General features: G+C 44.9%; 57 protein-coding genes (1 of these 57 running past the window's edge). 21 read left to right on the plus strand and 36 right to left on the minus strand.

Annotated elements, in window-relative coordinates:
- Nucleotides 1-87: 87 nt before the first annotated feature.
- The 5 genes from dctP to N5P32_RS01830 all read right to left on the minus strand — a co-directional run bounded on the left by dctP (nucleotide 88) and on the right by N5P32_RS01830 (nucleotide 3,812).
- A complete protein-coding gene (gene dctP / locus N5P32_RS01810) occupies nucleotides 88-1,089 on the minus strand; it encodes a TRAP transporter substrate-binding protein DctP (RefSeq protein ID WP_265727493.1) in 1,002 nt (333 codons plus the stop codon).
- Nucleotides 1,090-1,235: 146 nt separating this feature from the next.
- Nucleotides 1,236-2,147, minus strand: a complete 912-nt coding sequence (locus N5P32_RS01815; protein WP_265727494.1) for a LysR family transcriptional regulator — start codon at nucleotides 2,145-2,147, stop codon at nucleotides 1,236-1,238.
- A 46-nt stretch (nucleotides 2,148-2,193) separates the two neighbouring features.
- Nucleotides 2,194-2,391 (minus strand): SRPBCC family protein, encoded by a 198-nt coding sequence (locus tag N5P32_RS01820; protein ID WP_265727495.1) that lies wholly within the window; start codon nucleotides 2,389-2,391, stop codon nucleotides 2,194-2,196.
- Nucleotides 2,367-2,714, minus strand: a complete 348-nt coding sequence (locus tag N5P32_RS01825) for an SRPBCC family protein (RefSeq protein ID WP_265727496.1) — start codon at nucleotides 2,712-2,714, stop codon at nucleotides 2,367-2,369. Before N5P32_RS01825 ends, N5P32_RS01820 begins: the two co-directional genes overlap by 25 nt.
- A gap of 159 nt (nucleotides 2,715-2,873) precedes the next feature.
- Complete coding sequence (locus N5P32_RS01830; protein WP_265727497.1) at nucleotides 2,874-3,812, minus strand: LysR family transcriptional regulator; 939 nt, start codon at nucleotides 3,810-3,812, stop codon at nucleotides 2,874-2,876.
- A gap of 92 nt (nucleotides 3,813-3,904) precedes the next feature.
- On the opposite strand from N5P32_RS01830, the gene N5P32_RS01835 reads away from it, so the two are divergent.
- The 7 genes from N5P32_RS01835 (at nucleotide 3,905) to map (ending at nucleotide 9,053) form a co-directional block, all read left to right on the plus strand.
- Nucleotides 3,905-4,597 (plus strand): type 1 glutamine amidotransferase domain-containing protein, encoded by a 693-nt coding sequence (locus N5P32_RS01835; RefSeq protein ID WP_265727498.1) that lies wholly within the window; start codon nucleotides 3,905-3,907, stop codon nucleotides 4,595-4,597.
- A 28-nt stretch (nucleotides 4,598-4,625) separates the two neighbouring features.
- Nucleotides 4,626-5,309: an oxidoreductase gene (locus N5P32_RS17890; protein WP_322783805.1), complete on the plus strand. Its 684-nt coding sequence runs from the start codon at nucleotides 4,626-4,628 to the stop codon at nucleotides 5,307-5,309.
- Nucleotides 5,310-5,323: 14 nt separating this feature from the next.
- Entirely contained in the window at nucleotides 5,324-5,731 is a 408-nt protein-coding gene (locus N5P32_RS17895; RefSeq protein WP_322783806.1) for a beta/alpha barrel domain-containing protein, read from the plus strand.
- 213 nt (nucleotides 5,732-5,944) lie between these two features.
- Nucleotides 5,945-7,207, plus strand: a complete 1,263-nt coding sequence (gene trpB / locus N5P32_RS01845) for a tryptophan synthase subunit beta (protein ID WP_265727499.1) — start codon at nucleotides 5,945-5,947, stop codon at nucleotides 7,205-7,207.
- Nucleotides 7,204-7,989, plus strand: coding sequence for a tryptophan synthase subunit alpha (gene trpA, locus N5P32_RS01850; RefSeq protein ID WP_265727500.1), 786 nt, complete (start codon nucleotides 7,204-7,206; stop codon nucleotides 7,987-7,989). The genes trpB and trpA overlap by 4 nt, the downstream gene beginning before the upstream one ends.
- Nucleotides 7,990-8,071: 82 nt before the next feature.
- Nucleotides 8,072-8,278 carry a ParD-like family protein gene (locus N5P32_RS01855; protein WP_265727501.1) on the plus strand — a complete coding sequence of 69 codons (207 nt, stop codon included), beginning with the start codon at nucleotides 8,072-8,074 and terminating at the stop codon, nucleotides 8,276-8,278.
- Nucleotide 8,279: 1 nt separating this feature from the next.
- On the plus strand, nucleotides 8,280-9,053 hold the full coding sequence (gene map, locus N5P32_RS01860; RefSeq protein WP_265727502.1) for a type I methionyl aminopeptidase: 774 nt from the start codon (nucleotides 8,280-8,282) through the stop codon (nucleotides 9,051-9,053).
- Nucleotides 9,054-9,143: 90 nt separating this feature from the next.
- On the opposite strand, the gene N5P32_RS01865 is transcribed toward map, so the two are convergent.
- The 7 genes from N5P32_RS01865 to nagB all read right to left on the minus strand — a co-directional run bounded on the left by N5P32_RS01865 (nucleotide 9,144) and on the right by nagB (nucleotide 13,736).
- Complete coding sequence (locus tag N5P32_RS01865) at nucleotides 9,144-9,716, minus strand: fasciclin domain-containing protein (RefSeq protein WP_265727503.1); 573 nt, start codon at nucleotides 9,714-9,716, stop codon at nucleotides 9,144-9,146.
- Between the two features lie 107 nt (nucleotides 9,717-9,823).
- Nucleotides 9,824-10,312 (minus strand): peptide-methionine (R)-S-oxide reductase MsrB, encoded by a 489-nt coding sequence (msrB, locus tag N5P32_RS01870; protein ID WP_265727504.1) that lies wholly within the window; start codon nucleotides 10,310-10,312, stop codon nucleotides 9,824-9,826.
- Nucleotides 10,313-10,484: 172 nt separating this feature from the next.
- On the minus strand, nucleotides 10,485-10,694 hold the full coding sequence (locus N5P32_RS01875; RefSeq protein ID WP_265727505.1) for a cold-shock protein: 210 nt from the start codon (nucleotides 10,692-10,694) through the stop codon (nucleotides 10,485-10,487).
- Between the two features lie 202 nt (nucleotides 10,695-10,896).
- Nucleotides 10,897-12,060 carry an N-acetylglucosamine-6-phosphate deacetylase gene (nagA, locus tag N5P32_RS01880; RefSeq protein WP_265727506.1) on the minus strand — a complete coding sequence of 388 codons (1,164 nt, stop codon included), beginning with the start codon at nucleotides 12,058-12,060 and terminating at the stop codon, nucleotides 10,897-10,899.
- The gene (locus N5P32_RS01885; protein ID WP_265727507.1) at nucleotides 12,057-12,677 is read right to left on the minus strand and encodes a glucosamine kinase nucleotide-binding domain-containing protein; all 621 of its coding nucleotides are present in this window, start codon (nucleotides 12,675-12,677) and stop codon (nucleotides 12,057-12,059) included. The genes nagA and N5P32_RS01885 overlap by 4 nt, the downstream gene beginning before the upstream one ends.
- Nucleotides 12,604-12,939 carry a BadF/BadG/BcrA/BcrD ATPase family protein gene (locus N5P32_RS01890; RefSeq protein WP_265727508.1) on the minus strand — a complete coding sequence of 112 codons (336 nt, stop codon included), beginning with the start codon at nucleotides 12,937-12,939 and terminating at the stop codon, nucleotides 12,604-12,606. Before N5P32_RS01890 ends, N5P32_RS01885 begins: the two co-directional genes overlap by 74 nt.
- The gene (nagB, locus tag N5P32_RS01895; protein ID WP_265727509.1) at nucleotides 12,936-13,736 is read right to left on the minus strand and encodes a glucosamine-6-phosphate deaminase; all 801 of its coding nucleotides are present in this window, start codon (nucleotides 13,734-13,736) and stop codon (nucleotides 12,936-12,938) included. The genes N5P32_RS01890 and nagB overlap by 4 nt, the downstream gene beginning before the upstream one ends.
- A 222-nt stretch (nucleotides 13,737-13,958) precedes the next feature.
- Between nagB and N5P32_RS01900 the strand changes: the two genes are divergently transcribed.
- From N5P32_RS01900 to N5P32_RS01920, 5 genes are all read left to right on the plus strand, one after another.
- Nucleotides 13,959-15,254 carry an ABC transporter substrate-binding protein gene (locus N5P32_RS01900; RefSeq protein WP_265727510.1) on the plus strand — a complete coding sequence of 432 codons (1,296 nt, stop codon included), beginning with the start codon at nucleotides 13,959-13,961 and terminating at the stop codon, nucleotides 15,252-15,254.
- Nucleotides 15,255-15,386: 132 nt separating this feature from the next.
- Nucleotides 15,387-16,274 (plus strand): carbohydrate ABC transporter permease, encoded by an 888-nt coding sequence (locus N5P32_RS01905; RefSeq protein WP_409371069.1) that lies wholly within the window; start codon nucleotides 15,387-15,389, stop codon nucleotides 16,272-16,274.
- A gap of 10 nt (nucleotides 16,275-16,284) precedes the next feature.
- Nucleotides 16,285-17,148 carry a carbohydrate ABC transporter permease gene (locus N5P32_RS01910; protein ID WP_265727551.1) on the plus strand — a complete coding sequence of 288 codons (864 nt, stop codon included), beginning with the start codon at nucleotides 16,285-16,287 and terminating at the stop codon, nucleotides 17,146-17,148.
- Between the two features lie 34 nt (nucleotides 17,149-17,182).
- A complete protein-coding gene (locus N5P32_RS01915) occupies nucleotides 17,183-18,298 on the plus strand; it encodes an ABC transporter ATP-binding protein (RefSeq protein ID WP_265727512.1) in 1,116 nt (371 codons plus the stop codon).
- A gap of 65 nt (nucleotides 18,299-18,363) precedes the next feature.
- Nucleotides 18,364-19,119 (plus strand): GntR family transcriptional regulator, encoded by a 756-nt coding sequence (locus tag N5P32_RS01920; RefSeq protein WP_265727513.1) that lies wholly within the window; start codon nucleotides 18,364-18,366, stop codon nucleotides 19,117-19,119.
- 86 nt (nucleotides 19,120-19,205) lie between these two features.
- On the opposite strand, the gene N5P32_RS01925 is transcribed toward N5P32_RS01920, so the two are convergent.
- The gene (locus N5P32_RS01925; protein ID WP_265727514.1) at nucleotides 19,206-20,501 is read right to left on the minus strand and encodes a DUF3422 family protein; all 1,296 of its coding nucleotides are present in this window, start codon (nucleotides 20,499-20,501) and stop codon (nucleotides 19,206-19,208) included.
- Nucleotides 20,502-20,751: 250 nt separating this feature from the next.
- Between N5P32_RS01925 and N5P32_RS01930 the strand changes: the two genes are divergently transcribed.
- Nucleotides 20,752-21,297 (plus strand): hypothetical protein, encoded by a 546-nt coding sequence (locus N5P32_RS01930; RefSeq protein WP_265727515.1) that lies wholly within the window; start codon nucleotides 20,752-20,754, stop codon nucleotides 21,295-21,297.
- Here the strand turns inward: N5P32_RS01930 and N5P32_RS01935 are convergent.
- Nucleotides 21,294-21,815: a lipocalin family protein gene (locus tag N5P32_RS01935; protein ID WP_265727516.1), complete on the minus strand. Its 522-nt coding sequence runs from the start codon at nucleotides 21,813-21,815 to the stop codon at nucleotides 21,294-21,296. The two genes, N5P32_RS01930 and N5P32_RS01935, sit on opposite strands and share 4 nt — an antisense overlap.
- 195 nt (nucleotides 21,816-22,010) lie before the next feature.
- On the opposite strand from N5P32_RS01935, the gene N5P32_RS01940 reads away from it, so the two are divergent.
- The 4 genes from N5P32_RS01940 to N5P32_RS01955 all read left to right on the plus strand — a co-directional run bounded on the left by N5P32_RS01940 (nucleotide 22,011) and on the right by N5P32_RS01955 (nucleotide 26,941).
- Nucleotides 22,011-23,417: a glycosyl hydrolase family 79 N-terminal domain-containing protein gene (locus N5P32_RS01940; protein ID WP_265727517.1), complete on the plus strand. Its 1,407-nt coding sequence runs from the start codon at nucleotides 22,011-22,013 to the stop codon at nucleotides 23,415-23,417.
- Between the two features lie 375 nt (nucleotides 23,418-23,792).
- Nucleotides 23,793-24,845 carry a FecCD family ABC transporter permease gene (locus N5P32_RS01945; protein WP_265727518.1) on the plus strand — a complete coding sequence of 351 codons (1,053 nt, stop codon included), beginning with the start codon at nucleotides 23,793-23,795 and terminating at the stop codon, nucleotides 24,843-24,845.
- Nucleotides 24,846-24,847: 2 nt separating this feature from the next.
- Nucleotides 24,848-25,684 (plus strand): ABC transporter ATP-binding protein, encoded by an 837-nt coding sequence (locus N5P32_RS01950; RefSeq protein WP_265727519.1) that lies wholly within the window; start codon nucleotides 24,848-24,850, stop codon nucleotides 25,682-25,684.
- Nucleotides 25,685-25,702: 18 nt separating this feature from the next.
- Entirely contained in the window at nucleotides 25,703-26,941 is a 1,239-nt protein-coding gene (locus N5P32_RS01955) for an MFS transporter (RefSeq protein ID WP_265727520.1), read from the plus strand.
- A gap of 60 nt (nucleotides 26,942-27,001) precedes the next feature.
- Here N5P32_RS01955 and fucP read toward each other — a convergent pair whose 3' ends face one another.
- The 5 genes from fucP to N5P32_RS01980 form a co-directional block, all read right to left on the minus strand.
- A complete protein-coding gene (fucP, locus tag N5P32_RS01960; protein WP_265727521.1) occupies nucleotides 27,002-28,306 on the minus strand; it encodes an L-fucose:H+ symporter permease in 1,305 nt (434 codons plus the stop codon).
- 347 nt (nucleotides 28,307-28,653) lie between these two features.
- Nucleotides 28,654-31,071: a zinc/cadmium/mercury/lead-transporting ATPase gene (locus tag N5P32_RS01965; RefSeq protein WP_265727522.1), complete on the minus strand. Its 2,418-nt coding sequence runs from the start codon at nucleotides 31,069-31,071 to the stop codon at nucleotides 28,654-28,656.
- A 96-nt stretch (nucleotides 31,072-31,167) separates the two neighbouring features.
- The gene (locus N5P32_RS01970) at nucleotides 31,168-31,452 is read right to left on the minus strand and encodes a hypothetical protein (protein ID WP_265727523.1); all 285 of its coding nucleotides are present in this window, start codon (nucleotides 31,450-31,452) and stop codon (nucleotides 31,168-31,170) included.
- A gap of 183 nt (nucleotides 31,453-31,635) precedes the next feature.
- Nucleotides 31,636-32,175 carry a hydrolase gene (locus N5P32_RS01975; protein ID WP_265727524.1) on the minus strand — a complete coding sequence of 180 codons (540 nt, stop codon included), beginning with the start codon at nucleotides 32,173-32,175 and terminating at the stop codon, nucleotides 31,636-31,638.
- A 31-nt stretch (nucleotides 32,176-32,206) separates the two neighbouring features.
- The gene (locus tag N5P32_RS01980; RefSeq protein ID WP_265727525.1) at nucleotides 32,207-32,806 is read right to left on the minus strand and encodes a pentapeptide repeat-containing protein; all 600 of its coding nucleotides are present in this window, start codon (nucleotides 32,804-32,806) and stop codon (nucleotides 32,207-32,209) included.
- Between the two features lie 333 nt (nucleotides 32,807-33,139).
- Here N5P32_RS01980 and N5P32_RS01985 point away from each other — a divergent pair, with 333 nt between their 5' ends.
- Together N5P32_RS01985 and N5P32_RS01990 are read left to right on the plus strand one after the other, a co-directional pair.
- A complete protein-coding gene (locus N5P32_RS01985; RefSeq protein WP_265727526.1) occupies nucleotides 33,140-33,766 on the plus strand; it encodes a dual specificity protein phosphatase family protein in 627 nt (208 codons plus the stop codon).
- Nucleotides 33,767-33,881: 115 nt separating this feature from the next.
- A complete protein-coding gene (locus N5P32_RS01990) occupies nucleotides 33,882-34,295 on the plus strand; it encodes an acyl-CoA thioesterase (protein WP_265727527.1) in 414 nt (137 codons plus the stop codon).
- A gap of 54 nt (nucleotides 34,296-34,349) precedes the next feature.
- Here N5P32_RS01990 and iolG read toward each other — a convergent pair whose 3' ends face one another.
- From iolG to katG, 7 genes are all read right to left on the minus strand, one after another.
- Nucleotides 34,350-35,348, minus strand: a complete 999-nt coding sequence (gene iolG, locus N5P32_RS01995) for an inositol 2-dehydrogenase (protein ID WP_265727528.1) — start codon at nucleotides 35,346-35,348, stop codon at nucleotides 34,350-34,352.
- 71 nt (nucleotides 35,349-35,419) lie between these two features.
- Nucleotides 35,420-36,235: a 5-deoxy-glucuronate isomerase gene (iolB, locus tag N5P32_RS02000; protein WP_265727529.1), complete on the minus strand. Its 816-nt coding sequence runs from the start codon at nucleotides 36,233-36,235 to the stop codon at nucleotides 35,420-35,422.
- A 53-nt stretch (nucleotides 36,236-36,288) separates the two neighbouring features.
- Nucleotides 36,289-36,645: a Gfo/Idh/MocA family oxidoreductase gene (locus tag N5P32_RS17900; protein WP_322783807.1), complete on the minus strand. Its 357-nt coding sequence runs from the start codon at nucleotides 36,643-36,645 to the stop codon at nucleotides 36,289-36,291.
- On the minus strand, nucleotides 36,635-37,474 hold the full coding sequence (locus N5P32_RS02005) for a Gfo/Idh/MocA family protein (RefSeq protein WP_322783808.1): 840 nt from the start codon (nucleotides 37,472-37,474) through the stop codon (nucleotides 36,635-36,637). Before N5P32_RS02005 ends, N5P32_RS17900 begins: the two co-directional genes overlap by 11 nt.
- Nucleotides 37,475-37,738: 264 nt before the next feature.
- A complete protein-coding gene (locus N5P32_RS02010) occupies nucleotides 37,739-38,224 on the minus strand; it encodes a DUF2127 domain-containing protein (RefSeq protein ID WP_265727530.1) in 486 nt (161 codons plus the stop codon).
- Nucleotides 38,225-38,343: 119 nt separating this feature from the next.
- A complete protein-coding gene (locus N5P32_RS02015) occupies nucleotides 38,344-40,224 on the minus strand; it encodes a methyl-accepting chemotaxis protein (protein ID WP_265727531.1) in 1,881 nt (626 codons plus the stop codon).
- A 348-nt stretch (nucleotides 40,225-40,572) separates the two neighbouring features.
- Entirely contained in the window at nucleotides 40,573-42,771 is a 2,199-nt protein-coding gene (gene katG, locus N5P32_RS02020; RefSeq protein ID WP_265727532.1) for a catalase/peroxidase HPI, read from the minus strand.
- A 304-nt stretch (nucleotides 42,772-43,075) separates the two neighbouring features.
- Between katG and codA the strand changes: the two genes are divergently transcribed.
- Entirely contained in the window at nucleotides 43,076-44,332 is a 1,257-nt protein-coding gene (gene codA, locus N5P32_RS02025) for a cytosine deaminase (protein WP_265727533.1), read from the plus strand.
- Between the two features lie 147 nt (nucleotides 44,333-44,479).
- Nucleotides 44,480-46,516, plus strand: a complete 2,037-nt coding sequence (locus N5P32_RS02030) for a methyl-accepting chemotaxis protein (protein ID WP_265727534.1) — start codon at nucleotides 44,480-44,482, stop codon at nucleotides 46,514-46,516.
- Nucleotides 46,517-46,598: 82 nt separating this feature from the next.
- Here the strand turns inward: N5P32_RS02030 and N5P32_RS02035 are convergent, their stop codons facing one another.
- The 10 genes from N5P32_RS02035 to N5P32_RS02080 all read right to left on the minus strand — a co-directional run.
- On the minus strand, nucleotides 46,599-47,567 hold the full coding sequence (locus N5P32_RS02035; RefSeq protein WP_265727535.1) for a D-2-hydroxyacid dehydrogenase family protein: 969 nt from the start codon (nucleotides 47,565-47,567) through the stop codon (nucleotides 46,599-46,601).
- A 181-nt stretch (nucleotides 47,568-47,748) separates the two neighbouring features.
- Nucleotides 47,749-48,924 (minus strand): acetyl-CoA C-acyltransferase FadA, encoded by a 1,176-nt coding sequence (gene fadA, locus N5P32_RS02040; RefSeq protein ID WP_265727536.1) that lies wholly within the window; start codon nucleotides 48,922-48,924, stop codon nucleotides 47,749-47,751.
- Nucleotides 48,925-48,951: 27 nt separating this feature from the next.
- A complete protein-coding gene (gene fadB, locus N5P32_RS02045; protein ID WP_265727537.1) occupies nucleotides 48,952-51,102 on the minus strand; it encodes a fatty acid oxidation complex subunit alpha FadB in 2,151 nt (716 codons plus the stop codon).
- A 112-nt stretch (nucleotides 51,103-51,214) separates the two neighbouring features.
- Nucleotides 51,215-52,144, minus strand: coding sequence for an electron transfer flavoprotein subunit alpha/FixB family protein (locus N5P32_RS02050; protein ID WP_265727538.1), 930 nt, complete (start codon nucleotides 52,142-52,144; stop codon nucleotides 51,215-51,217).
- Nucleotides 52,141-52,893: an electron transfer flavoprotein subunit beta/FixA family protein gene (locus N5P32_RS02055; RefSeq protein WP_265727539.1), complete on the minus strand. Its 753-nt coding sequence runs from the start codon at nucleotides 52,891-52,893 to the stop codon at nucleotides 52,141-52,143. Before N5P32_RS02055 ends, N5P32_RS02050 begins: the two co-directional genes overlap by 4 nt.
- 408 nt (nucleotides 52,894-53,301) lie before the next feature.
- Complete coding sequence (locus N5P32_RS02060) at nucleotides 53,302-54,051, minus strand: enoyl-CoA hydratase-related protein (RefSeq protein WP_265727540.1); 750 nt, start codon at nucleotides 54,049-54,051, stop codon at nucleotides 53,302-53,304.
- On the minus strand, nucleotides 54,051-54,614 hold the full coding sequence (locus tag N5P32_RS02065) for a DUF2889 domain-containing protein (protein WP_265727541.1): 564 nt from the start codon (nucleotides 54,612-54,614) through the stop codon (nucleotides 54,051-54,053). Before N5P32_RS02065 ends, N5P32_RS02060 begins: the two co-directional genes overlap by 1 nt.
- A gap of 50 nt (nucleotides 54,615-54,664) precedes the next feature.
- Nucleotides 54,665-56,359, minus strand: coding sequence for an AMP-binding protein (locus tag N5P32_RS02070; RefSeq protein ID WP_265727542.1), 1,695 nt, complete (start codon nucleotides 56,357-56,359; stop codon nucleotides 54,665-54,667).
- Nucleotides 56,360-56,462: 103 nt separating this feature from the next.
- Nucleotides 56,463-56,777 (minus strand): SCP2 sterol-binding domain-containing protein, encoded by a 315-nt coding sequence (locus N5P32_RS02075; RefSeq protein WP_265727552.1) that lies wholly within the window; start codon nucleotides 56,775-56,777, stop codon nucleotides 56,463-56,465.
- 97 nt (nucleotides 56,778-56,874) lie between these two features.
- Nucleotides 56,875-57,671, minus strand: the final stretch of a protein-coding gene (locus N5P32_RS02080; protein WP_265727543.1) for an acyl-CoA dehydrogenase C-terminal domain-containing protein. It continues 1,009 nt past the right edge of the window; the window shows 797 of its 1,806 coding nt (coding positions 1,010-1,806); its start codon lies off the right edge, out of view; its stop codon occupies nucleotides 56,875-56,877.

Consider the following 57,671-nt stretch of genomic DNA (forward strand, 5'->3'; position numbering starts at 1 on the left):
ATGCGATTTTTTACTGGGTCTTCCTCTTGCCATAAACGCCTCAACTTATCGTGTGGTCTTGCTTACTTCGTAGTGCATTTTTACTTCTTAATGAGTAGTTTGGGACTGACGCTGTGCTTCTCTGTACGCTCGGTAAATACCGCCATTTTGCTTCTCATCTTGCTCGACCCACGCTTTTGTCATTCGTTGATTAATTCGTTCAAGCTCTCTCAAAAGTGAAGATGACGGTTGGTTATACACAATGCCACCGTCTTTTAATGAAGCTAGATCTGTCTCAACACGCTCTTTCGTTTCTATCCAACCATTACGCTCGGCTTTTATAGACGCTTTGTCTATCGCGGCTTTGGTCTTTTCGTCCAGCTGATCATAAGCACGCTTATTCATGACAACGATTTCTTTAGGTATCCAAATTCGTAAGTCGTTCAAATACGGCGCATAATCCCAAATCTGACTGTCCTCACCAACAGACAGTGATGCAAAACGCCCTTCTAGTTTACCCTGTTCAAATGCAGACTTTACGTCTTTTAACGGTATTTTCACCGGCGAAGCCCCAAGACTTTGAATCAATGTGGTGACTGTCTGGTTAAATGCACGGATTGGCAAGCCATCAAAATCGGCAACAGTGTCTATTCTGCGAACCGAGAAGACGCTGTAAGGCGTCCACGGCACCACATATAAATAATGCAGTCCTAGCTTGTGCAATTGATATTGTGTGTCGGCCTTAGAGGCCTGCCACAATAATTGAGCGTCGTCATAATTATTGGCCAAAAAGGGGATCATATCGTGTTGGAATACCGAGTTTTGCTTATCTAATAGTCCCAGTAGAAACTCACCAATCACCACTTTACCAGCCATAACTGCCCCCGGTATTGCTAAATGCGGTAATGCATGCCCATTCGATTTCACCTGAATATTTACCTCGCCATCTGTAAAGGCTTGCACGTCTTCCGCGAACTGGTAGGCAATTTGAGTTGGCTGATTTCGGTCACTAAAGGGCGTCGGCATAATCCATTCTTGGGCTGAGACAACCGCAGAAGAAAATAGAACACACACTAAAAACAACGATTTAGATACCAGATTCTTTACCATACAACGCCTAATTCATTTCAGGATACTTAACGGTAAAGTATCACTAACTACAAGCAAATGCATTGCAATCCATGGGTTTTAATTAGACGGGATATCACCATGAATACACGGATAATACGAAATACAGATGTTCCGACATGATATTTTTACCCTGTCACTTTGTTGTTACAAGAATCGTACATTAGCTGACGAGCCCATTTGTATGCCGCATGGTCATGTGTACGCTTATGCCAAACCAACAACTTTGTAAATCCTGTGAGGTCGAAAGGCAGCCCCATAACAGCTATGTCGCTTCGACCTATTACTAAGCGCGATGGAATCACTGCACAGAGATCGCTGTTGCTCACAACATCCATAGCAGATAAAAAGCTTGGTACAGACAACACTACGTTTCGTTGTCGTCCCAAGCTCGCTAAGACGGTGTCTGTTGCGCCTAAAAATGCCCCACCTACATAGGAGACAATCACGTACTCTAATGCACAAAACTGATCGAGGGTTAAGCTCTTTTGAGTGGACAACGGATGCCCTTCTCGTAACACGCACACATACGTTTCATCAAACAAAGAACGGGCCTGAAGTGCATCGTGTGCCGTATCGGGTGTCATCAGGGCCAAATCCAGCTGCCCTCGCTCCATCTGCTCAAAAATTTTTTCGTCGTCTATCCATCGTACTGCAACACGTACTTTCGGAGCTTGCTGCTTTAGTGCAAACACAAAAGGCTTTACCGCCGCTTGTAGAGAATAGTCGGTAGCAGCAATTGATAACGTCATACGGGATTCTTGAGGAAGAAACTCAATAGGAGCGACTAATTTCTCTATGTCGTGCAGTATCTTTTTAACTGGCATAGAAAGCTCTAAAGCACGCTCGGTTGGAACAATGCCATACTGCGAACGAATAAAAAGAGGATCACCTAAACTAATACGAAGACGCGCCAGCATCCCGCTGACAGCGGGCTGCGTTAGTGCCAAACGATCAGCCGCGCGCGACACATTACGTTCATCCATCAACGTATCGAACGTTTTGAGTAAATTGAGATCGATATGTTTTAGACTTGTCATGGCGCCCTTGTATTAATATTTCATGTATTTATAGCAGCTTGAGGTCTCAAGAATCTGCTTGTTTTTTGTTTTTCAACGCTCTTGATACCAACCCATCCAACCACTCTTGGTGACCATTTATCATTGGATTAGGTACAGTATTTGTCAATTCTTTCGCCGGTTCACCTACCTGTGTTTCCTGAGTCAAGATACGTACCCGATCAGCAGATAACTCTTCCACTAACCAAGCGTGATGAACATCCAAACGCGATGCCCCTCACCCGCCCACCCGTGCCAAGCAACTCGTCCCGGCTGCCCTTCAACTGGCGCAACATACTCAACACACTGCGACTCAACTGGAAAGCCAAACGTCTCAAAGTAGAAACGAACTCCCGTTTCTAGCTCTGGACCTTTATTATCATAAAAACGCACATTTTCAGCATTGCTGTAATACGCTGGCCACGCAGATGGCATGCTTAACAAGGGCCAAACATCTTGTACCGTCAATCCTGCAACGATTACCTCGTTAGAACAATAGTTATCGGTAAAACCTGGTACAAAGCCTTTTGGCCAAACTATATCACTCATAAATCTCTCCAGCATGATCGGTCAGTTGCGACAATGCACTGCTCCGATATTTGATGGAGTCATCATGCGATAACCAAAGTTATCAATCCAATCGCATATAAAGATAACAATCATCATAGATACTTATATCTAAACATGGGCTATTATCAGCACTGACTACTAGTTTTGACTTTTACTTTGACTTTGACTTTTTTCAGACAAAATACATCGTACTTCCTGACGTAACCATTTCCTTAATGCATCCTCATGGGTTCTTGCATGCCAAACTTGTTCAATACGAGCATCCGACACAGGTATTGGTGGTGCGGTATACGCTAAGCCTGAGCAAACAGCACTAAAGTGATCAGCAATTGGCTGTAAGCAGGTTAATAATCTTGCAGTGCCTGATATAACATGAGGCAACGCTAAAAAGCTCGCAGCACCTAACACCACGTTGCGACACTTGCCAATTTTGCCTAATTCATTATCAACCAACCCTTGTAAATCCCCCGTTAGTGTTGTCACCACATGTTCAGATTGCACAAATTTTTCAAGTGAAAGACTCGTCATTGCTGAATGATAATTTTGATCGTACAAGACAGTAAACCCAAACTTAGCTACCTCTTGGCGATATAAATGTCGAGGAATGTCTTGGTAGAAACCGGCAATGGCCAAATCGCAACCGCCTTGCTCCAACACTTTAATAGGTAACGTTCCTCCTGTGGTGTGAGCAACAATTTTCACCTTGGGTGCGACTTCTGAAACCCTCTGCAAAAGTCGAGGCAATAGAAAGAGTTGTATAAAGTCTGTTGTGTACAAATGCACACTGTCCGTACGCGTTGACAAATCCTCACTTTCACTTTGTGTATAAAATCGCTCTAACTGCTTTACCAACGAACAGACATCGAGTGCCAGCTTATCTGCCTTAGGTGTCGGTGCAATGCCTCGCCCCGTCCGAACAAAAAGTGGATCATCAAATTCGGTCCGAAGTTTATTTAGCTTATGACTTAATGCCGGCTGACTCAGATGCATGCGTTCTGCGCTCTTGGTGAGATTTTTTTCCTCATACAAAACAGTAAACAAATACAGTAAGTTGAAATCACGAGTTGAGATATTCATTTTTTAAATCACTCACATTTAAAGTATTCATTTTTTTAAAGTTTACAGCAGGCGTACAGTTAGTGCCAACAAAATACATTCAAGGAAAAAAAATGCCAATAAAGTCAAAGAAAAATGTACTGATTGTGCTCACTAACCACAGCACCATGGGCACAGCAGGGAAGCGCACTGGCTTCTGGCTCAGTGAACTTACCCACCCATATTATGCTTTGCTATCGCATGATATCGAGGTAGATCTTGCCAGCATTCAAGGCGGACCAGCACCTGTCGATCCAGGTAGCCTTGAACAAGATGACGACGATGTACGACGCTTCTTAAACGATACTGCATTGATGGCCAAGGTATATACCACCATCCCCATCAACACGATAAAAACCTCCGATTACGATGCCGTTTTGTTTACAGGGGGACATGGCACTATGTGGGACTTCCCGAACAGCGAAGCCTTGGCGACATTCGCAGCAGAAATCTATGAGGCTGGTAAAGTGGTCTCAGCTGTATGTCATGGTCCAGCAGCACTTTTGAACATCAAGCTTGCCAACGGAGAACACCTAATTAGTGGTAAAAAAGTCGCCGGGTTCACCAATGCGGAAGAAAGTGCTGTGCAGCTCCAAGACACCGTGCCGTTTTCATTAGAAGATGAATTACGTAGCCGAGGTGCGTTATTCGACTCAGCCGAAGTGTGGACCAATCATGTCGTTGTAGATGAACGTCTAATCACCGGCCAAAACCCTCAATCAGCAGAAGGCGTTGGCGAAGCCATTGCGTCATTTCTTAAACATTGATTCTCCATCGTGAAACTTGAGCGTATTTATGAATACTTTATTCAGTAATTTCTCTTTAAAAGGCATACGATTACGTAATCGTATTGCCGTACCTCCCATGTGCCAATACAGCGCCGTCAATGGCTATATTAATGATTGGCATTTGACACATTACAGCAACTTAGCAAGAGGTGGTGCTGGCTTAGTCATCGTAGAAGCAACTGGCGTGTCACCTGAAGGTCGTATTACTCCCGCTTGCACCGGGTTGTGGGAAGACGATCAGATTGAAGGCATGTCAAAAGTCGTAAAAGGCATTCAATCTGCCGGTGCGGTGGCAGGCATTCAAATTGGTCATGCTGGTCGCAAGGCCAGTGCAAACAAACCGTGGGAAGGTGATAACCACATTCCAGAGGGTAACCATATAGGCTGGCAACCTATTGCCGCCTCCCCATTAGCATACGGTGAGCACCTACCCCGCGTTCCAACCGCCATGACAAAAATGGACATCGATCGTGTTAAGCAAAACTTTGTCGATGCCGCTCGTCGCGCGTTAGCAGCAGGGTTTGAATGGTTAGAACTACATTTTGCTCATTGCTATTTAGCTCAAAATTTCTACTCTCCTTTCTCCAACCTGCGTGACGATGATTATGGAGGAGACTTAGCTGGACGTAGCCGTTTTATGCTCGAAACCCTCGCGGCGGTCAAGGCTATTTGGCCTGAACATCTCCCCTAACCATTCGATTTGGCATGATCGAATACGCAGGAGACGATAAGCAAATGCTCGCTGAATCTATCCAAGTCTGCCAATGGTTTAAAGAGCTGGGTGCCGATTTCATCAACGTCAGTATTGGGTTCAACACACCAACGGCAAACATTCCATGGGGACCAGCTTTCTTAGCACCAATTGCCGAACGCGTCCGAAAAGAAAGCGGACTGCCTGTGGCAACCGCATGGGGTGTCGATATTCCCGAATTGGCGAACAGCACGATAGAGAAAGGTCAACTCGATGTTGTCATGGTAGGTCGCGCCCATTTAGCCAATCCCAACTGGACTTATATTGCGGCCAAAGCACTAGGCATTGATCGCCCTGCATGGGTACTTCCAGCACCTTACGCTCACTGGTTAGAACGATACACGCCTGCAGGCGCACAGTAATCGAGCCGTAAACATTCACCACTCTGCAAATCAGGTGAATGTTTACGCCCTTATAAATTATCCGTTCGAACATAAATCGCTACATTTGCGCAGCCATTAAAGCACTAAAAAATTCCTCGCAACCTTCCTAAACAAACTCTTGACGAATTAGAAACGCTATATTAAATTAACTAAACGGTATAGTTAAATAAATAGCTTTTTTAGGAGCAAGTCATGCAAAGCGAGAACGGTTTCTACGGGCAATACGGCGGCAGCTATATTCCTGAAATTCTTTATTCGAGCCAACAGCAAATTTTACAGGCATTCGAAGAAGCCAAAAACGACCCTAAATTTCTCGCTGAGCTGAACAAACAATGGCAGCAGTTTTCTGGTCGCCCTACTCCTCTGACGTTTTGTGCGAACTTGACCGAACACTTTGGTGGTGCGCAGATTTACCTAAAACGTGAAGATTTAAATCACAGTGGCGCGCACAAGATGAATAACGTGATTGGCCAAGGGTTATTGGTCAAACGTATGGGCAAAAAACGCGTTATTGCCGAAACAGGTGCGGGTCAGCATGGTATTGCTACGGCGCTTGTTGCAGCGCGTTTAGGACTGGAATGTACCATTTACATGGGCGCGAAAGACATTGAACGCCAATACCCGAATGTATTCTGGATGAAACAGCTTGGCGCAACCGTTGTGCCTGTTACCACTGGCGCACAAACTTTACGCGATGCCTTAGACGAGGCCCTACGTGACTGGTCATCAAGCCATGAAGAAAGCCATTATCTAATCGGCACTTCGTGTGGTTGCGCGCCCTTTCCTGAAATGGTGGCGTTTTTCCAATCTGTGATTGGCAACGAAGTTCGCGAGCAAAGTGTCACGCAATTCGGTCAATTTCCTGATCGTCTATACGCTTGTGTTGGTGGTGGTTCGAACGCTTGCGGTTTATTCCTACCTTTCCTTGATGACAAAGACGTGGAAATGGTCGGCGTCGAAGCAGGTGGCAAAGGCTTAGAACTTGGCGAGCACTCTATTCGCCTTTCTCATAACCTTGGTCAGCCAGGTATTGCCCAAGGTTTTGCAACTATGTTCTTACAGGACGACGCGGGACAACTGCAAGAAACTCACTCCATTGCAGCGGGTTTAGACTATGTAGGTGTCTCACCTATTATCGCCCATTTGGCAGACACTGGTCGTATCAAAATGACCTACGCTATGGACGATGAAGTGATTGCTGCGTGTACCTTATTGCTGAAAAAAGAAGGTATTATTCCTGCACTAGAATCTTCTCATGCATTAGCAGGTGCTTTTAAAGATGCGCCGAACTTGCCGAAAGATTCAAAGATTGTGATCAATCTTTCTGGCCGTGGCGACAAAGACATCTTTAACGTTGCGAAAGCCGTACAAGATGAAACCTTCCCGCAATTCTTAACCGATTACCTTGCGGCCTACCCAACCCATCACGCCGACAATGAGGAGCAAAACGCATGAGCCAGTTAGCCACCTTTATTGCAGAAAAACGTCAGCAAAAGCCGATTTTATCGATGACCCATGTGGTTTATGGCTACCCAAGCGTTGAAGAAAGCTTAAGCTGGATGAAAAGATTAATGCAGGAAGGCGTCGATTTTATCGAAGTGCAATTTCCTTTTTCCGATCCTGTGGCCGATGGCCCAAGTATTGTTGCAGCCTGCCATAAAGCACTGGAACAAAAGCTGGATGTGGAAACCTGCTTATCTCAATTAGGCACACTAGCGAAAGACTTTCCTGAAAGCCGCATCGTGTTAATGAGCTATCTCAATCCAATGTATCGCTTTGGTTTAGATAAGCTAGCCAAGCGAGCGGCAGAAGAGAATATTCTAGGTTTAATTCTTCCAGATTTACCTATTGAACAAGCAGCGACCTATCAAGCGGCTTGTAAAACCAGCGGTATCGATCCGGTTTGGTTGGTGACACCAGTAACGCCACCAGATCGTTTAGCCATGCTAGCAGGTCAAGCCAACGGTTTCTTATATTGCGTAGCACGCTCTGGTGTGACGGGGCATTCAGTCCATGAAGGAAAGGCCAAGCAAACATCACTTGATGACTATTTGGCACACATAAAACAACACGCCAGCGCACCAATGGGCGTCGGTTTTGGCTTGCGTGAACGCGCTCAGATTGAGCAACTTATCGGCAAAGCTGACATCGCGATTCTAGGTTCTGCTCTACTAGATGCGTACAACCAAGGCGGGCAGGAAGCAGGCGTTAAACTGATAAAAGACTTGTTTCACTGAGAAGCGAACATCTAATTAGCGCTTGAAAAGCCAAAGCCGTGAATATATGATCCATATATAATTTATATATGGATCATATCTCATGGGTATTATTAAAATCTCCGACGAACTTCACGACGACATTCGCAAAAGCTGCCAGGTCATGTCGCGTTCTATCAATGCACAAGCCGAATTCTGGATCAAAATGGGGCGCTTAGCCGAGCTTAATCCGAGTCTCACCTTTTCCGAGTTAATTGCCAACGAACTGGCCAGCGCTAACGCTGAAACACCTCTCAAAGCGGTGAAGTAGCATGCACGTTCATATCAAGACACCAACTGAAATCGAATTCATGCGTGAGTCTGGAAAGCTACTGGCCAGCGTATTTCATATGCTCGATGACTTCGTTAAAGAAGGCGTATCGACTTTAGAAATCAACGATAAAGTAGAAGACTTCATTCGCAATGAACTGAACGCAAGACCGGCCAGTTTAGGACAATACGACTATGGTTTTTCCTTAAACTCCTCAATAAACGAAGTCGTTTGTCATGGTGTTCCGAACGACAGTCATAAACTCAAAGCAAAAGACATCATCAATCTAGACATCACCTTAGAGAAAAACGGCTTTATCGCCGATTCCAGCAAAATGTATGTCATGAGTGACGCCAACCCTATTGCCAAACGCTTAGTAAAAACCACCTACGAAGCCATGTGGGCAGGAATCAAAAAAGTAAAACCCGGCGGCACCCTAGGCGACATTGGCGCAGCTATCCAAACCCTAGCGGAAAGCAAAGGTTATTCTGTCGTAAAAGAATACTGCGGCCATGGTATTGGTCGAGAAATGCACGAAGAACCACAAGTACTGCATTACGGTAAAACTGGAACAGGAATGGTGCTGGAAGCGGGCATGACCTTCACTATCGAGCCAATGATCAACCAAGGCAAAGCCAAAACCAAGACCAAAAAAGACGGCTGGACCGTTGTGACGGCTGATAAAAAATTATCGGCGCAATGGGAACATACCATCTTAGTCACAGAAACGGGTTATGAAGTGCTGACCTTAAGAAACGAAGAAGCCAGTATCTAAAGGGGTATGATACTGGCTTCTTCGTTTAGCCTGCCAACCTTAATGAGTTAAAATACAGGTTTTCGGCTAGCTCTATGTTTTAGTACTCGCTTATTGCTTAGGCAAAAGCACAGTATCGATTACATGGATCACACCGTTAGATTGCTTAACATCGGCAATAGTGACGTGGGCAACACGGCCGTTTTCATCTTCAAGCATAATTTTATCGCCCATATAAGTGGCCATTAACGTACAGCCGCCAATGGTCGGCACCGGGTGTTTGCCCATGTCATCATCGATCATGGTTTTAATCGCGCCAGATAAGGCGTCGGCTTTTACCACGTGACAAGCTAACACCTTAGTTAAAGCGGCTTTGTTTTCTGGTTTTAACAAAACGGCGACAGCACCCTCTGGTAATTTATCAAACGCCGCATTGGTTGGCGCAAAAACAGTAAAAGGACCTGGACCTTGTAGAGTGTCAACCAAACCGGCGGCTTTAACGGCAGCCACTAACGTTGTGTGGTCTTTCGAGTTAACCGCATTTTCAATGATGTTCTTGCTCGCATACATTGGTGCACCGCCCACCATTGGATTCGTATGTTCATCCGCACTTTTCATCCCACCCGTAGAACAGCCAGCAAGGGTTACAATGGTCGCAGCAGAAATAAGACTTAGTAATTTCATTGTTATTCTCCAGTTTGTTTTTCCATAGCAATTCGCCATGGTTATACAGAGATACGAGGTCGTTTCAAAAAGGTTTCACATTTTCTAACCTTTATTCAAATGCCGTTCTAAACGGGTTGAAACACTAAAGAAATACCATTCAAGCAGTGGCGTAATCCCGTTGGGGCTGGACCATCGTTAAAAATATGTCCTAAGTGACTGCCACATCGACGACAATGCACTTCCGTTCTTGCCATGAAAAAGCCGTTGTCTTCCTTGGTTCCAATGGCATTGGGTAAACTGTCATAAAAACTTGGCCAGCCAGTACCACTTTCATATTTTGTATTACTAGGATAAAGAGGAAGATCACACCCTTTACAGAGATAAGTGCCCTCTCGCTTTTCATTCAGTAGAGGACTACTACCAGCCCTTTCTGTCTTCTCTTCTCGCATTACTTGGTATTCAAAATCACTTAACTTTGCTTTCCACTGTTGCTTAGTTCGATATACCTCAAAGTGTGAGTTAGATGCTAATACCGCAGCCGTAGCTGGCATAGTTGAAAACTTAACAACACCTGCTGCGCAGGCCGCTCGAGTAAGAAAATGTCGACGATTCATAACAAAACCTCCAAAGAAAAAATGGCTGAATCCTGTTAGCAAATTCAGCACATACAAAGAGGTACGGTAAAAAAGGGAAAAGTTTCAACGGATACTTTAACGAAAAGGGTCAAACAAAAAAAAGGGTAAGCTCCGAAGAACTTACCCTTTCTTAACTATACTGAGTAGCGAATTAAACTACTGTAATATTCTCTGCTTGAGGACCTTTCTGGCCAGCTGTCACAACGAATTCTACTTGTTGGCCTTCAGCCAATGTTTTGAATCCATCGCTTACGATAGCACTGAAATGTGCGAACACATCTGGACCAGACGCTTGTTCAATAAAACCAAAACCTTTTGTTTCGTTGAACCACTTAACGGTTCCTTTCACTGTATTAGACATAAATAATCACCTGAGTTTGAAATGGCCCTTTGTGGACCGAGAGTGCAAAAAATAGACTGGTACTTAGAAACTTTCAGGACGAGGATTTTATGAATAAAACAACGTATTGCAGAGTTAATAACTATAGACTTCTTTCTAGCTTGTGCCGCCATAGTATAGATAAAAACCTTGCATAGATAGCTTTATTACAGCTTTTTCTAAATTACCCCCATGCCTTTTGACCATCAATCCATGTTGATGTGACAAAGTAACCATCACTCAAAGCAACAAGGCTTGCTCGATATCCCTCTTTGATACGACCAAAATGTTGCTCTATTCCTAAAAACTCAGCAGGCCTTAAAGACGCCATCTGTAAGGCTTGCGCAGGTGTTCGCCCAATTAGATTAACGGTATTACGAACTGCGGTTGCCATATCTAAATCCGACCCTGCCAGTGTGCCATCTTCGGTGGTGACTTTGCCTTCACTACGAAGTACTTTTTTACCTAAAAATGGCATTTCTTTTTCATCTGACCCCACACTCTGAATCGCATCAGTTACTAAAAGCATGTGCTCACAGCCTTTCGCGGCAATAGCAATTCGCATACTTGCAGGATGAACATGATGGCCATCGGCAATTAATCCGCACCAAGTTGGTATATCTGTTTGTAATGCCGCACCAACTACACCCGGTTCACGACTTACTAAAGGTGTCATAGCATTAAACAAGTGAGTAAAACCGCGAGCACCACTCATCACGGCTTGCCTAGCTTGATCATAATTGGCAGCAGAATGGCCAATACAAACGATAACCCCTTCAGAAACCAACCATTCGATAAAACCTTCTGGCACTTGCTCTGGTGCTAATGTCACCATAAGTTTTCCGCTGCGGCTCACTTCCAATAACGTAGCTAGTTTACCTTCTGTGGGTTTGCGCAGCTTAGATTCGTTATGAACGCCTTTACGAATGGGATTAAGGTAAGGGCCTTCATAGTGCAGACCTAAAATACCCGCCATGTTTTGCTTAAGAGCTTGGCAAACCGCTTGATGCGCCTGCGACATGATTTCGTAATCATCGGAAATTAATGTCGGCATCATAGCCACAGTGCCAAATTGAGCATGCACAGCCACCATGCGTTCTAACGCTTCAATAGTCGGCGTATGGTTAAACAAGACGCCGCCGCCACCATTGACATGCACATCAATAAACCCTGGCGCCAGAATATCAACCACGTCTGTATTTTCAGTGTATTGCTCAACAGCTAAATCAGCAACAGATGTAATAGAGTCAATCACTTGCCCTTTAAAGGTCACCTTTTGATTCGTGAGCCAGTTCTCGCCATCGAACAAACGCTTGGCAAACAAGGTTGTTAACTTATGTTCCATCATATTGCTTTCCTTCCTATTTGAGCTTTAGCCATCAAAATGGCACCCGCCATAGCGTCACCCTTTGGCTGACAAAAGTAAGGCGAAAAACGTTCTGGCAAATATTCTAAAATGGCCTCTGAGACGCCGCCAACTAAAACTATTTTCTGGGCACCTTTAGCGATCAGAGCGTCTAAATACTGACTAACCCATTCCACTTGCTGTTGGATGATTTTTAACGCGATAGGGTCTTTTTGCTGCGCAAACTGAAACACCTGAACGGCAAAAGCCCCATATTCTTTAGGAAGTGGCACACGGTTTTGATACAGTACATATTCTTCCGCAGAGAGAGAAAACTCAGCATTAATACTGTCAGTAAAAGGTGTCGAAGGAGAAATACCATCTAAAGCTGCTAACGAATATTCCAACGCAGAAAGCCCAATACGCGCCCCACTACCTTGATCAGATAAAGGAAAACCCCAACCACCAACAATGTTGAATCGTTCATTTTGATAAACCACACCACAGCTACCAGTGCCCAATATCAATAACGCGCCATCTTCGCCGTTAAACGCCCCTAAACAAGCCGCATGAGCATCTGTTAATAAATAGCGCTGCCCAAACGGAGACTTTTTGAGCAATCACCTGCTCTTGTTCTAACGGCTGATTGGCACCCGCCAAACCTAAACCTAACGTGATTTTTGAATAGCCTTCGGGAGAAATATTGCCTTGATGGCATGCTTCAAGGCAGGCATTGATAATGTTCTGCCATGCCGCCTCTATCCCTATTCTTGGATTACCTGAGCCACCGACCGCCTCACCTAATACATTGCCATCGCCATCAACCAAACGGGCGCGGCAAAAAGTACCGCCGCCGTCCACACCAATATATAAACCGCTCATGCCAAACTTCCCTCGTGCAATTGTTGACGTTTTTGTTCGCACCATTGGTAATATTCTTTTAGCTCTAATAAGCCAGCCGCCTCTTCATCTAATACTATGGTTGCCGCTTCATGCAGTTGCAGTGCTGACGCTGGACACATGGCAGAAAGCGGTCCTTCAATCATGGCTTTAACCGCCTCTGCTTTCGTTTTACCAGTGGCCATCAACAGCACTGACTTACTTTCTAAAATAGTACCAATCCCCATGGTTAGCGCTAAATGCGGCTGATACTCGCCTTCTTCAAAAAAACGTTTGTTCGCAACAACGGTAGACTCTGACAAGGTTTTGATACGCGTGCGCGAAGCAAAACTAGAAGTAGGTTCATTAAAGCCAATATGACCATTTAAGCCGATGCCTAAAATCTGTAAATCAATACCACCTGCCAGCTGGATACACTGCTCATAGTCCTGTGCACTGCGTTTTAAGACATCGACATCCTGACTGTCTGCAATGGGAACATGCGTATTCTCATCAAAGATATCGATCTGCTCAAATAGATAATGCTCCATAAAAGCTCGATAACTTTGTTGATGGGCATCAGTAATACCTATGTATTCATCTAAATTAAAGCTAGTCACGCGACGAAAGGATACGTTTTTAGCCTGATAGCGCGCCACCAACTCTTTATATAACGCAATAGGTGTAGACCCCGTTGCCAAGCCTAATACAGGATCCGGTTTGGTATTAATCACATCAACGACACGATCAGCCGCATACAAGGCCACCTCATGAGCAGATGGGAGAATGATAACTTGCATAAGAATCCTCTTTATTAACCCGAGCAAACAAAAACCAATAAAATACCAATTAAAGCGTAAGATCAAATTATTTTCCACAATTCTGTCATATTTGTTTGCCTGACAACATAATTGGTGCTAATTTCTAAATCTTAGCAATACCTAAAAAATACCATTTAAGTTTAATTACCTAATAAAAAAAGCACTCATATCACAATTGGAAAACACAATCGGAGAGTAATCATGTTAAATGTTCGTTCCGCTTTGCTTAACAAAAAACCGGAAGTAAAAACGGTTACAAAGTTCACTTGTCTGGCGGCGATACTGCTTAGCAGTACTGGTATGGCGCAAGCGGCTGGTAGTTTATCTATTGAAAGTTGGCGCAGTGACGACGCTAACATCTGGTCAGATGTTATTATTCCAGCCTTCAACAAAAACCACCCAGACACAAAAGTAAACTTTGCCCCAACCCCTCCAACGGAATACAACTCTGCCTTACAAGCCAAATTAAAAGCAGGCTCTGCTGGCGATTTAATCACTTGTCGTCCGTTCGATACGGCGTTAGATCTTTATAAAGACGGTTATCTTGCAAATCTAAATGATCTAAAAGGTCTAAAGCAATTCTCTGACGTGGCGAAAAGTGCATGGGTCACGGACGATGGCAAAGACCAATTCTGTATGCCTGTTGCATCGGTTATTCATGGCTTTGTTTACAACAAAGAAATCTTTAAAGAATTGAATTTATCCGTGCCTAAAACCCGTGATGAGTTTTTCAAGACACTTGATACCATCAAATCAGAAAGTCGTTATATACCGTTAGCAATGGGAACCGCTGATCAGTGGGAAGCTGCCACAATGGGTTTCCAGAATATCGGACCCAACTATTGGGAAGGTGAAAAAGGTCGTAAAGCGCTACTAAGCGGTAAAGAAAAATTAACCGACAAAGCTTACGTAGATACTTGGAAAGAACTTGCCCAGTGGAAACCGTATCTAGGTCGAGGATTTGAAGCGCAGAAATACTCTGACTCACAGAACCTTTTCACCTTAGGTCGTGCTGCCATTTACCCAGCCGGCTCTTGGGATATTCAGACGTTCAATAATCAAGCGGATTTTGAATTCGGCGCCTTTCCGCCTCCAGTAGCGAAAGCAGGAGACACTTGTTACATCAGTGATCACACCGATATGGGTATTGGTATAAATGCCAGTTCAACTAATAAAGAAGCCGCTAAAGTCTTCTTAAATTGGATGGCAAGTAAAGAGTTCGCCACACTTTATGCGAATGAGGTACCGGGCTTCTTCCCATTGTCTGATCATCAAATAGACATAAAAGATCCTGTTGCACAGGAGTTTATGAGCTGGCGTCAACAGTGCAAATCGACCATTCGTAACTCTTATCAAATCCTGTCTCGTGGTACACCAAACTTGGAGAACCAACTTTGGAACGTCAGTGCTCAGGTAATCAATGGCACCATGACACCAGAAGCCGCCGCCAAAGAAACACAAGAAGGCTTGGAGCAATGGTACAAACCTCAGCAATAAGCTAAACCATTAAGAGGTCGTCCATTAGGGCGCCCTCTTAACTAAATGCAATTTATCTAGATAGCACGTTACATTGAGATAAACTATGAATCCATCCAACCAACATGACGAAAAAAACCTTTCCCATGGCACTTGGTATTTTTCCTCGGGCCGGGATTGCTTATTTACGTTGTTTTCAGTGTTTACCCCTTGCTCGATACACTCGTCTTAAGTTTATACAACGAGCAACAAGGGCAAACTAGCTTTGTCGGCCTGCAAAATTTCATTACCTTAGTAACAGACGACACTTGGTCACAGGCTTTTTGGAACGCTCTTGGCAATAACTTCAAATTCTTCGCGATTCACATGCTTGTACAAAACCCAATTGGTCTACTTTTAGCGGTTTTATTAAGCTCGCCAAAATTACGTCTATCCGGTACTTACCGAACACTTATTTTTATGCCGACCATGCTTTCTGTGGTGATTATAGGTTTCGTTTGGCAGTTGCTGTTAAGCCCTATTTGGGGGATTTCTGAGAACTTCCTTTACAGCATTGGTCTTGGTCAATACTTCGATGCTTGGCTTGGCAAAGAAAGCAGCGCACTGATCACCCTAGCCTTTATCTCCGTCTGGCAGTTTGTCGGTATTCCGATGATGTTGATTTATGCCACCTTGCTTAATATTCCTGATGACATTGTCGATGCTAGCGTGGTTGATGGTGCAAATTCATTTCAGACCTTTTGGCACATTAAATTACCGTTAATCTTGCCAACTATCGCCATGGTATCAATTTTAACCTTTGTGGCGAATTTCAATGCATTTGAACTGATATATGCGGTAAAAGGCGCCCTTGCCGGCCCAGATTTCTCGACTGATTTAATGGGAACTTTCTTCTATCGAACATTCTTTGGCTTCCAGCTACAACAAGGCAGCGCATCCATGGGTGCTGCGGTGGCAACACTGATGTTTTTAATCATTTTGATGGGCGTTATGTTGTTCTTATTCTTTATTCAACGTCGCATTCAGCGATTCCAATTTTAAGGAGGCTATGATGAAACTATTTAGTCGTCTTATGCCTTCCTCTGGAATGAGACAAGTACCCAAAAGTGTCACTGTACACGCTGTGTTATTGGCCTATACCGTGATAGCGCTCTTCCCAATTATTGTCGTTGTAATCAATGCCTTTAAAGAGCGTCGCGCTATTTTCCGTGATCCGCTCGGCTTACCAGACAGTGATTCCTTTACCTTAGTAGGGTTCCAGCAAGTGTTATTGAGATCAGACTTCGGTTTGTATTCTTGGAACAGTTTGGTCGTCACTATTTTGGCGGTCGGTTTGGTGCTTTTACTTGGCGCGATGGCCGCTTGGGCGCTGACTGAATACAAATTTAAGGGCAACTTATTGATTACCTTTTTGTTTGCCATGGGCATCATGATACCGATCCGTCTTGGCACGGTGAGTATTTTAAGCCTGATGGTCAGCTTGGATCTTGTGAATACGCTTACCGCGCTAGTTTTAGTATACATAGCGCAAGGCCTGCCCCTTGCCGTGTACATATTATCGGAGTTTGTACGCACTATTCCAAAGGAACTCACCGAGGCCGCGCGCTGCGATTCGGTTAGTGAATACAAGATTTTCTTTTGTGTCATCTTGCCACTATTGAAGCCTGCGATGGCAACCGTCGCCGTATTCACCATGATTCCGATTTGGAATGATTTATGGTTCCCACTAATACTCGCGCCGGGTGAAGAGACTCGCACCATTACTCTTGGCGTACAACAATTTGTTGGTCAATACGTCACAGACTGGAACTCGGTTTTGTCAGCGCTAACCTTGGCGATCGTTCCTGTGCTGATCTTATACACTATTTTTTCAAGACAATTGATCCGCGGCTTAACCAGCGGAGCGGTCAAATAATACTTTCTATCTTTGACCGTTGGAGGTTTATTTCATGGCAAGTGTAAAACTAAACAATATCAAAAAGCGCTTTGGCGATGTGGACGTACTTCATGGCATCGACCTTGATATAAAGGACGGCGAATTTGTTGTACTGATTGGCGAATCCGGTTGCGGAAAATCGACTTTATTACGCTTACTGTCTGGGTTAGAAGACATCACCGAAGGCGACTTATATATCGACGAAGAGCGCGTTAATGGGCGCTCTCCAGCCAAACGTGGTATTGCTATGGTATTCCAATCCTATGCCTTATATCCGCACATGAATGTGTTCAAAAACATGGCGTTTGGCTTAAAAATCTCAGGCAAAGACAAACACTTTGTGAACAACAAGGTAATGGAGGCCGCAAAGAAGCTTAAGATTGATCAGCTATTGGAACGATTACCTCGAGAGCTGTCAGGTGGCCAGCGCCAGCGTGTTGCCATCGGCCGTGCTATTGTACGAGACCCGAAAGTCTTTTTATTCGATGAACCCTTATCTAACTTAGACGCCTCGTTACGGGTTCAAACACGTGTCGAACTTGGCAAGCTTCATCAGGAACTAAAAGCCACGGTGGTTTATGTGACTCACGATCAGGTAGAAGCCATGACACTGGGCGATAAAATCGTCGTGATGAACAAAGGACGTGTCGAACAAGTTGGCGCACCGCTGGATTTGTACCACCATCCGAAAACACAATTTGTCGCTGGTTTTATTGGCTCACCAAAAATGAACTTTTTAAAAGCGAAGATCAGTCAATCTGACCCTGAAAACACGCAACTTGTGCTAGAATCTGGCCGCGTTATTCAAGCCTCAATCGATTCCTCGTCTTTGAAGCAGGGCGATATAGTACAACTAGGCATGCGACCAGAACATATGACGCTCGAATGCGAACACAATACAGTTGAAGGCAGAGTAACCTTGATAGAACACCTTGGTGAATTGTCTTATTTGTATGTCGATATCGGTCAGGAAGGCGAAATGGTGCTTAAAGTAGATGGCGATAATCAACACCAAACAGGCGATCAGATCACCTTTGGCATTCAACCTAATCGGTTGTATGCATTTGATCACCAAAGCAACGCCTTAACAAGAGTCAATGCCCATACGTCAGCGGCTATTCCGCTTTAACGCTGGAATACTTAGCCCTTAGCAATAACAAGTACGGGAACCCCTTCCCGTTCAGGACACTAACTATGAACCAAAATCGCGTTAATGAGTTATTTGGCGCTGCCGAAGCATTGAGAGAAAAAGGCATTCCTCTCTATGTGCAGGTAAAAAAAGCCATTCTGGCGTCTATTTCTGCAGGTCGAGTGCTTGGTGGCGATACACTGCCACCAGAGCGTGATCTGGCTAAGTATCTTGATGTGTCGCGTGTTACTGTGCGCCGCGCCATTGACGAACTGGTAAAAGAAGACGTATTGACGCAACGCCAAGGCGCTGGCACCTTTGTCAGCGAGCGAGTTGAGCAGCCTCTGAATCACCTGCGTAGCTTTACCGAAGTAATGAAAGCACGTGGTAAAGCCATTACATCCAAATGGCTAGATCGCTCTTTGGGAATGCCTCATACAGATGAATGCAAAGCCCTTAAGCTGTCAGAAGAGCAAGAGGTTGTGCGCTTTTATCGTTTGCGTTATGCCGATGGTAAACCCATGGCGCTCGAATTAGCGACGATTCCAAGTAATTACATTCTCAACCCTTTTGCGATGGAAGGATCACTGTACGATTTACTGGAACAACAAGGCTGCCGCCCTGTTCGCGCTTTTCAGCGCCTCCGTGCTGTTAGCATTGATGAGCAACGAGCTCAACTGCTCGACATTCCAGAACTTAGCGCTGTGCTTTACATTGAACGTACCGCTATCACGCAAGATGGTACGCCCATTGAGTTTACGCGTTCATGGTTTCCTGGGGACTCCTATGATTTCGTGGCGGAAATTCATAACACCATATAATCAGTATTTATCCATTTCAACGTAAAAAGGCTTTCTACGCTAAAGTAGAAAGCCTTTTTCTAGGGTTAGATCTATCAAAACGTCTGCTATTTTTCTTCTTTTGCCTTAGCCAGCAACAAAAAGCGTTTATGAATTTTCCGTGTTGCCAGCCACACGCTGCCAACCACAAGTGGCACCGACAAACCTATCACTAGGCTTTTATCAAAATTCACGCCTTTGTCGTATACCGCTTCGATCAAGAACTTCAACAAGCCCACGCTGTAATAACTGATCGCAGCAACAGACAAGCCTTCGACCGTATGTTGCATGGCCAATTGTATTTTCGATCGACGATCCATAGAGGTGAGCAGTTGTTGATTCTGAGATTGGATCGACATTTCGACTTGGGTGCGCATCATATCTGACACTCTGTCGATACGAGTTGAAAGGCTTTCTAGGTGTGTGCCTGCGGTGTTACACGTTCTAACCGCTGGCGTTAAACGGCGTGTCATGAATTCCGTGACGGTTAAGTGGCCAGACACTTCATCTTCTTTCAACTCGTTAAGCCGTTTTAATACCAGCTCGTGATAGGCTCGTGTTGCGCTGAATCGAAATGAGGTTTTGGCTCGCGTTGCTTCTACCCATGCCGCCATATCAATAAGCTCACTCAGTATGGCTTGCTCATCAAGCGTTTCTTTAGAATCCGATAAACTGGCTGTTGTACGGGCAAGCTGTTCGTCCATGATAACAAGCTCAGCATTATATTGACGTGCCATAGGCAAGGCTAACAAGGCCATCAGACGATAGGTTTCTATCTCAACCACTCGCTGAACCATACGACCCAGTTGACTGTCACTCATGTTCTTGTTGTAGATCAAAAAGCGACCACACCCATCACTGTGTAATTGGAAAGTTGTCCACACTTGAGCATCACCATTTTGAGGGCGGCTACCCACCAAACGCATGCCCTCAAAGTGGCTTTTTACCAAGGTCAAATCGGGTTCAGGAACAGTACGAGCATCTTCGACGGCTACATGAAATGCCGCCAAAACCGTACCAGGAATCGTCGATAACCAATCTACGGGCAAACAAGACAACGCATTTTGATCAAAAAATCCAAGACTATGGTCAACTTGGCTATGGGTAATCATGTAGGAAGTGAACTCTAAATGCTTATCTCGGCGTATTTTAAAGTGGCCAAAGTCCACTTCAATACACACACCATCTTCCTGTGGGACGGTTCCTGAAAATGACGAATAAAGTGAGCAAAAATGCTCGAACTCTGCTCGCTTTTGCTCTGGGCCCACAATGACCGCGAGGTAACTAATTCTGGCGGGGCTAGGCAGCACCTGAAAGGGACGCGAATGTAACTCCGCATAAAGAGCATCACGTAAAGGATGCACCTCTAATCCATACGAGTTATTGACCTTGTGCACTGTATTGTTCCGATGTTTAAGGGTGAATAGAAGTAATTTTTTTACCACTTTTTTAACTATCCCAAGCATACCATCAGCAGTATGAAAAAAATCACGACTTACACACATTAGAGAAGGTATCGACATAAATTTCTCTACCATCATGCACCACATGCTTGCTTTATTTACACCTGACCCACAAAATAAATTGAAGACGATAAATAGGTTAAGTCAGCGTATGTCGGCATCGATCATAAAATACAGCGTGTTGTTATTAGCAGGAAGTTACTTAAGCATGGTGCACAGCAACGAGCTAATCACCTTTGGGAAAGCGTGTTTAGAAAAAGAAGAAACATTGGCCAAAGCAGAGGCAAGGCTCGAGAAAAAATCCATCCGTTCGGAGCAGTCACAACGCAAAACACGCACATCCATCGGCCAACTACAGCAACTCAAAGAACAAAAAGCCCAACTAGAAACGTCAATGAGCGACTGTGAAAGCACACCAAACAGCGCCTATTGCCACCAAATTCGCCACCGTTACAATGAATTAACCTATCAAATACACATCGCCGAAGCAGACTCAGTGGAAGATGGCAGGTATGGCGATGATCCCGTAACCGAATTTGAGTTCAGCCAACAACAATTTAATCAACGTTATGACAATTTCATCGCCCAGTGCCGAGACTCAAACACCCATTACGCTATGATTCAAGACCCTGAAGCCTATGCCGCTGTTTGCTCGACAGCCAGCGCAAAGCAGTCTATCACTTGCTCACTTTTCTAGTCATTGCGGGAATGCGAGACATAGACTAATTTGTCCATTGGAAAATCCAGCGCCTCCGCTTTGGCAAGCAACCGACGTTTCACGTCTTCCGGCATCGTTGGTGTTCGCGATAGCAACCAAAAATAATCACGGCTTGGGCCAGAAATCATGGCGTATTGATAGTTATCTTTATCTAATTCGAAAATCACATAGGCGCCATAAAACGGCCCAAAGAAAGAAACTTTTAAATGACCAACATTCGATGAATTGACAAAATAGGCTCGCCCTTCGGCTTCTCGCCATTCTTTGTCTTCTGCTGAATAACCGCGATTCAATACCGCAACACCACCGTCCTTACGCATGGAATAAGTTGCCGTGACATTCGACAACCCTTCTTCGAAATCATGATCTTGTCGAACAATTTCATACCAAGTCCCCAAATAACGTTCTATTTGAAACGGCTTCACCGGATCGATATCTTTCGGAGCGCTGGTACAGCCCGCTACAAAAACCATGATTAGCCAAACTAACGCTTTCATACACACCCCTTTGCTTATCCTGCCAAATACCCTACAAGGTTTTATAGTTTACCGCCCGCCATCATACAAATGTCACACTTCTATTGCAGTCTACTAAATGCCGTAAATGTGGGGAAATACAGCGTGTTCAGTACCAGATCAATACGTCCGTGGAATCGAGGACTTAACCTCCAAAGAAACAACAAGTCCATTGTAGTGCAATTAAATAGTACAACCCCAATCGCCAGCATAGCGCCGAGATACTTATCTTTCTCAATTGATATTTCCGTACTCGCAGGTGGTTTTTGGTGGGAAGGCAGCACAGGAACGCAACGAGGCTTAGGCACCCAACGCGTCGAAGCATTGGACCTCTGTCAAGAGAAGCTCGATGTGTTGGTCAAAGCATTGGGACCTGCTTATGTTCGCGTTGGTGGTTCAGAAGCGGATAAAGTTCGCTACTTTACCAGCACAGAGTCACAACCTCCCTGTGATAACGCATTACTACTGACACAGTTAATGTGGAATCAGCTGCATGACTTTTGCCAACGAAACGACTTGGCACTCATGTTCACCATGAAATATGGATTGTTTGAACGACGACAGCAAGGTTCATGGCAAGCCGATGACGTCATCGCACTGCTGAAATACAGCCATGACAATCATCAAACCATCGACGTTTGCGAGCTTGGTAATGAACTCAATGCGTATTGGGCTTTTCATGGGTTCACTTCCCAGCCGAGCGCCAAAAACTTGGCAAAAGATTACGACACTTTTATACGTTGCATTCGTCAACACAGCCCTAACAGCAAAGTGGCTGGGCCTGGCAGTGCTTTTTGGCCAAGAATTGGCGAAGCCATTAAACCACTGAGCAACATTTCTGCGCCATTTTTAGACTATTTAGAAGAGCCCCTGGACATAGTTGATTGGCATTATTACCCCTTTCAAAGCACACGCTCTCCAGTCAAAACCCGAGTCGCCAGTGTGGACAATATTCTCTCGCCGAATTCATTAAAAGACTTTGAAAAATACTCCAAACAACTCGAACAATTACGCGATCAATACCAACCAACCGCGCAACTCTGGACTGGCGAAACTGGATCGGCTCAGTGTGGCGGACAGGCAAAATTGTCCGACCGATTTGTGTCCTGTTTTTGGTGGGCAGACCAGCTAGGCCGCGGTGCGAAAATCGGCCAAAAAGTCATGGTAAGACAAAGCCTTATTGGCGGTGATTACGCCTTAATTAATCGCCAGACACTCAAACCCAACCCCGACTATTGGGTCAGTTGGCTATGGGGAAAACTGATGGGAACCGACGTGTATGACGTGCAAAGCAACGACCCATTTGTACAAATATACTGCCACAGTGCCAAAAAAGAAGGCAAATGCACCTTATTGATTATCAACATGTCAGCATCACCAAAGATCTTGAATTGCCATGGCTTTGGATCAAAGAAAAAACGTTTTGAAATCATCGCCGATTCACTCACATCGAAGAAAATACGCATCAACGGCATCAAACCACGGTTCAAGCAGGGCAAGGTAAAACTTGGTGATTTCCCTAAACTGTCCAAACTTAATATTGTCAGCCCGTACAGCATCAATTTTTGGTGTTTTACTGTTTAAGGAACGACCCAGACTTTACTGAGCACCTATTGAACTGGCTGACTCATCTCAAATGGATTAGCCCGACAAAAATAGGATGACGCCATAGTTCTAAAAGCATCACTGCATCATGGAAACATCAACTTATAAATGAAGTGGTCCAGCAACAAATGACGATAATGCGTCTTAAATACACCTTAAATCCCAACAAAGTTCTTGATAATTTCCCCTTCATCCGTAATATGCCAAACGAAAATAATTCTCAAATCTTACAATTATTTTTTGCCACCCAATTCGGAAAACATTGCTTAAACAGAGCCTACGGCTTTCAACCTAAGAGTCATCGCAACCACAACGGAGTAATATTCATCACTTAGCGTTGATGAAACCATACTTATGCAGTCAAACTTAATTTCTGATGCCGTTTCGAGCCAACGTCGCAGTGAAAAACGTCGTTGGTCAGTTATTGGCATCTTGCTTATCATTCTTGTATGTTCCTTCATTTTAGACGTGGCAACAGGCCCTTCTTTGCTCAACGTAAAAAACGTTGCTAATGCCTTACTGAATCTAATTGGCTTTCCTGTCGAGGTGGATCCAACAACCAAAGTAATTGTTGCCAGCTTAAGGCTACCCATCGCGATAATGGCCGTGGTAGTAGGTGGTGTATTAGGTGTGGGCGGCGCAGAAATGCAGACGCTATTAAACAATTCTATGGCAAGTCCTTATACTCTAGGAATGGCTGCCGCCGCCGGGTTCGGAGCAGCATTAATGCTGTACTTTGGCTCGCTAGGTATAGACACCAACATTGCAGTACCTCTCGGGGCTTTTGTGTGTTGTATGCTGGCGGCGACATTTCTATTCGCATTGGCAACCATGAGGCACATCAGTTCGGGCCAGCTGATATTGGCAGGCATTGCGTTATTGTTCCTTTTCCAGTCATTGCTATCCCTTGTACAATTTGTGTCATCCCCTGAACTGAGCCAACAAATTTTATTTTGGTTATTTGGCAGCCTGTCGAAAGCATCATGGACCAACCTGATAATTATCATCAGCGTAACCGTCGTATGCATGGCTTTTTTGATTCGCGATGCGTGGAAGCTCACAGCACTCAGGTTAGGCGAAGAAAGAGCCAAAAGCCTTGGCGTTAACATCACCCAACTTAGACTTCGTACCTTATTAATTGTGGCCATAATGACAGCAACAGTGACAAGTTTTGTGGGTATCATTGGTTTTGTCGGCATTGTGGCACCCAACATTGCAAAAATGTTAGTTGGTGAAGATCAGCGCTTTTTCTTACCGTTGTCGTTCATTATTGGCGCATTTTTATTATCTAGTGCGTCGGTGTTATCCAAGGTAATTGTTCCTGGTGCGCTCTTCCCGATCGGTATTGTCACAGCCATCATTGGCGTGCCTTTCTTCTTTTGGTTGATTTTAGGTAAAAGGCGTTAATTATGTTGCAAGTCACCCATCTGAATGTGGTTTTAGACGAACTAGTGTTGGCTAAGAACATGTCTTTTACCTTAGAGCCGGGTAAGGTTAATGTCATTATTGGCCCGAACGGCACAGGAAAAAGTACGTTATTAAAAACCTTGTTCGGCGATATTCAGGCAAAATCAGGGGAGATATCTTTCGCTAACCAAACACTTCAACGCAAACAGTTATCACAATGGCGCAAGCAGTTTGGCTACATGCCACAAGATATTCGCTTAGATGTTGAGCTTAGCGTTCTGGAAGTGGTCTTGCTAGGGCAACTAAATACACTGGGATTTCGCTTAGATGACACCGTGATTGAGGAAGCTTTAACTGCGCTTGATAAAATTGGGTTACTGCATCTTGCTAACCGCGATGTAAACAAGCTCAGTGGAGGTCAATGCCAAATGATCTTATTCGCACAAGCACTAATGCGCAAACCCAAAATACTCATGCTTGATGAACCTGTGAGTGCGTTGGATTTGCACTTCCAGCATGTCCTTCTGGACCATCTAGACACGCAGACCAAACAACAGGATTGGATTACCGTCATGGTACTTCACGATCTCAATCTAGCAGCCCAATACGCCGACAATTTGCTAGTGCTAAAAGATGGCCAACTGATCGCAAGTGGCCATCCAAGTGACATACTCAACCCTGCTTTGGTAAAAGCCGTGTACAATGTTGATGCCGACGTAACCAAAGACGCGTCAGGAGTGCCATTTGTTCGCACCATCAGACGCCACACGACAACATCAACTCACGTTGAAAATACAAAACAACGCGTATTCAATCCGACTGCTGAATTCCTGATTTAAGGTTGACACCTTCTTAACATGCTATCCAAACATTTTTTAAGAGATTGGCAAATACTCTCCCCTGCTGGGCGAGTATTGGTCATCAATGGCTTTACGTTCAACCTCGGCTTTTTCATGCTGCTTCCCTATCTTGCGGATCATTTGCAACATAATTTGGGCATTAGCGGTTGGTATGTTGGTGTCATCATCGGCTTACGCGTCTTAAGTCAACAAGGCATGTTTTTGGTTGGTGGAACATTGGGGGACAGGCTCGGTTATAAGCGCCTTATTCTTTTAGGGTGCGCTGTTCGAATACTCGGCTTTACGCTCTTGGGCCTTGGTCAAACTGTTCCTATTTTAATGCTAGGGGCCTTCTTTTCTGGCTTTGCCGGAGCTCTTTTTACACCGAGTAGCCAAGCGTATTTGGCGTCTGAATACCCAGAGCAAAAATCACGAGACAAAGTCTTTGCATTGCAAAGCCTGACATCAGAAGCGGGCATGTTACTTGGCCCATTGCTTGGATTGTCTCTGCTTTACGTGGATTTCGCTCTAGTCGGTGTCGTTTCTGCGGGCTTATTTACCTTATTGCTTATTATTCAGTGGCGTTTCCTTCCTGAACTGGCGTCACAACAGAACACAACACACACGCATTCTCGATTTTGGAAACAATGGGGACAAATGCTCACACACAAAGCATTTATGCAATTTGTGTTGTGCTCTTCTGTTTATCACCTGTTGTTCCACCAACTCTACATAGCAGTACCTCATGAAATTCGTGTTGTCACTCAAGATATCAGCATCATCACTTGGGTCTTTGCGACTTCCTCTATTACGGGCGTTCTTATGCAAATGCCTGTCAGTCGCTTTGTAGAAGCACGCCTAGGTACAGCGCGAGGAATGTGGCTAGGGATGACCATCATGGGATCCAGTTATTTGTGGCTAAACCTTAGCTTGTCTTGGTTACCAGCCTTGCCATTTATTCTCTGCGGGCTCTTTTTTAGTGTCGGATCCATGTTGGTTTTTCCGCTACTGGGCGCGTATGTACCTAAATTCTGCTCCGCGAAAGAGCTAGGAAGCCACTATGGATTGTATTCGTGTATTGGCGGCCTCTATGCTTTTACTGGCAACATAAGCACCGGCTGGCTGTTATCTTCAAGCCAACTTCCCCACTTTTGGGTGTGGATAGGGCTAGCAAGCGTTGGCGCGGTATCAGGAACATTGCTGTTTCTCCAAGTGACAGAACATTCAAAGAAAACAAGCATCGCACGTCCACAATAACCCCAGATTACAAAAAAGCCCCGCATTCGCGAGGCTTTGTCTTACCCATTCAATCCGTTATTAAACAGTTGTATTTTTCACCGAAAACATACCGTAAGCGGCCACCACTAAGAAACAAACTGCAGGCACTAAATATGACGCGATAGCGCCGTATTCATCAATCGTTGCCCCTTGGATTAATGGCATAACCGCGCCACCCAAGATCGCCATAACCAAACCCGCCGAGCCAAATTTCGTATCACTTCCAAGTCCATCTAACGCGATACTGTAAATCGTTGGGAACATCAAAGACAAACACGCCGAAATAGACACAATCGCCCACACACCGGTTACATCTGGCACCATCACAGCGTAAAAACACAAAACCGTGCCTAATAAAGCCAAAATACTTAACAACACAGCGGGACGGAAAAAGCCCATCAACCAAGTCATCACAAAGCGCGATACCAAGAAAATAATCAAACTGTACTGTAAATAATCAGACGCACTGGCTTCCGTACCGCCAAGTGTTTCTTGCACATATTGAATGGTAAATGTCCAAGTACAGGTTTGCGCTGCCACGTTAAAGAACTGTGCAACCACACCCCAACGGTATTGTTTTCTGCGGATCAATCGACCCAATGTCGCCATAAAATCAATGGTTTGAACTTCATCAACATTGACCTTATTAGCCGATTTCGGCACTCGCATAAAATAGATAAGCGCCCAGATGATCATCAGCACAAACGCCATGCCGACATAAGGCGTCATCACGCTGTTTAATTCATCCGCACGAATGCTAAGCAACATTTCTGGTGCCATGTTGGCTCTTTCTTCAGCCGTTGCCGTGTTTAAGTTAGGAAGAATCAAAGTCGCGGCAAGGAATACTCCAATATTGGTGCCCACAGGGTTAAACGCCTGAGCCAAGTTCAAGCGACGCGCTGCGCTGCCTTCTGGCCCCATGATCATCACAAACGGGTTCGCCGAGGTTTCTAAAATAGACAGGCCCGCTGCCAAAATAAACAAAGCGGCCAAAAAGAAACCATACGTCATCGAAACACTGGCAGGATAAAACGCCAAGGCCCCTAAAATCGCCAAGCCTAATCCCGTCAACACGCCCGCTTTATAAGAGTAACGAGCATTGATAAACGCGGCAGGAATCGCCAAGCAGAAATACGCGCCGTAATAAGCGAACTGTACTAAAGCGGATTCAAAGGTGCTCATAGTAAAGATTTTACTAAACACTTTTACCAATGGATCGGTCATGTTGGCAGCGACGCCCCATGCAGCGAAACAGGTAATCAATAAAATAAACGCGATTTTCATGTTCGGATAAACGAACGGAGCAGAAAGGGAATTTTCAGGAGCTGTATTTTGATTTTTCATAAAGCAAACAACATCTATTATTTTATAGTTGGATGATAAGACGTGCTGACTACCTATTCTCGAATAGACAGACCAAAACACCTCGTCATCATCAGACATTGATATAGGCTAACCGCAGTTTGGGCATTATTTTGCTTGGTTTAAAACCTGCAATAGCGCCCTTTCCACGACCAACATCAAACACAAGGTGCGAAATCCTACCACCAACTTTCTATAAAAATGCGCTTGCAGAACAAAACTTAGTACTTTGTAAGTGGATTAATCTTTTCTTACCCATTTCATTAACATAAATGAAATATTCATGACTTAGGGTTCATTTTAATCCCCCTAAGTCACTGTAATATTTGCTAATTGTTTTTATTTGTCGGGGTATTTCGCAATAACCGCAAAGCATTTGCTGTGACCAAAGCAGTCGCGCCAGAGTCCGCTAATACGGCAAGCCACAACCCAGTTATACCCAGTAACGTAGTGACCAAAAACACCGCCTTCAGGCCTAAAGCTATGGTGATATTCTGACGAATATTAGCATTGGTCGCACGAGACAAACGAATCATCTCTGCCAAGCCTCGCAAGCGATTATGCGTCAATGCCGCATCTGCCGTTTCTAAGGCGACATCTGTGCCGCTTCCCATCGCAATGCCTATGGTAGATGCTTTCATCGCTGGAGCGTCATTAATACCATCGCCCACCATGGCTGTCACCTGCTGTTGATTCAATTCAGTGACCGCCGTAACTTTGTCTTCTGGTAATAAATCCGCTCGATAATCTATGTTCAATTCGGCAGCAATGGCCGCAGCGGCACGGGCATTATCACCGGTTAACATCACACCATTAATACCCAAATCGGCTAAGTCTTTAAGCGCGGCTTTAGCGTCATCGCGTAATCTATCCCGCAACGCGATCAAGCCAGAAAGTTCGCCATCTTCAAGTACAACAACGACCGTTTTACCCTCTTCTTCCAAGCCAATAACTTGCTGTTGAATAGAATCATCTAACGCTTGCTCTAACTTACTTGGTGAGCTGATTTTGATTTTTCTACCTTCAAAATCCCCTTCTACACCAACACCCGCCAAGGTCTTGCGATTATCAGCATGAACGAGAGCAACACCTTGATGCTCGGTGTAATCCACAATAGCCTTAGCCAATGGATGATGGGAACCCATTTCAACCGACGCTGCGGCCGACAATACATCACTCACATTTGCATTATTAAAAGGCACCACATCCATCACGCTTGGCTTACCTTCCGTGAGTGTGCCCGTTTTATCAAAGGCGATGGTTTTGATTCGACCCAGTTGCTCTAACGCTAATCCGCCTTTAATCAAAGCACCACGACGAGTCGCCGCCGCCAAACCAGACGTAATCGCCGCTGGCGTCGAAATAACCAAGGCACAAGGACAACCAATCAACAACAAGGCTAAACCACGATAAATCCACGTATCCCAAGGTTGAGCGAAAGCCAGAGGCGGAATCAAGATCACCAAGACAGAAATCAGCATAATCACTGGCGTATAAATACGGCTGAATTTATCTAAGAAACGCTCAAGCGGTGCTCTGCGTTCTTCCGCTTCTTCAATCAGGTGTAAAATTCGATCTATGGCGTTATTACCGGGTTGCGACACGACTTTGAGTCGCACCACCCGATCCGCCAGCAAGCTGCCAGCGGGAACTTTTTCACCAGACGAACGCTCAACAGGAACAGATTCCCCAGTCAACGCGCTTTCATCAAAGCTTGCCATTTCGGACAAGAGTTCCGCATCCGCAGGTAAGCGCTCACCCGGCGACACCTCAATTTCATCCCCTGGACGCAAATCCGCAATCGCAATTTTTTGACGTTCACCCTTTTTGATAATCAAGGCTTCTTCTGGCAATAACGCCATTAACGCGCTGACACCTTTGCGTGCGCGATTTGCTGCAAAGGATTCCAAACACTCGCCAATCATAAAGAGCAACAGCACCATAGCGGCTTCTGCTGTGGCGCCAATAAATAACGCACCAACGGCTGCGACACTCATTAAGGTTTCAATGGCAAACGGCGAACCGCTGCGCATCATACGCCATGATTTTTTCACGATGGGCACCAAGCCAACCAAAGTAGTGACAATAAACGCCGTTTCGCCAAACACAGGATTAAATTGTGTTATTCCCCAGCTGAATAGCATCAGTACAGCCAACCCGACAATCGGGCCGTACTCACTTAACGACTGACGAGAAAACCATGAGGTCGTGCTTTGATTTGAAATAGTTTGAGCAGAATTGGTTTGATTCGAACCTTGCTTAAAAGCACTTTTATCCAAAGAAGCCAAACTAAAACCAATGCCTTTTACGGCTGCTTGGATTTTGTCAGATACATCAGTATTGGCCGAAACACGTAATTTTTCGGTAGAGAAAACCACATTGGCACTTATTACACCTTCAACAGAAGTAACCGCCTTCTCAATGGAACGCGCACAACTGGCGCAATCCATTCCGCTAACTCGCCAACTATAATTCTGATTATCGGTTGCTTGGGCTAAAGAGGCATCGTCATTTGCATCAGCGGGCACACAGCAACTGGCGTCGCCTTCGTCATCGGAAGAACAGCAAGTACTTTCTTTCTTGCCGCTGTCGTCGCTTGCGCAGCAAGAGGAAACCTCACTCGATGTCGAGCAACAAGAACTGCTCGTTTCTTGATGTGTGTGTGATGAATGGTCTTTTGCTTGATGACACTGACATGAAGAATGAGATTGGCAATTTTCTTTATGGTGACCTGATGAATGATGCATACAACTCTCCTGTTATGAATATATAACAAGAGTGTAGACCTTGGATCATACTCCAAGGTCAAGCATCCGTTTCCTATTTCTTAAAAATAAAAAACCTTAGCCCTTAATGGCAACACCTTCTACTTCTAATACCGTTTTGGCATCGGTACGCTCCATGATCTTCACCAAGGCGGATTGAATCACTTCATCTTCGCGTACATCACTTTGGCCAGCAAAACGCTGATCTTGTGGCTCTGCGCCTTCTTCAGCGGTAAACGTCACAATCACCTCTGTGGCGATTTCTGCTGTTTCGCCAAAGTACGCGATGGAAAGCTGCGGATAACCTTTGAAACCCATTTTGACTTTCTTCGCGATACGCTTTTTCGATTTATCTATGTTCATGCTGCCTGCCTAGAGGGAAAGGTATTGAGTATCAAGAAAAACTATTGCTGGATTAAACCACAAAGCAGACCAATCAAGGTAAATTAAACACAAAATACCCCACCCTAGCCCCTTCAAAGACACAAGGGGAGAGAATAAAAATCTCTAAACTCCCCCCTGCCAAGGGGAGGTTGGGAGGGTAAATCACTTAATTAAACTAAGCGCCGCTCTAAACTCGTCTGCTCGACAATCACCAATCAATTCAAACAAGCACATTTCCAAGCTAGTCACTTCTGCACCTTTGCGTGCCAATTTGTCGAGTGCCATGACTTTGTTTTCTATCGTTCGTGAGGACACACAATCACTCACCAACTCCACGTCATAACCCAGATCTAGCAAACCTAGCGCCGTTTGATACACACAAATATGCGTTTCGATGCCGGTAATCAGCCACGAATTCATCTTGGCCTTTTTAACCGCATCGATGAAATCAGGTTCACCACAGGCACTAAAAGAATACTTAGCTATTGGCTTAACGGTATCCAAAACCTCACGTAACTCTGACACGGTTGCCCCCAGTTTTTCTGGGTTTTGTTCCAACCAAAGAATCGGCATTCCCAATAGCTTGGCGGCTTTTACTAATTTAACCAAATTGGCAATAAACGCCTCGCTGTCGTGAACAATCGTCGCTAGCTTTCCTTGAACGTCGATCACCACCAAACCGGTTTTGTCTTTTCTCAACATGCTATTTCCTTTTTTATTTTTATCCGTTGCTTTAAACCAGTTTAATACCAAGGGAGGTCAGCAAACTTACCGCTTCATATCGACAAAAGATGGCGTTTTTAATGGTATTTTTCTTCACATCAATATCGTAGTTGGTCGCGCCATTAAAATCTGCGCCTGTTAAATTAGTATTCACAAACAAACTATTGGTTAAATCGGTTCCCGTAAAACGCCCTCGGGAAATCGTCGCTTCTCGAAAATCCACATCGTGCGCTCGGCAATCTTCAATCACGATACCTGACAATTTCAAACCATAAAACGACGAAGCATTAAGCAGACATTCTTTAAAAAATAACGGTGCGCCAAGTTGCAAACCTCGCCAATAGGCTTTTGTCCAATCAACACCCAACACTTTTGATTCATAAAACTGCACCTCTGAAAACGACGAGTTTCGCACATTCACCGCGGTCAACTTGCACTTACGAAACTGGCAATCCTTAAAAGTGCAGCCATCAAAAAACGCCTCGGTGAAATCACAGGACTCAAACACACACGACTCAAACGTCCTACGACTGATGCTATCTTGTTCCATAGACAAATCAGTGAAGGTGACTCCATAATATGCCGCATCGTTCGGCAATACATTTTCCATGATATTCTCCCAGTCTTAAGAAGACTAAAGTATCAAGAGAACCAAAGTGGCTCAATCTAAACCGATCACAACAACGTCTTGAAGACACGTCTTCTATGTCACGATTTTGTCATCAAACACAGCCATTATTAACGGTTACGAATGTCTACACTGTGTTTACTCTGCTCAAGATGACTTGATAAAAAAACCAAGCAATTTGCTATTGCTCCCGTTTCATTGTTTGATTCCCGATGGAGTGGAACACAATTTTAGCGAGTCTTTTTATTAGAGCGCCTTTAGAATTCAAAATCACACTCGTTATACGACACTTTGCCTATCAAAAAAGGGAGCGGCATGACCTCCGAAAAAATCAAAAAACGCTATCCACGACCACCAATCAGCCTAATTGAAAGCAATATTCCAGGTTGGGAGGTTGATATTTATATTGGCGGATCAAAAGGCGTTGCCGATGCCGAGCTCTTAGAAAAGCACAATATAAAGGTTGTTTTAAATTGCGCGATCAATTTAGACATTGATCTTGTTCATTTCGAGGAAGCCAATACACCAGAGCACCTTTTAAGACATGGGTCCGGTCGTGTTCGCTATTTCAAAATTGGATTGATTGATGGCGCTGGCAACCCAGAAGCCATGATATTAGCAGGCTACCATTTGATGCGTTCGGCATTGGATCAAGAACTTCCCGAAAAAGCCTCTTATAAAGTACGCGAGAAAGGCAACATACTAGTAAATTGCCGAGGTGGTCGTAGTCGATCCGTAACCATCGTTGCTTTGTTTTTGCATCTTGAATACCCAGATCGCTACCCAACATTGGAGACAGCCATTGCCCATATTCGTGAAAAACGTGAACTGCACCCGGACGAATGGTTTGAGACCCCAAAGCCCGCATTAATACAGCTTGCGGAACGTGCAGCCGAAATGGAAAAAACTTTACGGCAAGCCGGTTTTGGTAGAACACCATGACGCTGTAGAAAAGGTTGTTAGCAAAGTCGAGCGATTTTGTTATTTGTTTCCCTTATAAAGAGCCGTAACCTTTTGTGTTCGAGCTTTTAAAGGCGCTTTTTAGAAAGGAAATACCATGCTCAACAAAACAAGAATTAAAGTCCGAGGCTATCATCTAGATCTTTTTCAACATGTTAATAACGCCCGTTACCTAGAATTCATTGAAGAAGGCCGTTGGGCTTTTTTTGATGAATTTTTCGATCAAGAAGACTGGATGCAGCAGGACTTTGTGTGGCCTGTGGTGAATATCAACATCAACTTCAAGTCCGAAGCCAACTTTGGCGATCTGCTCGAAGTTCAGACTCGATACACTAAAATCGGCAACCGCAGCATTACCATGAAGCAAACCATCATAAACGTGAAAAACAATGACCTTGTTGTAGAAGCGGATGTTACTTATGTGTGCTTTTCCAAGGCCGCAAAAGCCGCAATTCCTTTTCCGGATGATTTACGTGAAAAAGTACAACAGTCCATCACTAGCAATTTATAACGCATAAAAAAGGAGGCAAAATGCCTCCCTTTGTTGTACACCTTCCGGATGCTGTTACCAGTCCAGTGTGACTTTCAATCCTGTTTCCAGTGATTTCTGTGCGGCATCTGCAAGCATTTGCGCACGACGCCCATCTTCGAAACTTGGAGATACAGGTTTCTTCGCTAGAACGTTTTCAATAAAGGCCGTTAGCTGCAAGTTATAAGCATCCACATAACGATCAATAAAGAAGTTATAAAGTGGATCTTTTACTTGCGTCGTATCTTTGGTGAAACGCGTTACAGAGGTTGGCGTTTGGTTATTGGAAATCACCATGCCTTCTGAGCCAAACGCTTCCACTCGTTGGTCATAACCGTAAATCGCGCGACGCGAGCCGTTAATGTGAATCAAGCGTCCAGATTGGCTTTTCATAATCAGCATGACGCTGTCTACATCGCCAATTTCGGTGATCTTTTCATCTACCATAGCACCGCCGAAAGCTTGCAGCTCAACAATCTCTTCGCCCAAAACAAAACGCGCCATATCGAAATCATGAATAATCATGTCGCGGAAAATACCACCGGATGACTTAAGGTACTCCACTGGCGCCATACCAGGATCACGGCTGGTAATGATGACCTGCTCTAACTTGCCAATACTTCCGTCTTGCGCCGCTTTTGCTATTGCCGCATGACTTGGATCATAACGGCGATTAAAACCAATTTGGATCGGCACGTGACAATCTTTAATTTCTTCTAAGCAAGCGTTTACCGTAGCTGTATCCAAATCAATTGGCTTTTCACAAAGAATGGCTTTGCCTGCTTTGGCGGCTTTAATGATAAGATCAACATGGGTATCAGTGCTGGTTGCAATTAATACTGCATCAACATCTGGGTCTGCCAGCGCCTCATCCACACTAGAAACAACTTTTGCCCCCGTTGCATTTGCTACCGCTTCTGCCGCTGGCGCATAGACATCAAATACATACTTTAAATTAGATTGAGCAAACGCCTGAATATTTTGGGCGTGCATTTTTCCGATTCGACCCGCTCCAAACAAAGCAAAATTCAACATGATAATTCCTTAGTGTTATTTTTTATACAAGAAGACTACTGCTCTCATAACGTCGCAACAGTTATTAAGGTTTAGAGCTGTTTATCTCGTTCAATTATCCATTCATGATCCGGATCATTATGGAAAATCCAGTTACGACTTGGTCCTGCCATAACATTCAGGTAGTAGGATTGGTAACCATGAGGCACACCAACTGGATGATAACCTTCTGGCACCATGACGAGATCACCGTCTTCCACAGCCATGGTTTCATCAATGCTGCGATCATCGGTGTAAACTCTCTGAAAGGCAAAACCTTGAGGCGGGTCGATCTTATGGTAATAGGTTTCTTCTAATTGGGTTTCCGCAGGCGCCGCATCAGTATCGTGCTTGTGAGGTGGATAGCTCGACCAGCCGCCACTTGGCGTAATCACTTCACACACCAATAAACTGTCAGCGGGTTCATTGCCAAACAAAATATTGCACACATGACGCGTATTACTCGCTACACCACGAGTTTCATATTGGCATTGCTCGGGTGTTATCAACCTAGCTTGAAAACCGCCCTTACCTGGCGCCTTACAAAATGCCACTTCCACATCGGTAAGGGCGGTAATGCGAATTTCATCTTGGGCTGGGGAATAGACAGAATAAGGGGCTTTTTGATCGAACACACTCATGCGATCACCAATATTTTCCCACTCTTCACTTTTGGTACTTGCATTCGCTTTACCAGAAAGAATCACGGCACATACTTCATCAGTTCCAGTTTGAATCTGTACCGATTCACCGGCTTTAACTTGATGCGCTTCAAAACCTACATAGCGCCAATTCGCACTTTGTGGTGTGACATGTTGCGTCAATGTTGTGCCGTCCAGAGAGCGTTTCTTACTTAGCAAGTGTGACATACAAACCTCAATCGTTATTATTGTATCGTGAGCATTTCAAGCCAATGAAAACATTAGTATCTTGAATCATATTGCTCTACTTCAACCCATGTTCCTTTTTCGTGGGACTCAACCACACAGTCCAGAATAATATTGACCTGTGTTGCCGCTCTAAAATCTGGCCACAAGGGTGCGTCATGCACAACACCTTGGAATAAGTCCCGAATTTCAACGGCCTTCATATCATTGAAACCCAACCCATGCCCAGCTGATACACAAAATGCTTGGTAATCTGGGTGCTCTGGGCCTATCAGAATACGTTTAAAGCCTTGTGTCTGTGGATTTCCTTCGGCGACATACAAAGACAACTCAGATAAGGTTTCTTGATCGAAAACTAAGCTCCCTTTGGTGCCTGTTATTTCAAATGACAAACCATTTTTTTCGTCCCCAAGCAATGCGTGATGCCTCTAATGTACCTTGAGCACCGTTGGCAAAACGCACCATCATATGAGCTTGATCGTCGTTTTCAACCTCACCAACACCCGTATTCGAATCATCCGAGTTTTGAGCCAAAGGACGATGCTGATGCACCACTTTCAGATCCGCACACAGTGACGTGATAGGCGCCACCAGATGTGTCGCCAATTGAACAAGATGAGAAGCTAAATCGTTCAGCGCTCCAGTTCCAGCGAACTGCTTTTGCAAACGCCAACTAAAAGGTAAATTAGCATCGGCAAGATAATCTTCATTAAACACACCACGAAAATGCACTACGTCGCCAATATCACCTCGAGCGATCAATTGCTTAGCAAATTGCATGGTTGGGTTCTTAACGTAATTAAAACCTACCAGTGTCTTCACTCCTGCTCGTTCTGCGGCTTCTGTCATTTCTTTCGCATCGCTAGCATTGAGTGCTAATGGCTTTTCACTGTAGACAGATTTGCCTGCGCTGATTGCAGCCAATGCAATTTCTTTATGTAAAAAATTTGGCGCGCAGATATCGACAACATCAATGTCAGGATCATTAATTAAGCTCTTCCAATCCCCTGTTGATCGGCTAAACCCTAGCTCAAGTGCTTTGCTTTGCGCTAATTCAGGTGTTGCATCTGCCAACATGTCACATTGAAGTAAGTTCTGTGGGATAGCAAATGCCGCCATTGCGTTCCGATAGGCAATAGCATGAGCTTTCCCCATGTAGCCTGAACCAACCAAGCCAACCCGCATTTTTTTATTGTCATTATCCTGCCTCATATTTTTCATGCACTAACGCCGCTAAACTCAAAGCGCTTTGCCTTATAATAAGTATGGTTTTCTATTTTGTTCTAATAATAAGACATAATAGAATATATGTTTCATTATTTTCAATAGATTAATGATGTTTTTTTCTGATAGGCGCAAACATGTGCAGAGAAGAAGATGACAGAGATTGAAGGGAATAAAATAAAACAATATAAAACAATACTTTATATAAATTAGATATGGGGTAAAAATAACGACAAGACATAGAATATACATTCCAATAGGTTAAGCTTTAGACCCTAGGCCACGCCTTAGCACCCAATATAAGTAACTGACAATCGCAAGGTTAAACAACAAAATAGACACATTAATCACATTGAGCTGATGATAAAGAGCATAAATTTCAAAAGGGATGTAAAGAGAACCGCTAATAAAGGCAAACCATTCCGTCCAACGTAACCTATGCCATAATCCAAAGGCCATCACGAAGCGAAAAGAAGCGTACATCAATGCAATAACCACGACTAAAATAAGGTTGTTTTGCATCAGTTTTTCAACAAATAACAACACAGTGCGAATATGGTGAAGTGAAAAAGAAAGTGGCCCAAGATTGACGTCTTGCTGCACGATAGTATGGAGGTCTTCTCCTGTTAATAAGATCACACTGGCGGCCACCAGCAGAGCCAAAACGCCCTTTACACCTTCTAAAACAGCAATCGCATGCAAACCTTCATACTTCATAAACGCCACTTCAGCTAAAAGAAACAGCATAAACAACACAGATGACAGAAAAGTGATGGTGTATTTGCGCTAATGGACGATAGGAAGCTCACAAAAAAGGCAAGTTAAGCGAATGCTCAACTTGCCTTTTTTAATACGAATTAAAAGCGTTAGACTTTAAATTTGTCCAACGATTTGGCTTGTTCAACCGTGATATCCACCATGGTTTCACACAACACAGATTGACCTTGCGCTTCATCCGAAACCGATTGGCTAATATCGCGAATGTTCGTGGTATTACGGTTAATTTCATTGGATGTGGCGCTCTGCTCTTCGGCAGCCGCTGCGATCTGAATCGTCATTTCATTAATTTCAATGATGCTTAAACGAATCGCTTCAAGGGATTTTTTCGCTTGATCAGCAATACGCTGTGTTCCATTGGCGTTTTCACGGCTTTCAAGAATTGCTTTTTCAGCCCCTCTTACTCCCGTTTGAAGCTGCTGAATCATCTTGCTGATTTGCTCTGTGGACTCCTGTGTCTTAGACGCCAAGGTTCTCACTTCGTCCGCCACCACAGCAAAACCACGCCCCTGCTCACCGGCTCGCGCGGCTTCAATCGCAGCGTTAAGCGCCAGCAAGTTCGTCTGATCGGCAATGTCAGTGATGACTGTCAAAATCGATTCAATGTTATCGCTGTAACCTACCAAATCATTAATCGTGGTGACGACGTCACCCATTTGATCCGTCAGCTGCGCAATCGATGTAGTGGTTCGGTCGACAATTTGCTCACCTTCTTTCGCCGCCACATCGGCCTGATGCGCTCTGCTCGCAGCCGTTTGAGCATTGTCCGCTACATCATGTGCGGTTGCAGACATCTCGTGCATGGCTGTGGCCAATTGATCCAATTCACTCAGTTGCGTATACAGCTGTTTTGAAGAAACAACCGAAGACGCCGCCGTTTTGTCGGTGTTATCACGAATATGTTTAGATTGCGACTTCACTTCACTGATCAGTTTCTGAAGATAATCAATAAACTGATTAAATTCACCAGACACATGCCCAAATTCATCGTTAGTGGTAATTTCAAGACGCTTCGTTAAATCACCTTCACCACCATTAATCTCTTTTAAGGATTCATGTAATGCGCGAAGTGGCAATAACAAATGCGTCACAACAAAGAACAGCACAATCGACACCAACAAAGCCGCAATCAATGTACCAATAAATGCTACCCAACCAAATTCGCGAGTACTAGCAAACAGTTTGTCTTCATTTAACACCACACCAATGTACCAATCAGCGCCGTATAAATCGGTTAATGGGCTAAATGACACATACACGGAAGTTCCGTCCATTAATTGTCTTTGAACCAGGTCGGTGCTTAACGCAGGCACACCACCTTGGAACAAATTCGATACCGATTTACCGTTCAAATCAGCATTAGGATGACTGATGATTTTTCCGGCTTTGTTTAATAAAAACGCATAGCCGGTATTATTAAAATTCAAAGCGTTAACCGCATCAGATACCGTTTTAAGGCTTAAATCACCACCAAACGCACCTTTAAAAACACCATGGTCAGAGAAATCAGCAATAACAGAAATTAAGATATCGCCTTCTGTCGAAACATAGGGTTCGGTCAAAGCCGCTTGCTTGTGTTTTTTCCCTAAATCATACCAAGGACGCTTACGCGCATCCCAACCTGGTGGATTCCAGTTAGGGTCATTGGTAAAACGAGGCCCACCCGTTTCCAGACCACCAAACAACAGGATAAATTCTTTCTTATAGATAGGAAGGTCAAACGCTTTTTGAATGGTATCGGCATTAAAATCTGAATCCACTTTTTGCGAGATAACTTCAATAAGATCCATCTTATTTTTTAACCAGTTATTAACCTGTAAAGCCAGTGCTTTACTGCTTTCTTGAGTACTGGTCGTTGTTTTTTCAAACAGCGCATTTCTAACACCGCTGTATTGCAACCACGAATAAACGGAGAATGCAAAAACAACCACAATAGACGCGCACAAGATGACCTTATGGGATACCTTCATTATTTAATGACCCTTTTGAGGAGTTGATAATACCACTACAAAAATAGCACAAATTTCATACTGCAAGCGCTTTTGTCAGTAAGACAATAAGTTTTTGTAATTTTTGGTAAATTTATATTAACTCATCCTAAAGTGCCACTTTTTAACGGGTATTTTTCCTCACAAAGCCACTTATTATCCTATTTTCTTTATCCGTCATCAGATAGCTGAAAATAACGCCTTCCAAATTGTCATCAAGTTCCATTTAAATCATTCAAATCACAGATCGCATGCAATATTTTATATTGGCCATTAAAAAACCCCGCACTCCTTTCGGAAGCGGGGTTGGGTGTTGGTAACACTAGGAGATTAAGCGAGATCGAAACGATCCAGCTCCATTACTTTGGTCCATGCTGCAATAAAGTCTTTCACAAAACGTTCTTGTGAATCAGAGCAAGCATACACCTCTGCAATAGCGCGAAGTTGAGAATTCGAACCAAATACGAGATCCGCACGGGTGGCTGTCCATTTGATTTTACCCGTTGTACGATCACGACCTTGGAATACGTTTTCCTCTTCAGACGTCGCAAACCATTTTGTTCCCATGTCCAATAAATTTACAAAAAAGTCATTGGTCAAGGTCTCCGGCTGCGTCGTTAAAACACCGTCTTGAGATTGGTCTACATTGGCATTCAATACTCGCAAACCACCTAACAAGACCGTCATTTCTGGTGCTGACAGTGTTAATAGCTGCGCTCTGTCTACCAGCATCTCTTCTGACGACACCGTATATTTACCTTTTAGATAGTTACGGAAACCATCTGCCGCTGGCTCAAGAAACGCAAAAGACTCTACGTCTGTTTGTTCTTGAGACGCATCGGTACGACCGGCCGTAAATGGCACCGTTACGTTCTGCCCAGCGGCTTTTGCAGCTTGCTCAACACCCACTGAACCACCCAGAACAATCAAGTCAGCAAGGGACACCTGCTTCGCAGAATGTGCACTATTAAATTCCGCTTGGATTCCCTCTAAAACCACCAATACCTTAGCAAGCTGCTCAGGCTGATTCACGGCCCAATCTTTCTGTGGAGCCAAACGAATACGCGCCCCGTTTGCACCACCACGCATGTCCGAACCGCGGTATGTGGATGCCGATGCCCACGCGGTAGAAACAAGCTGCGCTACCCTCAAACCAGATCCTTGGATCTTCGCTTTCAAATCAATAATGTCTTGATCATCAATGGTTTCGTAGTTAGCAACAGGAACAGGGTCTTGCCATACCAACTCTTCTTGTGGCACCAAAGGCCCAAGATAGCGAGCCACAGGCCCCATGTCACGGTGGGTCAATTTGTACCAAGCACGAGCAAAAGCGTCCGCTAGTTGGTCAGGGTTCTCGTAAAAACGTCTAGAGATCAGCGCGTAAATTGGATCATCACGCAATGCCAAATCCGATGTAAACATGATTGGGGCATGACGTTTTGATGCATCGTGTGCGTCTGGAACCGAATCCGCAGCCGCGTCCTCTTTAGGAACCCACTGCCAAGCGCCTGCAGGACTCTTAGTTAATTCCCAATCGTATTCAAACAAGTTTTCAAAGTAACCGTTGTCCCAAGCAATGGGGCGCTTCGTCCACGCACCTTCAAGACCACTGGAAATCGTATCGGCACCGTTACCGGTACCTTGGCTATTGCTCCAACCAAAACCTTGCTCTGCAATACCTGCTGCTTCTGGGTCTGCGCCAACTTGAGCCGCATCACCAGCACCATGGGCTTTACCAAAGGTGTGACCGCCTGCAATCAACGCCACCGTCTCTTCATCGTTCATCGCCATACGGCCGAAAGTATCACGAATGTCACGGGCAGAAGCCAATGTATCAGGCTTGCCATCCGGTCCTTCTGGGTTCACATAAATCAAGCCCATTTGAACCGCAGCCAATGGGTTTTCAAGATCACGGTCGCCGCTGTAGCGATTGTCGTCCAACCATGTGGTTTCTGTTCCCCAATAAATGTCTTCCTCTGGCTGCCACACATCCGCACGACCACCTGCAAAACCAAAGGTTTTAAACCCCATGGATTCTAATGCGCAGTTACCCGTTAAGATCATCAAGTCAGCCCATGAAATTTTACGACCATATTTTTGCTTGATTGGCCAAAGCAAGCGACGAGCCTTGTCCAAGTTAACGTTATCAGGCCAGCTGTTCAGTGGCGCAAAACGCTGAGTGCCTGACGTCGCACCGCCACGTCCGTCCGCAGTACGATATGTCCCCGCGCTGTGCCACGCCATACGAATAAAAAACGGTCCGTAATGACCGTAATCCGCTGGCCACCAATCTTGTGAGTCTGTCATTAAGGCATACAAGTCTTTACGAAGCGCTTCAAGGTCTAATGATTTAAATTCTTCAGCGTAATCAAACTCTTCGCCCATTGGATTTGATTTTGGGGAATGTTGGTGAAGAATGTTTAAGTTCAACTGGTTTGGCCACCAGTCTTTATTTGCTGTTCCACGACCCGATGATTGATTCGCACCAACGGCACCGTGATTAAAAGGACACTTACCTTCGTTAGACATAACCTTTTCTCCTGTTCATTGTGTAGAACGTCTTATTCTTGAGTAGCTATAGTTATAAACTTAAATAAGTTATCCAACCAATAAATAAAAACTAATAAGACAATAGACAAAGATTGAAAAGCAGAACGTAAACTGCCTACTAAAGGTAGAAACTTCATTTTGAAATTACAAGCTAAGCGCAAAATGAAAAGGGTCGACGTCACGTTTGGCGACCGCGCCTCCAGGCACAACCAAGGTGGCGAGACACACCAGTCGTGTTATAAATAACAGAACTTTGTCCAGTTTATTATGATGTGAGAATGCTATGCTGATCATCAATGCCCGTTTACGCCAACGCCCAGAACTGTTTTCTATCCATATTGACCAAGGCCAGTTCAGTAAAATTGACCTTCAACAAGGCACATTATCGGCATCAGAAGAAACCATTGATGCGGCAGGAAACCTAGTCTGTGCGCCTTTTGTCGAACCACACATTCATCTTGATGCTGCCCTAACTGCGGGCGAGCCAGAATGGAACCATAGCGGCACTCTTTTCGAAGGCATCGAACGCTGGAGGCAACGCAAACCGATGCTGAACGAAGCCGACATACGACGTCGAGCATTATCGACCATAGAGCTGCTTGTACAAAATGGCGTACAAGCGATTCGTACTCATGCAGACACAACCGACCCAACTTTAATTGGTGTTCGAACATTGTGCGCGCTTCGCGATGAACTGAAAGACAAGATCGACTTGCAAGTAGTGGCCTTCCCCCAAGATGGCATGCTGTCCTATCCAAATGGCGTAAAGTTGATGGAAGAAGCCCTAGAAATAGGTGCCGATGTCGTTGGCGGGATTCCCCACTTTGAATACACCCGCGAACTGGGTGAGAAATCCGTCAAGCTAATCATCGAACTCGCCAAGAAATACGACCGTTTGATTGATGTGCATTGTGATGAAATCGATGATCCAAATTCTCGCTTCCTAGAATTCTTAGCTTGTGAAGCCCTATTCCATGATATGGGCTCGAAAGTCACCGCAAGCCATACAACCGCCATGCATTCTTATGACAACGCTTATTGTTCAAAGCTGTTTCGATTATTAAAAAACTCCGGCATTAACTTCATATCTTGTCCGACCGAAAGCATTCATTTACAAGGACGTTTTGATACCTACCCGAAACGCCGCGGTGTCACCAGAGTCAAAGAGCTACGAGCCGCCGACATCAATGTTTGCTTAGGGCAAGATTCCATCTTCGATCCTTGGTACTCACTGGGTAACGGCAAACTGCTGCGCACACTCGATTTTGCTATGCACATTTGCCAAATGATGGGCTATCAAGATTACGCCCGTGCCTTGGATATGATCACAGACAACAGTGCGAAAACGCTGTGTTTGAAGGGTTATGGTATAGAAGTCGGTAATCCAGCCAACTTTATATTACTAGAGGGGCATGATGACTACAGTGTTTTGCGTAAACAAGGTGAAGTATTACTCTCGGTTCGACATGGCAACATCATTATGGAACGTGCGCCTTCTCGAGTATTGACTCCATCTTGGGTCGCACAAATCACAGAATAACCTATCGGCTCTGGCTTTATTGATCTCCTCATAAAACCAGAGCCCATCCAAAAACGATTTCTGTCTAAAATTTAACCTTTATTTTTTGCGCTAATAAACATCCTTTCCTAAACTTTCATTAACGAAAAAAATGATAAAGGATTACACATGCGCACCCACTCCATTCGTATCAAGATGATGCTCCCCATCATCTTTCTCTCGGTTATTTTGATCTCCTTGTTTGTTTTCATGATGCTTATGAGCAGCATTCAAAAAAACAACATGAGGCAACAAGCAGAGCATTATTTTGAAGCCATTTCAGAAGTGCTAAATGCGGATAGAGACATTTATCAAGCGAGACTGGCTCAGGAAAAAATGCTGGATGGCGAAGGCCCAAAAAATGAAAACGAAGCCGATTTTCGGGATAATGCGCAGCAGGTGTTCGATCGCTTTCAACTCTATCGGCAGTATTTAGAAGAGGAGCCAGAAGACCTGTTGTCACCGTTTGAGTCCTTTAACACACTTTATAATGATTGGCTCACATCCAGCGAAAGCCTTATCTCCACATCAAAAGGCAGCACTCAGTTTTCCGCCACGATGATAAATCTAGACGCTAAATTCCAAGTAATTCGCAACATGCTCGACGAAGCGGGAGAACAGCTACGAACGCACACACACAACACCAAAGACCAGATTCGTTCCGCAGAAGAGCTAAATAGCTACGTTGAGGCGATTACAGAAGTACTCAATGCCGACAGGGATTTGTATCAAGCTCGCTTAGCCCAACAAAAAATCATAAACGGTGTGGGCAATAGCAGTGAAAACAAAGAAGACTTCAACCTAAACGCTGCCCAAGCCCTTGACCGATTTCGAGCATACCGAGGCAACTTAATAAACAACCCCGAACTTACAAAACCCTACAGCAAATTTGATGTGCTTTTTAATGAATGGTTTGAAGAAAGTCTTGCCCATTTAAACTCTCCTGAAGCTCAAATATCGAATAAACTTCCCCAAGAAATAATCAACGCGGATGAAAAGTTTGCAGCCATTCGAGCCATGTTGGATAAAGCCGGAGAAACGGTCAGAAACCATTCCCGAGAAATAGAGAGCAAGACCAAAGAAAATATTGCTCGTAACCAAGAAATTGCCATGATAGTCACCGCCATAGCCTTTGTGATTGCCTTAATCTTTGGCTATATCATACCGCTAAAAATCACCAAAAATGTGGAAAGTATGGCGTTGCGCATTCGTGAAATTGCCGAAGGAGACGGTGATTTAACACAACGAATTAACTCAACGTCCAAAGACGAGCTTGGGGATCTCGCGAAAGAATTTGATGGGTTCGTAGAACAACTGCGCTCCATCATTAGCAATATACACAAGCAATCTTCCGCGCTCGGCAGCATGACAACGGAATTAAAAAGCGCGTCGGACACCACCAACAATATCACCCACGCCTTGGTCAATGCTTCAACGTCGATGATCAGTGCTGGACAAGAAATGAACGTAGCCAACCAGCAAATGGCAGAAGTGGCGAAGGACACAGAAACAGAAGCAACCACTTCGAGCCAGCTCACCGCTCAGGGAATCCAAGCGGTGAATACGTCTCACAAAGCCATCTCCAGTTTAATTAATGACATTGAGGAATCATTAAAACGAGCAGATCAGCTCGAAAAAAGTTCAGAGAGCATCTCCTCGGTGCTTGAAGTCATTAGAAACATAGCAGAGCAAACCAACTTGCTGGCATTAAACGCCGCCATAGAAGCCGCACGAGCAGGTGAACAAGGTCGCGGTTTTGCGGTTGTTGCAGACGAAGTAAGAACCCTCGCAACGCGAACCCAAAACAGCACAGATGAAATCGAAACTATCATAGATCAACTTAAAATGAACGTTAAAGAGTCCTCAATTTCAACCCAGAACAGCCGAAACAACGCCGATAATACCGCCTCTAATTTCGACAACGTCATTAGCATCTTTGATGCGCTTAATGCGTCATTTGAAAAGGTACAGCAAATGGCCTCTAAAACAGCCCATGCAACGCTTGAGCAAGCCGCATTATCCGATGGAATCAATCAAAGTCTTGTCTTACTAAAAGAACAAACTGATGGCGTGAAAGAAGTGTCGAGCTTAATCAATGAGCAGTCCTCTCAAATTACCGAGCTGTATAAAACCCTTAACCATGAAGTGGGCAATTTTAAAGTCTAGCCCGAGAGGAATCTTAGGTAAGAAGACGTTATCGAAAACAACCGAATTAACGCGTTGAATATGCGTTAATTCGGTTTGCATTTTATACCTTGATCACCAAATTTTGTGGACTTCCTTTAGCAAACGCTACGACGTTTTCAAACGCAATATTAAAGTAAAGCTCATAGCTTGCGGCTTCTACATAACCGATATGTGGCGTACAAAGCACGTTTGGCAGAGACAACAAAGGCTCATTATTGGCATTCGCAGGCTCAACCTCATACACATCGACAGCAGCCCGTTTGGTTGGGTTAGTCAACATCTCATGATACAAAGCACCACTCTCGATAAGCTCTGCCCGACTGGTGTTTACTAGCACAGAATCCGGTTTCATTAACGCCAGATCCGCTTGTGTCACGATCGCTTTAGTGGCGTCATTGAGCCGCAAGTGTAATGACACCACATCAGCACGTTGAAAAAATTCTGCCTTAGACTGAGCCGCACTAAAGCCATGCTCTTGCGCCAGCGCTCTAGAGTGTTCACTTCCCCAAACCAGCACCTGCATGCCGAAAACGTCGGCGTATTGCGCAATGCGTTGACCAATTTTTCCGTAACCCCAAATCCCTAAAACCGATCCGTTTAACACGCGACCAAGTCCAAGCATTCCAGATTGCTGCCAATGCCCCTGCGAGAATTGAGTCACGTATTCGGGAATATGACGGCTGGCCGACATAATCAAACCCCAGCATAATTCAGAAGGCGCTACTGGTGAACCGACACCTTCCGCTACCGCCACTCCGTATTGGTGACATAACTTGGCATCAATATGATTACTGATTTTTCCCGTTTGGCTAATGAGCTTTAAATTCGGTAAGTTCGCCAGCAGCTCTTCAGTAATCACGGTACGTTCGCGTATTAAAACCAACGCGTCGAAATCCAACAGGTTCTCTACTACATCTTTCGTACTCGTAAACGTTTCGTTGAACACATGCACATCGTACCCTTGCAACATTGAAAAGCACGCAAGGTCTTTCACACTGTTTTGGTAATCGTCCAATACCGCTATTTTCACGTCATTGCCCTCGCTGATTCATAGACCATCGTTTGTTGAATACCCTTCATCATCAATCAAGATAATACAAAACACCAGAGCAAAAAAAGCCCCGCACAAGGCGGGGCTAAAGACAGAGATCAATTTTGCTGTTCTAAAGCAAGGAGGCACACAACTTCATGCGCTTAATTTTCAATAACGGTTACACCCGTTCAAAAACGGTAGCAATGCCTTGTCCCATACCAATACACATGGTTGCTAAGCCAAGGGTCGCGTCTTTTTCACGCATCACATTCAGCAACGTGGCCGAAATACGCGTACCAGAACAACCCAATGGATGGCCAAGGGCAATTGCACCACCGTTCAAATTCACCTTGTCATCGACCAAATCCAATAAACCAAGGTCTTTTAATACTGGAATAGATTGCGCAGCAAAGGCTTCGTTAAGTTCAACAATCTCAATATCATCAATGGTCAAACCAGCACGTTTAAGCGCTTTCTTGGTGGCTGGCACAGGGCCATATCCCATAATGGCCGGATCACAACCCGCCACAGCCATGCTTCGGACTTTGGCAATGGGCGTTAAACCCAACTCTTGCGCTTTCTTCGCAGACATCATCAACATAGCCGATGCGCCGTCAGACAAAGCAGAAGACGTTCCAGCCGTTACCGTACCGACTTTCGGCATAAACACCGGTGCTAAACTGGCAAGCGACTCCATCGATGTTTCTGGGCGAATGACTTCGTCCACTTCCACTAAGATCTTATTACCTTCCGCATCGTGGCCTTCAATGGATACGATTTCGTTATTGAAGCGACCTTGTAACGTCGCTTCATGAGCAAGCCGGTGCGAGCGTACGGCAAACGCGTCTTGCGCTTCACGGCTGACGCCATGCATTTTGCCCAGCATTTCTGCAGTGACCCCCATCATCATGGACGCTTTCGCCATGTGTTTCGACAACGCTGGGTTAACGTCCACACCGTGCATCATATTCACATGCCCCATGTGCTCAACACCGCCCACAACAAACACATCACCCTGACCCGTCATGATCGCTTGTGCTGCCGTATGAATGGCTGACATAGACGAACCACAAAGGCGGTTCACCGTTTGTGCCGCTGTGGTAATTGGCAAACCAGCCAATAGAGACACAGCACGCGCCATGTTAAAGCCTTGCTCTAGGGTTTGGTTAACACAGCCCCAGATCAAATCTTCCACGTCTTTTTGGTCTACATTTGGGTTGCGTTTAAACAGGGCTTTCACCAACGCTGCGGATAAGTTTTCTGCTCGTACATTTCGAAATACGCCGTTTTTCGTTTTTCCCATTGGGGAGCGAACAGCGTCGATAATCACGACATCATTTGGATTCAGTTTCATGGAAATTCTCCTCTAGCCTATGGGAAATTATGCGCCGTAATAAGTGTCATTGTTCTTCGCCATTTCACGCATTTTCGCGGTTGGCTCGTACAACTTACCTAAGTGGCTGTATTTGTCTGCAAGGTCACAAAACGCCTGCAGTCCCATTTGGTCTAGGTAGTGCAATGCACCGCCAAGGTATGGAGGGAAACCAATACCATATATCAAGCCCATATCAGCTTCGGCCGCGGTTGCTACTATGTTGCCTTCCAAGCAGCGCACAGTCTCGATGCACAATGGAATCATCATACGGGCAACAATATCGTCTTCGGTCAATTCAGACTGCGACGTCACTACAGGAGCGAGTAGCTCGTTAATTTCTTCGTTGAAAACTTTCTTCGGCTTGCCTTTACGATCTGGCGTATAAGTGTAGAAACCTTTGCCATTTTTCTGACCGAAACGTTCTAGTTCGAACAAACGGTCAACGGCATTAGTGCCTTCGTGTTTCATACGGTCAGGGAAACCTTCCGCCATCACTTGGTCTGCATGATAAGCCGTATCAATACCCACTACATCGAGCAAGTACGCAGGGCCCATTGGCCAACCGAATTTTTCCATGGTTTTGTCCACCACTTGGAAATCGGCACCTTCTTGCATCATCAAAGAGAAGCCCGCGAAGTAAGGGAACAATACGCGGTTTACAAGAAAACCTGGGCAGTCATTCACCACCACTGGCGTTTTGCCCATGGCTTGCGCGTAAGCAACGGTTTTTGCGATCGCTGCGTCGCTGGTTTTTTCGCCGCGGATAACTTCGACCAATGGCATACGATGCACAGGATTAAAGAAGTGCATACCACAGAAATTTTCTGGACGTTTTAGATCTTTTGCCAATTCTGTAATGGAAATAGTCGACGTGTTCGATGTCAAAATAGCGTCATCCGCGATTTTAGTTTCCACTTCAGCCAGTACGGATTTTTTGATTTTGACGTTTTCGACAACCGCTTCAACCACCAGATCAACGTGTTCAAATTCGCCATAGCTCAATGCGGGAACAATCGCATTCATCGCTTTAAACGCTTTTTCTGCGGTGAGACGTCCACGCTCTACTTGGCCGTTGAAAAGCTTATTCGCTTCACTCAAACCCAATTGCAAAGCGTCAGGGCGAATGTCTTTCATGATAATCGGCGTGCCTTTTGACGCAGACTGGTAGGCAACACCGCCGCCCATAATACCCGCACCCAATACTGCAGCTTGTTTTACAGGTATTGCGTTTTTCGCGTACTTGCCTGCGGTTTTCTTAATCTGCTGATCGCTCAAGAATAGGTTAACCAGTGATTTCGCTACAGGACCTTTTGCCAGTTTTACAAAGCCTTTGATTTCAGTATCTAGGGCTTTTTCCATGTCTTGACTGATGCCTTTTTCAATCGTCTTGATCGCGGCCATTGGCGCTGGGTAATGTTTCCCCGCTTTGGCGCCAACCACACCACGAACCGATTCAAATACCATCATTTTTTCAATGGGAGTGAACTCCATCGGCGCACGCAACTCATCACGACGAGCATGATAATCAAGCTTGCCATCCAGCACTTGCTGAATCAAATGACGAGCCGAAGCATTCACCTTATCCGCAGCGACAACCGCATCGACAGCGCCATCTTTAAACGCGTCTTCACTGCGTTTTTGCGCACCACCACAGATCCATTCACACGCATTGTCTGCACCAATCAGACGAGGCAAACGCACTGTACCACCCCAGCCAGGGTAAATGCCTAACTGCGTTTCTGGTAAGCCGATCTTCGCAGTAGTCGCCATGACGCGATAGTCGCAAGCCAAGGCCAATTCCATGCCGCCACCCAACGCAATCCCATTAATCGCCGCCACCGTTGGGCAACATAGGTTGGAAATATCGTTGAAAATATTGTGTGCATGACGAAGTTTATCGGTTAAATCCTCTTCTTCGAGTTTAAACCAAGAGGTAAATTCCGTAATGTCTGCGCCGACTACAAACACGTCTTTCGCGCTGGCAAAAATAACGCCTTGCAAATCGTCAATGTGTTTTAAGGCATTAACGGCTTCGGCCAATTCATTCAAGGTTAGACTGTTGAATTTATTAACCGATTCACCGACCAAATCCAGAGTGACGGTTGCCACGCCGGCATCATCGGCTGCAACCTTGATTGCTTGTCCTTCGAAAATCATGCTGGTCTCCAATTATTTTTATTATGATGACAATGGCTCAATCACACATTGTCATCTGGTATTTGTAATCTGTTGGTATTCTTTATAAGCCAATCGAAATGGGCTCAAAAAATCACAGGCTTTTTTCCAACTCAGGCACAGCATCGAATAAATCCGCTACCAAACCATAATCGGCTACTTGGAAAATAGGCGCGTCTTCATCTTTATTTATGGCGACAATCACTTTGGAATCTTTCATGCCCGCCAAATGCTGAATCGCACCAGAAATACCGACAGCGATGTACAAATCCGGCGCCACCGTTTTACCCGTTTGACCAACCTGCAAATCGTTCGGCACAAAGCCCGCGTCCACCGCGGCACGAGATGCGCCAATGGCTGCACCCAGTTTGTCGGCAACACCTTCTAGCAATTTGAAATTATCGCCATTACCCATTCCGCGACCACCAGAAATAATCACACTGGCCGCCGTTAATTCAGGACGATCCGATTCAGCCAATTGCTCTTTCACAAAACGGCTGCGATCAGAGGTAATGACTTGAGAAAGCACTTGTCGTTCTGCACTTCCTCCCGTGCTCGCCGCCGCATCAAACCCAGTGGTACGAATCGTCAATACTTTTACTGCATCGGTGGTTTTTACCGTGGCAATCGCATTCCCCGCATAGATTGGGCGTACAAACGTGTCAGCGGATTCCACTTTGATCACATCGGACAATTGCGCCACGTTCAATAACGCCGCGACACGTGGCAAGGTGTTCTTACCTGTGGTGGTCGCAGGCGCTAAAATATGGCCGTAGCCCGCTGCGACATCCACCACCAATTTAGACACATTTTCTGCCAACTGATGTTCGTAAGCGGCATTATCGGCGACCAAGACTTTGGTAACACCTGAAACTTGAGCGGCTTGCTCAACCACGGTTTGGCATTCAAAGCCAACCACTAAAACATGCACATCCGCATCGATTTGAGTTGCGGCTGTCACAGTGTTCAGTGTCGCAGGCTTTAAAGATTTGTTGTCGTGTTCTGCAATGATTAAAACGCTCATGACACCACCTTCGCTTCATTTTTAAGTTTGTCGACCAGCTCAGTCACAGAGCCTACTTTAATGCCGCCTGCGCGTTGCGGCGGTGGAGTAACAGAAACAAGGCTGACATTCGAGCCAACTTCCACACCGAGATCGGCAGGTGTTTTTACGTCCAAAGGTTTTTTCTTCGCTTTCATGATGTTTGGCAACGACGCAAAGCGCGGTTCATTCAAACGCAAATCCGTCGTCACAACCGCTGGCAATGTAATTGCCAAGGTTTGTAGGCCACCATCGATTTCACGAGTAACTTGGGCTTCACCATTTTCAATCAAGACTTCAGACGCAAAAGTGGCTTGCGGGTAATCCAACAAGGCAGCCACCATTTGGCCAGTCTGGTTATTATCTGAGTCGATTGCTTGCTTACCCATAATTACCAGGTCAGCGGCTTCATCTTGCGCGACTTTGGCGATCAGTTTGGCCACGGATAAAGAATCCAATCCGTCTTCTGCTTCCACCTGAATCGCACGATCCGCACCCAAGGCCAGCGCAGTACGCAGCGTTTCTTGACACGCTTTAGAGCCAATTGAAACAGCAACCACTTCGGTGGCGATGCCTTTTTCTTTTAATCGTATGGCTTCTTCTACAGCAATTTCACAAAAAGGGTTCATGGACATTTTGACATTGGTAAGATCGACCGCTGAGTGGTCGGCTTTGACGCGAACTTTGACGTTGTAGTCTATGACTCGCTTGACAGATACTAAGATTTTCATAAGCCCCTCGTATTTATTATTAAATCCTGTTTTATACATTCAGCCTGCTGTTAATGAATTGGCTGAACTCTCGCAGACAGTCCTTATCAATAGCACTCTTTACTTACCCTCTATAGTAGTTTGGGAACGATTTTCATCAATAACAAAAAAGCGCCAGTTAACTGACAAAAATATTCACATAAAATGATGACCAAACAAAGAGCGCTCGTTAAAACTGATAATAGAAGCCATATTGCTTCTACAGTTTAGTAGCAAATACGAAAAAAGCCGTTGGATAATCGTGAACAAAAGAGGGAAGTCGAACAAGAATGGAACAGCGAACACCAAAAGATCAATTGCTTAAAAAAGACAACAACACGCAGAGTGGCCTTACTCAATGAGACAGTAAGACCACGCAGAAAGAAGACGCTATTTATTGCGGGATAAAAATGTCGAAAACGCCTGATGCGCCTCTTTTGAACGCAGACGATCCTTGAAGATTCGCCCTTCGCGCATCAGCGCCATTTGCACGTCGTCTTGACCACGATATTTAAGCAAATCCTTGCTCAAAGCGACCGCTTCTACCGGCAAAGCAGCTACCTTTTCGGCAAAACGAAAAGCCACTTTATACGCTTCTGTTTCTTCGCAAAGATGGTTTACCAATCCCAGTTCATGAGCCTGTGTGGCATCAACAACCTCACCCAGAATCAGTATTTCGAACGCTTTTTGATGGCCAACCAATTGCGGTAATACATGGCTCGATGCTGCTTCAGGAACCAACCCCAATTGCACAAATGGAAACTGCAAACGCGCTTCGCGCGAGGCCAGCACCAGATCACAATGCAATAACATGGTTGCACCTACACCAACTGCTCGGCCTTCTACGCCTGCAATCAGCGGCTTTTTATAGCTGGTTAACACCTGCAAGAACGCCATAATGGCTTCCATTTTTTCAGGTGTTTGAGCGATTTGAACAAACTCATTAATGTCATTGCCCGAGGAGAAGTCACCTCCCGCACCGTGCAGCAGTGTCACTTTAATCTCTGGGTTTACTCGGCTCGACGCAAAGCGTCCGTTAACGCCTGATACATATCCAGCGTGATGGCGTTTTTTCTCAACACGGTCAAAGCATAAGACCTGAATACCAGACTCAATACTTTCAGTAACAAAATCACTCATTACTGATTCTCCTTAGAGGGTAAATGCAACACTTGCTCTTCAACCAATTTGCGCACCATTGGCCCTTCTTCGGACCAACCGTGACAGCTATTGACTAACTTTTTAAGTGCAACAGGAATTTGCTTCGGGTACTTTTCTCCCAATGGCTGCCACATGGTCTGGAAAGCCGTGGTTGCCGCCACAGGAAACAGCTCCAGAACATGAGTACAGCCCACTTTTCCACTGAATGTTTGCTTTAACCAACGACTCCATCCCGCCTCAATACGCGTTCCCTTTAGCACATCAAAACTGGGGGCAGCACCACCACAGCTCGGAAACGGAAAGGCGTCCATGGAAACCGACACGTCTTTTATTAAAAATGTGTCATCCAATGTTAAGCGAACCGAAATATCATGAAACGGACTGCCTTCAGGTACCAAACTTCCATCAAATTCACGGTTCACATTGTACGATTTCAAATCCTGCATCGTCGCTTCAATATCCCAATCGCCATCTTCTCGCAAATAACCATAGGACTCGATCGTACGTCGATGCATTAGCTTGCGTTTCACCTGCGACATCATTGCGCTCCTACTTGTCGATACTGCTTAATAGTGCCTATCAAAAAGGCAAATTAAGCGTTTTCTTCTCGCAAGGCGCGACGCAGCACTTTACCCACATTGGTTTTTGGCAGTTCTTTACGCACTTCAACAAATTTTGGCACTTTATAAGCGGCCAAATTTTCTTTGCAATAAAGACGCAACGCCTTCGCATCCAGTGAGTCGACATTGGCTTTTAACACCACAAACGCCTTCACAGATTCGCCAGTCTTGTCGTCTGGCACCCCAATGGCAGCGGACTCCAAAATAGCCGGATGAGAAGACAAGCAATCCTCTACTTCTGTCGGGTAAACATTAAACCCAGAGACGATGATCATGTCTTTAGCACGGTCGACTATCTGCAAATACCCATCCGGATGCTGCATCGCGATGTCACCCGTAATCAAAAAGCCGTCTTTGGTCATCACATCACGTGTGGCTTCTTCACGGTTCCAATAGCCTTTCATAACTTGAGGCCCACGAACACATAACATGCCAGCCTCGCCTTGAGGTAAGGCTTCACCATCATCGCCCTGAATTTTGATGTCCGTTTCAGCAACAGGCAAACCGATCGTACCAATTCGCTCTTGCCCGATTGGGTTAAACGATACCACTGGCGACGTTTCCGTTAGGCCATATCCTTCTACCACCTGACACCCAGTGACACGCTTCCATTCATCGGCTGCGGCATGAGTTAACGGCATTCCGCCAGAACAGGTCAGTTTCAGGCTTGAAAAATCCAACGTTTTAAAGTCAGCGTTGTTGCACAAGCCAACAAACAAAGTATTCAAACCGACAAAACCGGTAAATCGCCACTTTTTCAACTCTTTGACAAAACCTGGCAAATCTCTTGGGTTCGGAATCAGCACGCTGTGAGCACCGCGCTCCAGCAAGGTCAAACCGTGAATCAGGAAGGCATAAATGTGATAGAGAGGCAGTGGCGCAATGTAAATTTCGTTCGTGTCCCCAATAATGGACTTCAATCTGGAGCTAAGCTGATACATATTCGAGATTAAATTAGCATGGGTCAGCATAGCGCCTTTCGCCACACCTGTTGTGCCGCCGGTGTATTGCAGAACCGCAATTTGCTCTGGCTTACACGCCACTTTAGACACCGCTTTGCCTTTCCCTTTTTCCAGCACATCATTCAGCATCATGGCATTAGGAATGTGGTAGGCAGGTACCATTTTTTTCACATATTTAACAATAGAGTTAACAAGCAAGCGTTTTATTGGTGGGTGAAAATCCGCAATTTCCGTAATGATGACGTGTTTTATCGACGTTTTGGCAATGATTTTTCCGACATTGTGCGCCATGTTTGCAAACACAACCAATGCCTTCACATTGGCATCATTGAACTGATGTTCCAGTTCTTTTGGTGTATACAACGGGTTGGTGTTCACCACAATCATTCCCGCTTTCATCGCGCCAAATAAAACAACCGGATATTGAATGACATTAGGGAGCTGAACCGCAATTCGGTCGCCCGCGACCAAATCCGTCTCGTTTTGGAGATACGCCGCAAATTGATCCGATTTTTCATTCAGCTCACGATACGTCATAGTGCGTCCGACGCTAGTAAAAGCCGGCAAGTCTGCGAATTTTTTGCTCGCCAATGCCAATACGTCTGGCAACGACTGATAACCATGAGGGTTTAAAGAATCCGGCAAATAGCTGCCCGGTGTTTTTTCAAGGTCGGTATTGCTATGAAGTGGAGTATCCGTTGACATAAAAAGCTCCATTTGTTTTTTTATTTAGGAGATTAAGGAAATACAAAAGCTCAACTACACAATAGCAGTTGAGCTTCAGAGCGATAAAATACTAGACTCAGCGCTATAATGGGAAAATCTGAGTCAGTTTCGTCGCTAGCATAATGTCTCCATCTGCACGGATTTTACCCTGCATGAAGGCCGCCATACCATCTAATTCACCGCTCATGACTTCTTTGAGTGTGTTGACATCCATACTCAATGTTACCGTTGGGTCATCGTGTTCGCCTGCTCCCATCTCACATTTGCCATCTTCGATACTTAAGTGATAGCTGTCAGCATCGTCTAAGTCAAATTGAAACACCGCTTCCATATCGTCGGCTTCATCGGCATCAAAACGACCTAACATGGCTTCAAAAATTGCGTTTGCTTCACTCATCATATTAACCTCTGTAAAAACTATTTGAACAAGGTACCGAACTCAATGTCAGTACCGTTAAATTTTTCAAAAACTCTCATTGCTCAACACAGTTACGCTAAGCGTTTAAGAATAAAAAGTTATCTTCATCCATCGCCAACAAGTTATCTGCACCAGACAACATCGCTTCAACATGTGAACGGGTACGCGGCAACAAACGCTCATAATAGAAGGTCGCTGTTTGCAGTTTGGCCGTGTAGAAACCCACTTCATCCGTGCCTTCATCTAACTTAGTTTGCGCAGTAACTGCCATGCGAGCCCAGAAATACGCTAAGACAACATAGCCAGAGAACATCAAGTAATCGACAGATGCCGCCCCTACTTCCTCTTTGTTTCGCATGGCTTTCATGCCGATTTTCATCGTCACATCGCCCCACTCGCCGTTCAATTTATCCAAGGCGGTAATGTAAGATTTAACGCGTTTATCGCCTTTATGCTCTTTACAGAATTTATGGATGATTTTAGTGAAGCGACGTAACGTCGCGCCTTGTGTCATCAACACTTTACGGCCTAATAAATCCAACGCCTGAATGCCCGTAGTACCTTCGTACAACATGGAAATACGGCAATCACGTACATTTTGCTCCATACCCCATTCGGCAATAAAACCATGACCACCAAACACTTGCAGACCTTGGTTTGCCGCTTCAAACCCTGTTTCAGTTAAAAAGGCCTTCGCTATGGGTGTCAGTAAAGACATCAGCTCATCCGCTTCTGCTTTTTCATCTGCAGAACCACGCTTCATGGTATCTACCAGCATAGAACAGTAATGAATCAATGCGCGACCACCTTCAGCAAAGGCTTTCTGAGTAAGCAGCATTCGACGAACGTCTGGGTGAACAATGATAGGGTCAG

The organism is Marinomonas pontica (assembly GCF_026191375.1).
GTDB lineage: Bacteria > Pseudomonadota > Gammaproteobacteria > Pseudomonadales > Marinomonadaceae > Marinomonas > Marinomonas pontica.

Bases quoted from the DNA above. Each gene is read 5' to 3' on its own strand.
- N5P32_RS01975 (WP_265727524.1), bottom strand. From the start codon at position 32,175: ATGTTGAGAAAAGACAAAACCGGTTTGGTGGTGATCGACGTTCAAGGA.
- N5P32_RS17895 (WP_322783806.1), top strand. From the start codon at position 5,324: ATGATCGAATACGCAGGAGACGATAAGCAAATGCTCGCTGAATCTATC.
- N5P32_RS02075 (WP_265727552.1), bottom strand. From the start codon at position 56,777: ATGAGTGAAGCAAACGCAATTTTTGAAGCCATGTTAGGTCGTTTTGAT.
- codA (WP_265727533.1), top strand. From the start codon at position 43,076: ATGCTGATCATCAATGCCCGTTTACGCCAACGCCCAGAACTGTTTTCT.
- N5P32_RS02010 (WP_265727530.1), bottom strand. From the start codon at position 38,224: ATGCTGTTTCTTTTAGCTGAAGTGGCGTTTATGAAGTATGAAGGTTTG.
- N5P32_RS02070 (WP_265727542.1), bottom strand. From the start codon at position 56,359: ATGTCAACGGATACTCCACTTCATAGCAATACCGACCTTGAAAAAACA.
- N5P32_RS01965 (WP_265727522.1), bottom strand. From the start codon at position 31,071: ATGCATCATTCATCAGGTCACCATAAAGAAAATTGCCAATCTCATTCT.
- N5P32_RS01985 (WP_265727526.1), top strand. From the start codon at position 33,140: ATGACCTCCGAAAAAATCAAAAAACGCTATCCACGACCACCAATCAGC.
- N5P32_RS01875 (WP_265727505.1), bottom strand. From the start codon at position 10,694: ATGTCTAATACAGTGAAAGGAACCGTTAAGTGGTTCAACGAAACAAAA.
- iolG (WP_265727528.1), bottom strand. From the start codon at position 35,348: ATGTTGAATTTTGCTTTGTTTGGAGCGGGTCGAATCGGAAAAATGCAC.
- N5P32_RS01980 (WP_265727525.1), bottom strand. From the start codon at position 32,806: ATGGAAAATGTATTGCCGAACGATGCGGCATATTATGGAGTCACCTTC.
- N5P32_RS01900 (WP_265727510.1), top strand. From the start codon at position 13,959: ATGTTAAATGTTCGTTCCGCTTTGCTTAACAAAAAACCGGAAGTAAAA.
- N5P32_RS01830 (WP_265727497.1), bottom strand. From the start codon at position 3,812: ATGAATATCTCAACTCGTGATTTCAACTTACTGTATTTGTTTACTGTT.
- N5P32_RS01865 (WP_265727503.1), bottom strand. From the start codon at position 9,716: ATGAAATTACTAAGTCTTATTTCTGCTGCGACCATTGTAACCCTTGCT.
- N5P32_RS01950 (WP_265727519.1), top strand. From the start codon at position 24,848: ATGTTGCAAGTCACCCATCTGAATGTGGTTTTAGACGAACTAGTGTTG.
- N5P32_RS01915 (WP_265727512.1), top strand. From the start codon at position 17,183: ATGGCAAGTGTAAAACTAAACAATATCAAAAAGCGCTTTGGCGATGTG.
- fadA (WP_265727536.1), bottom strand. From the start codon at position 48,924: ATGAAACTGAATCCAAATGATGTCGTGATTATCGACGCTGTTCGCTCC.
- N5P32_RS01930 (WP_265727515.1), top strand. From the start codon at position 20,752: ATGTCGGCATCGATCATAAAATACAGCGTGTTGTTATTAGCAGGAAGT.
- N5P32_RS02015 (WP_265727531.1), bottom strand. From the start codon at position 40,224: ATGAAGGTATCCCATAAGGTCATCTTGTGCGCGTCTATTGTGGTTGTT.
- N5P32_RS01855 (WP_265727501.1), top strand. From the start codon at position 8,072: ATGGGTATTATTAAAATCTCCGACGAACTTCACGACGACATTCGCAAA.
- map (WP_265727502.1), top strand. From the start codon at position 8,280: ATGCACGTTCATATCAAGACACCAACTGAAATCGAATTCATGCGTGAG.
- nagB (WP_265727509.1), bottom strand. From the start codon at position 13,736: ATGCAAGTTATCATTCTCCCATCTGCTCATGAGGTGGCCTTGTATGCG.
- N5P32_RS01890 (WP_265727508.1), bottom strand. From the start codon at position 12,939: ATGAGCGGTTTATATATTGGTGTGGACGGCGGCGGTACTTTTTGCCGC.
- fucP (WP_265727521.1), bottom strand. From the start codon at position 28,306: ATGAAAAATCAAAATACAGCTCCTGAAAATTCCCTTTCTGCTCCGTTC.
- N5P32_RS02060 (WP_265727540.1), bottom strand. From the start codon at position 54,051: ATGAGTGATTTTGTTACTGAAAGTATTGAGTCTGGTATTCAGGTCTTA.
- N5P32_RS02050 (WP_265727538.1), bottom strand. From the start codon at position 52,144: ATGAGCGTTTTAATCATTGCAGAACACGACAACAAATCTTTAAAGCCT.
- trpA (WP_265727500.1), top strand. From the start codon at position 7,204: ATGAGCCAGTTAGCCACCTTTATTGCAGAAAAACGTCAGCAAAAGCCG.
- N5P32_RS01990 (WP_265727527.1), top strand. From the start codon at position 33,882: ATGCTCAACAAAACAAGAATTAAAGTCCGAGGCTATCATCTAGATCTT.
- N5P32_RS01970 (WP_265727523.1), bottom strand. From the start codon at position 31,452: ATGAACATAGATAAATCGAAAAAGCGTATCGCGAAGAAAGTCAAAATG.
- N5P32_RS02055 (WP_265727539.1), bottom strand. From the start codon at position 52,893: ATGAAAATCTTAGTATCTGTCAAGCGAGTCATAGACTACAACGTCAAA.
- N5P32_RS02065 (WP_265727541.1), bottom strand. From the start codon at position 54,614: ATGATGTCGCAGGTGAAACGCAAGCTAATGCATCGACGTACGATCGAG.
- fadB (WP_265727537.1), bottom strand. From the start codon at position 51,102: ATGATTTTCGAAGGACAAGCAATCAAGGTTGCAGCCGATGATGCCGGC.
- N5P32_RS01910 (WP_265727551.1), top strand. From the start codon at position 16,285: ATGAAACTATTTAGTCGTCTTATGCCTTCCTCTGGAATGAGACAAGTA.
- N5P32_RS02030 (WP_265727534.1), top strand. From the start codon at position 44,480: ATGCGCACCCACTCCATTCGTATCAAGATGATGCTCCCCATCATCTTT.
- dctP (WP_265727493.1), bottom strand. From the start codon at position 1,089: ATGGTAAAGAATCTGGTATCTAAATCGTTGTTTTTAGTGTGTGTTCTA.
- N5P32_RS01835 (WP_265727498.1), top strand. From the start codon at position 3,905: ATGCCAATAAAGTCAAAGAAAAATGTACTGATTGTGCTCACTAACCAC.
- N5P32_RS02005 (WP_322783808.1), bottom strand. From the start codon at position 37,474: ATGAAAAATATGAGGCAGGATAATGACAATAAAAAAATGCGGGTTGGC.
- iolB (WP_265727529.1), bottom strand. From the start codon at position 36,235: ATGTCACACTTGCTAAGTAAGAAACGCTCTCTGGACGGCACAACATTG.
- msrB (WP_265727504.1), bottom strand. From the start codon at position 10,312: ATGAATCGTCGACATTTTCTTACTCGAGCGGCCTGCGCAGCAGGTGTT.
- trpB (WP_265727499.1), top strand. From the start codon at position 5,945: ATGCAAAGCGAGAACGGTTTCTACGGGCAATACGGCGGCAGCTATATT.
- N5P32_RS01945 (WP_265727518.1), top strand. From the start codon at position 23,793: ATGCAGTCAAACTTAATTTCTGATGCCGTTTCGAGCCAACGTCGCAGT.
- N5P32_RS01815 (WP_265727494.1), bottom strand. From the start codon at position 2,147: ATGACAAGTCTAAAACATATCGATCTCAATTTACTCAAAACGTTCGAT.
- N5P32_RS01920 (WP_265727513.1), top strand. From the start codon at position 18,364: ATGAACCAAAATCGCGTTAATGAGTTATTTGGCGCTGCCGAAGCATTG.
- N5P32_RS17890 (WP_322783805.1), top strand. From the start codon at position 4,626: ATGAATACTTTATTCAGTAATTTCTCTTTAAAAGGCATACGATTACGT.
- N5P32_RS01955 (WP_265727520.1), top strand. From the start codon at position 25,703: ATGCTATCCAAACATTTTTTAAGAGATTGGCAAATACTCTCCCCTGCT.
- N5P32_RS01825 (WP_265727496.1), bottom strand. From the start codon at position 2,714: ATGAGTGATATAGTTTGGCCAAAAGGCTTTGTACCAGGTTTTACCGAT.
- N5P32_RS01935 (WP_265727516.1), bottom strand. From the start codon at position 21,815: ATGAAAGCGTTAGTTTGGCTAATCATGGTTTTTGTAGCGGGCTGTACC.
- nagA (WP_265727506.1), bottom strand. From the start codon at position 12,060: ATGATGGAACATAAGTTAACAACCTTGTTTGCCAAGCGTTTGTTCGAT.
- katG (WP_265727532.1), bottom strand. From the start codon at position 42,771: ATGTCTAACGAAGGTAAGTGTCCTTTTAATCACGGTGCCGTTGGTGCG.